This window comes from Pseudomonas sp. 06C 126 (assembly GCF_001855215.1).
Classification (GTDB): Bacteria; Pseudomonadota; Gammaproteobacteria; order Pseudomonadales; family Pseudomonadaceae; genus Aquipseudomonas; species Aquipseudomonas proteolytica.
The window spans coordinates 1-57,163 of sequence record NZ_MIFU01000034.1; the positions used below are offsets into that span (position 1 = coordinate 1).

At 59.5% G+C, this 57,163-nt stretch carries 52 protein-coding genes, 1 tRNA gene and 1 pseudogene (1 of these 54 cut by a window edge); 19 read left to right on the top strand and 35 right to left on the bottom strand.

The features are described 5' to 3' along the window. Positions 1-306 precede the first annotated feature (306 nt). Positions 307-1,815, top strand: coding sequence for a sigma-54-dependent transcriptional regulator (locus BHC62_RS05375; RefSeq protein ID WP_029300271.1), 1,509 nt, complete (start codon positions 307-309; stop codon positions 1,813-1,815). A 9-nt stretch (positions 1,816-1,824) separates the two neighbouring features. On the opposite strand, the gene BHC62_RS05380 is transcribed toward BHC62_RS05375, so the two are convergent. Next, a complete protein-coding gene (locus BHC62_RS05380; RefSeq protein ID WP_070994425.1) occupies positions 1,825-6,477 on the bottom strand; it encodes a hypothetical protein in 4,653 nt (1,550 codons plus the stop codon). Between the two features lie 356 nt (positions 6,478-6,833). On the opposite strand from BHC62_RS05380, the gene gcvH reads away from it, so the two are divergent. The 6 genes from gcvH to BHC62_RS05410 all read left to right on the top strand — a co-directional run bounded on the left by gcvH (position 6,834) and on the right by BHC62_RS05410 (position 13,975). Beyond that, positions 6,834-7,217, top strand: a complete 384-nt coding sequence (gene gcvH / locus BHC62_RS05385) for a glycine cleavage system protein GcvH (RefSeq protein ID WP_029300273.1) — start codon at positions 6,834-6,836, stop codon at positions 7,215-7,217. A 10-nt stretch (positions 7,218-7,227) separates the two neighbouring features. After that, on the top strand, positions 7,228-10,077 hold the full coding sequence (gene gcvP, locus BHC62_RS05390; protein WP_070994468.1) for an aminomethyl-transferring glycine dehydrogenase: 2,850 nt from the start codon (positions 7,228-7,230) through the stop codon (positions 10,075-10,077). A 167-nt stretch (positions 10,078-10,244) separates the two neighbouring features. Continuing rightward, entirely contained in the window at positions 10,245-11,621 is a 1,377-nt protein-coding gene (locus tag BHC62_RS05395; protein WP_070994426.1) for an L-serine ammonia-lyase, read from the top strand. 39 nt (positions 11,622-11,660) lie between these two features. Next, positions 11,661-12,785: a glycine cleavage system aminomethyltransferase GcvT gene (gene gcvT / locus BHC62_RS05400; protein WP_070994427.1), complete on the top strand. Its 1,125-nt coding sequence runs from the start codon at positions 11,661-11,663 to the stop codon at positions 12,783-12,785. A gap of 392 nt (positions 12,786-13,177) precedes the next feature. Further along, positions 13,178-13,390, top strand: a complete 213-nt coding sequence (locus BHC62_RS05405) for a cold-shock protein (protein WP_029300277.1) — start codon at positions 13,178-13,180, stop codon at positions 13,388-13,390. Positions 13,391-13,486: 96 nt separating this feature from the next. Beyond that, positions 13,487-13,975 (top strand): RDD family protein, encoded by a 489-nt coding sequence (locus BHC62_RS05410; RefSeq protein WP_029300279.1) that lies wholly within the window; start codon positions 13,487-13,489, stop codon positions 13,973-13,975. Positions 13,976-14,106: 131 nt separating this feature from the next. Here BHC62_RS05410 and nadA read toward each other — a convergent pair whose 3' ends face one another. Both nadA and BHC62_RS05420 read right to left on the bottom strand, forming a co-directional pair. Continuing rightward, positions 14,107-15,165 (bottom strand): quinolinate synthase NadA, encoded by a 1,059-nt coding sequence (gene nadA, locus BHC62_RS05415; RefSeq protein ID WP_029300280.1) that lies wholly within the window; start codon positions 15,163-15,165, stop codon positions 14,107-14,109. A 154-nt stretch (positions 15,166-15,319) separates the two neighbouring features. Further along, entirely contained in the window at positions 15,320-16,213 is an 894-nt protein-coding gene (locus tag BHC62_RS05420; protein WP_070994428.1) for a LysR family transcriptional regulator, read from the bottom strand. A gap of 108 nt (positions 16,214-16,321) precedes the next feature. On the opposite strand from BHC62_RS05420, the gene lldD reads away from it, so the two are divergent. After that, positions 16,322-17,464: an FMN-dependent L-lactate dehydrogenase LldD gene (gene lldD / locus BHC62_RS05425; protein ID WP_070994429.1), complete on the top strand. Its 1,143-nt coding sequence runs from the start codon at positions 16,322-16,324 to the stop codon at positions 17,462-17,464. A 10-nt stretch (positions 17,465-17,474) separates the two neighbouring features. Here lldD and BHC62_RS05430 read toward each other — a convergent pair whose 3' ends face one another. Next, a complete protein-coding gene (locus BHC62_RS05430; protein ID WP_070994430.1) occupies positions 17,475-18,167 on the bottom strand; it encodes an RES family NAD+ phosphorylase in 693 nt (230 codons plus the stop codon). After that, positions 18,161-18,565 (bottom strand): antitoxin Xre-like helix-turn-helix domain-containing protein, encoded by a 405-nt coding sequence (locus BHC62_RS05435; RefSeq protein ID WP_070994431.1) that lies wholly within the window; start codon positions 18,563-18,565, stop codon positions 18,161-18,163. Before BHC62_RS05435 ends, BHC62_RS05430 begins: the two co-directional genes overlap by 7 nt. Before the next feature lie 206 nt (positions 18,566-18,771). Between BHC62_RS05435 and BHC62_RS05440 the strand changes: the two genes are divergently transcribed. Continuing rightward, positions 18,772-19,569: a hypothetical protein gene (locus tag BHC62_RS05440; RefSeq protein WP_029300288.1), complete on the top strand. Its 798-nt coding sequence runs from the start codon at positions 18,772-18,774 to the stop codon at positions 19,567-19,569. 119 nt (positions 19,570-19,688) lie between these two features. Here the strand turns inward: BHC62_RS05440 and BHC62_RS05445 are convergent, their stop codons facing one another. Next, positions 19,689-20,297 carry a LysE family translocator gene (locus tag BHC62_RS05445; protein WP_070994469.1) on the bottom strand — a complete coding sequence of 203 codons (609 nt, stop codon included), beginning with the start codon at positions 20,295-20,297 and terminating at the stop codon, positions 19,689-19,691. A 112-nt stretch (positions 20,298-20,409) separates the two neighbouring features. Here BHC62_RS05445 and BHC62_RS05450 point away from each other — a divergent pair, with 112 nt between their 5' ends. After that, entirely contained in the window at positions 20,410-21,273 is an 864-nt protein-coding gene (locus tag BHC62_RS05450) for a LysR family transcriptional regulator (protein ID WP_070994432.1), read from the top strand. Between the two features lie 188 nt (positions 21,274-21,461). Here BHC62_RS05450 and BHC62_RS05455 read toward each other — a convergent pair. The 18 genes from BHC62_RS05455 to BHC62_RS05540 form a co-directional block, all read right to left on the bottom strand. After that, positions 21,462-21,537 (bottom strand) — tRNA-Lys (locus BHC62_RS05455). A gap of 63 nt (positions 21,538-21,600) precedes the next feature. After that, positions 21,601-22,290: a 7-cyano-7-deazaguanine synthase QueC gene (queC, locus tag BHC62_RS05460; RefSeq protein ID WP_029300294.1), complete on the bottom strand. Its 690-nt coding sequence runs from the start codon at positions 22,288-22,290 to the stop codon at positions 21,601-21,603. Position 22,291: 1 nt separating this feature from the next. Beyond that, entirely contained in the window at positions 22,292-22,939 is a 648-nt protein-coding gene (gene queE / locus BHC62_RS05465; protein WP_029300296.1) for a 7-carboxy-7-deazaguanine synthase QueE, read from the bottom strand. A gap of 165 nt (positions 22,940-23,104) precedes the next feature. Beyond that, entirely contained in the window at positions 23,105-23,929 is an 825-nt protein-coding gene (gene ybgF / locus BHC62_RS05470) for a tol-pal system protein YbgF (protein WP_070994433.1), read from the bottom strand. 6 nt (positions 23,930-23,935) lie between these two features. Further along, positions 23,936-24,436: a peptidoglycan-associated lipoprotein Pal gene (gene pal, locus BHC62_RS05475; protein ID WP_029300299.1), complete on the bottom strand. Its 501-nt coding sequence runs from the start codon at positions 24,434-24,436 to the stop codon at positions 23,936-23,938. Positions 24,437-24,491: 55 nt separating this feature from the next. Beyond that, positions 24,492-25,772: a Tol-Pal system beta propeller repeat protein TolB gene (tolB, locus tag BHC62_RS05480; protein ID WP_169851059.1), complete on the bottom strand. Its 1,281-nt coding sequence runs from the start codon at positions 25,770-25,772 to the stop codon at positions 24,492-24,494. Positions 25,773-25,789: 17 nt separating this feature from the next. Then, positions 25,790-26,863, bottom strand: coding sequence for a cell envelope integrity protein TolA (gene tolA / locus BHC62_RS05485; RefSeq protein WP_029300302.1), 1,074 nt, complete (start codon positions 26,861-26,863; stop codon positions 25,790-25,792). Continuing rightward, positions 26,863-27,315: a protein TolR gene (gene tolR, locus BHC62_RS05490; RefSeq protein WP_162473200.1), complete on the bottom strand. Its 453-nt coding sequence runs from the start codon at positions 27,313-27,315 to the stop codon at positions 26,863-26,865. Before tolR ends, tolA begins: the two co-directional genes overlap by 1 nt. Positions 27,316-27,338: 23 nt before the next feature. Next, positions 27,339-28,034 carry a protein TolQ gene (gene tolQ, locus BHC62_RS05495; protein ID WP_029300305.1) on the bottom strand — a complete coding sequence of 232 codons (696 nt, stop codon included), beginning with the start codon at positions 28,032-28,034 and terminating at the stop codon, positions 27,339-27,341. A gap of 1 nt (position 28,035) precedes the next feature. After that, positions 28,036-28,491, bottom strand: a complete 456-nt coding sequence (ybgC, locus tag BHC62_RS05500; RefSeq protein WP_029300306.1) for a tol-pal system-associated acyl-CoA thioesterase — start codon at positions 28,489-28,491, stop codon at positions 28,036-28,038. Between the two features lie 138 nt (positions 28,492-28,629). Continuing rightward, positions 28,630-29,688, bottom strand: coding sequence for a Holliday junction branch migration DNA helicase RuvB (ruvB, locus tag BHC62_RS05505; RefSeq protein WP_029300308.1), 1,059 nt, complete (start codon positions 29,686-29,688; stop codon positions 28,630-28,632). Then, positions 29,689-30,300, bottom strand: coding sequence for a Holliday junction branch migration protein RuvA (gene ruvA, locus BHC62_RS05510; RefSeq protein WP_029300310.1), 612 nt, complete (start codon positions 30,298-30,300; stop codon positions 29,689-29,691). 63 nt (positions 30,301-30,363) lie between these two features. After that, positions 30,364-30,888 (bottom strand): crossover junction endodeoxyribonuclease RuvC, encoded by a 525-nt coding sequence (gene ruvC, locus BHC62_RS05515; protein WP_005790910.1) that lies wholly within the window; start codon positions 30,886-30,888, stop codon positions 30,364-30,366. 140 nt (positions 30,889-31,028) lie between these two features. After that, positions 31,029-31,775, bottom strand: coding sequence for a YebC/PmpR family DNA-binding transcriptional regulator (locus tag BHC62_RS05520; RefSeq protein WP_070994434.1), 747 nt, complete (start codon positions 31,773-31,775; stop codon positions 31,029-31,031). Between the two features lie 135 nt (positions 31,776-31,910). After that, positions 31,911-33,686, bottom strand: coding sequence for an aspartate--tRNA ligase (aspS, locus tag BHC62_RS05525; protein ID WP_029300316.1), 1,776 nt, complete (start codon positions 33,684-33,686; stop codon positions 31,911-31,913). 110 nt (positions 33,687-33,796) lie between these two features. Continuing rightward, positions 33,797-34,018, bottom strand: a complete 222-nt coding sequence (locus BHC62_RS05530; RefSeq protein ID WP_029300317.1) for an FmdB family zinc ribbon protein — start codon at positions 34,016-34,018, stop codon at positions 33,797-33,799. Between the two features lie 163 nt (positions 34,019-34,181). Further along, a complete protein-coding gene (locus tag BHC62_RS05535; RefSeq protein WP_029300318.1) occupies positions 34,182-34,532 on the bottom strand; it encodes a ribbon-helix-helix domain-containing protein in 351 nt (116 codons plus the stop codon). A gap of 192 nt (positions 34,533-34,724) precedes the next feature. Beyond that, positions 34,725-35,198 carry a Dps family protein gene (locus tag BHC62_RS05540; protein WP_029300319.1) on the bottom strand — a complete coding sequence of 158 codons (474 nt, stop codon included), beginning with the start codon at positions 35,196-35,198 and terminating at the stop codon, positions 34,725-34,727. A gap of 405 nt (positions 35,199-35,603) precedes the next feature. On the opposite strand from BHC62_RS05540, the gene BHC62_RS29200 reads away from it, so the two are divergent. After that, positions 35,604-36,206, top strand: a complete 603-nt coding sequence (locus tag BHC62_RS29200; protein ID WP_029300321.1) for a cold-shock protein — start codon at positions 35,604-35,606, stop codon at positions 36,204-36,206. 81 nt (positions 36,207-36,287) lie between these two features. On the opposite strand, the gene BHC62_RS05550 is transcribed toward BHC62_RS29200, so the two are convergent. Both BHC62_RS05550 and BHC62_RS05555 read right to left on the bottom strand, forming a co-directional pair. Then, a complete protein-coding gene (locus tag BHC62_RS05550; RefSeq protein WP_029300323.1) occupies positions 36,288-36,494 on the bottom strand; it encodes a SlyX family protein in 207 nt (68 codons plus the stop codon). Between the two features lie 3 nt (positions 36,495-36,497). Next, complete coding sequence (locus BHC62_RS05555; RefSeq protein WP_029300324.1) at positions 36,498-36,923, bottom strand: HIT domain-containing protein; 426 nt, start codon at positions 36,921-36,923, stop codon at positions 36,498-36,500. Positions 36,924-37,651: 728 nt separating this feature from the next. Here BHC62_RS05555 and BHC62_RS05560 point away from each other — a divergent pair. Continuing rightward, positions 37,652-38,947 carry an OprD family porin gene (locus tag BHC62_RS05560; protein ID WP_029300325.1) on the top strand — a complete coding sequence of 432 codons (1,296 nt, stop codon included), beginning with the start codon at positions 37,652-37,654 and terminating at the stop codon, positions 38,945-38,947. A gap of 174 nt (positions 38,948-39,121) precedes the next feature. Here BHC62_RS05560 and BHC62_RS05565 read toward each other — a convergent pair whose 3' ends face one another. Together BHC62_RS05565 and BHC62_RS05570 are read right to left on the bottom strand one after the other, a co-directional pair. After that, the gene (locus tag BHC62_RS05565; RefSeq protein WP_029300326.1) at positions 39,122-39,964 is read right to left on the bottom strand and encodes a mechanosensitive ion channel family protein; all 843 of its coding nucleotides are present in this window, start codon (positions 39,962-39,964) and stop codon (positions 39,122-39,124) included. A gap of 127 nt (positions 39,965-40,091) precedes the next feature. Then, complete coding sequence (locus BHC62_RS05570; RefSeq protein WP_029300327.1) at positions 40,092-40,577, bottom strand: YajQ family cyclic di-GMP-binding protein; 486 nt, start codon at positions 40,575-40,577, stop codon at positions 40,092-40,094. Positions 40,578-40,714: 137 nt separating this feature from the next. Between BHC62_RS05570 and BHC62_RS05575 the strand changes: the two genes are divergently transcribed. Genes BHC62_RS05575 through BHC62_RS05585 form a run of 3 tightly spaced genes read left to right on the top strand, consistent with a single transcriptional unit; the run spans position 40,715 to position 44,296 of the window. Then, positions 40,715-41,632: a putative 2-dehydropantoate 2-reductase gene (locus tag BHC62_RS05575; protein ID WP_070994435.1), complete on the top strand. Its 918-nt coding sequence runs from the start codon at positions 40,715-40,717 to the stop codon at positions 41,630-41,632. A 46-nt stretch (positions 41,633-41,678) separates the two neighbouring features. After that, on the top strand, positions 41,679-43,715 hold the full coding sequence (locus BHC62_RS05580) for an ATP-binding protein (protein WP_070994436.1): 2,037 nt from the start codon (positions 41,679-41,681) through the stop codon (positions 43,713-43,715). A 2-nt stretch (positions 43,716-43,717) separates the two neighbouring features. Further along, entirely contained in the window at positions 43,718-44,296 is a 579-nt protein-coding gene (locus tag BHC62_RS05585) for a cob(I)yrinic acid a,c-diamide adenosyltransferase (protein ID WP_070994437.1), read from the top strand. Between the two features lie 115 nt (positions 44,297-44,411). On the opposite strand, the gene BHC62_RS05590 is transcribed toward BHC62_RS05585, so the two are convergent. The 3 genes from BHC62_RS05590 to secA form a co-directional block, all read right to left on the bottom strand. Beyond that, positions 44,412-45,356, bottom strand: coding sequence for a Nudix family hydrolase (locus BHC62_RS05590; protein WP_029295488.1), 945 nt, complete (start codon positions 45,354-45,356; stop codon positions 44,412-44,414). Positions 45,357-45,414: 58 nt separating this feature from the next. Continuing rightward, positions 45,415-46,632: a bifunctional glutamate N-acetyltransferase/amino-acid acetyltransferase ArgJ gene (gene argJ / locus BHC62_RS05595; RefSeq protein ID WP_070994438.1), complete on the bottom strand. Its 1,218-nt coding sequence runs from the start codon at positions 46,630-46,632 to the stop codon at positions 45,415-45,417. Between the two features lie 120 nt (positions 46,633-46,752). Next, complete coding sequence (gene secA, locus BHC62_RS05600; protein WP_029295483.1) at positions 46,753-49,488, bottom strand: preprotein translocase subunit SecA; 2,736 nt, start codon at positions 49,486-49,488, stop codon at positions 46,753-46,755. Positions 49,489-49,796: 308 nt separating this feature from the next. Between secA and BHC62_RS05605 the strand changes: the two genes are divergently transcribed. Beyond that, a complete protein-coding gene (locus BHC62_RS05605; RefSeq protein ID WP_029295480.1) occupies positions 49,797-50,252 on the top strand; it encodes a DUF721 domain-containing protein in 456 nt (151 codons plus the stop codon). A 67-nt stretch (positions 50,253-50,319) separates the two neighbouring features. On the opposite strand, the gene BHC62_RS05610 is transcribed toward BHC62_RS05605, so the two are convergent. Further along, the gene (locus tag BHC62_RS05610; protein ID WP_029295478.1) at positions 50,320-51,798 is read right to left on the bottom strand and encodes a helicase HerA-like domain-containing protein; all 1,479 of its coding nucleotides are present in this window, start codon (positions 51,796-51,798) and stop codon (positions 50,320-50,322) included. A 197-nt stretch (positions 51,799-51,995) separates the two neighbouring features. On the opposite strand from BHC62_RS05610, the pseudogene BHC62_RS29260 reads away from it, so the two are divergent. Together BHC62_RS29260 and BHC62_RS29265 are read left to right on the top strand one after the other, a co-directional pair. Continuing rightward, positions 51,996-53,027 (top strand): annotated as a pseudogene (locus BHC62_RS29260) (cache domain-containing protein); the annotation flags it as partial. Positions 53,028-53,120: 93 nt separating this feature from the next. Beyond that, entirely contained in the window at positions 53,121-53,885 is a 765-nt protein-coding gene (locus BHC62_RS29265) for a methyl-accepting chemotaxis protein (protein ID WP_371128905.1), read from the top strand. Positions 53,886-53,939: 54 nt separating this feature from the next. Here the strand turns inward: BHC62_RS29265 and BHC62_RS05620 are convergent, their stop codons facing one another. Further along, positions 53,940-54,137 carry a hypothetical protein gene (locus tag BHC62_RS05620; protein WP_029295474.1) on the bottom strand — a complete coding sequence of 66 codons (198 nt, stop codon included), beginning with the start codon at positions 54,135-54,137 and terminating at the stop codon, positions 53,940-53,942. Between the two features lie 86 nt (positions 54,138-54,223). After that, positions 54,224-55,072, bottom strand: coding sequence for a formyltetrahydrofolate deformylase (purU, locus tag BHC62_RS05625; RefSeq protein WP_029295472.1), 849 nt, complete (start codon positions 55,070-55,072; stop codon positions 54,224-54,226). Positions 55,073-55,421: 349 nt separating this feature from the next. Between purU and mvaT the strand changes: the two genes are divergently transcribed. Then, positions 55,422-55,796: a histone-like nucleoid-structuring protein MvaT gene (mvaT, locus tag BHC62_RS05630; RefSeq protein ID WP_029295469.1), complete on the top strand. Its 375-nt coding sequence runs from the start codon at positions 55,422-55,424 to the stop codon at positions 55,794-55,796. Positions 55,797-55,885: 89 nt separating this feature from the next. Here mvaT and sbcB read toward each other — a convergent pair whose 3' ends face one another. After that, positions 55,886-57,163, bottom strand: the 3' portion of a protein-coding gene (gene sbcB / locus BHC62_RS05635) for an exodeoxyribonuclease I (protein WP_029295468.1). Its footprint extends 150 nt past the window's final position; only the last 1,278 of its 1,428 coding nucleotides appear in the window; its start codon lies beyond the right edge, outside the window; it ends in the stop codon at positions 55,886-55,888.

Consider the following 57,163-nt stretch of genomic DNA (forward strand, 5'->3'; position numbering starts at 1 on the left):
GGGCATGCCGAGCCTAGGCGAGGCACCGAGTGGTGGGGCAAGAGCCCTTTGGTTACTTTGGGGCTCTTTTCCAAAGTGACCCGCCGTAAGGGCGGAACCAATAGCCGCCGTGACCGCAGCAACGGATATGTACACACACCAAGAAGATAGTTGTGTAGATACCTATGCTGCGATAGGGATCTATCAGTCACTCATGGGCTGACCAATCTACCGCTATCGCAGGCAAGCCAGCTCCCACATTTTTGATCTCCACCCCCGCTCAGGCATACTGGCCACCCTCCGCATTGCAGAATCAAAGTCCGCCCCATGCGTATCCACGTCAGCTTCATCGACCGCGTCGGCATCACCCAGGAAGTCCTGGCCCTGCTCGGTGGGCGCAATCTCAACCTGGATGCGGTGGAGATGATCCCACCCAACGTCTACATCGACGCGCCGACCCTGAGCGTGCAAGTGCTGGAAGAATTGCGCGACGCACTGTTCAGCGTCCACGGCGTACAAGCGGTGACGGTGGTGGATATCCTTCCCGGCCAGCGTCGCCACTTGCAACTTGACGCGCTGCTGGCGGCCATGACCGACCCGGTACTGGCCCTGGACAGTGCCGGCAAGGTGCTGCTGGCCAACCCGGCGCTGATTGCCCTGTATGGTCGCGAGCCGGCGGGCGAAAGCATCGCCGAGCTGTTTGACGATCCGGCACTGCTGGACACCTTGCTTGAACATGGCTTTCGCCTGCCCCTGCGCGAGATCAGCGTCAACGGCCAGACCTTGCTGCTGGACGCCACGCCGATTACCGATGCGGGCGCGCTGCTGACCTTGTACCCGCCCAACCGGATCGGTGAGCGGCTGTCAGCCCTGCACCATGACCATGCCGAAGGCTTTGATGCGCTGCTGGGCGAATCCGTGGCCATCCGTACCCTCAAGACCCGCGCGCAACGGGTCGCCGCCCTCGATGCCCCGCTGTTGATCCAGGGCGAAACCGGCACCGGCAAAGAACTGGTGGCCCGCGCTTGCCATGCCATCAGTGCGCGGCATAGTTCGCCGTTCCTGGCGCTCAACTGCGCAGCCCTGCCGGAGAACCTCGCCGAAAGCGAGCTGTTCGGCTACGCCCCCGGCGCCTTCACCGGTGCCCAGCGCGGCGGCAAGCCGGGGCTGATGGAGCTGGCCAACCAGGGCACGGTGTTTCTCGATGAGATTGGCGAGATGTCACCCTACCTGCAGGCCAAGCTCCTGCGTTTTCTCAATGACGGCAGCTTTCGCCGGGTCGGTGGCGACCGTGAGGTCAAGGTCAATGTGCGCATCCTCAGTGCCACCCACCGCGACCTGGAGAAAATGGTCACTGAAGGCACGTTCCGCGAAGACCTGTTCTACCGCCTCAATGTGCTGAATGTCGAAGTCCCGCCGCTGCGCGAGCGTGGCCAGGACATCCTGCTGCTGGCCCGTTACTTCATGCAGCAGGCCTGCGCGCAGATCCAGCGTCCGGTCTGCCGCCTGGCGCCGGGCACCTACCCGGCCCTGCTGGGTAACCGCTGGCCGGGTAACGTGCGCCAGTTGCAGAACGTGATCTTCCGCGCCGCCGCCATTTGCGAAAGCAACCTGGTGGACATTGGCGACCTGGACATCGCCGGCACCTCGGTCGCCCGCCAGAGCGACGGCGAGGTCGACAGCCTGGAGCAAGCGGTGGAGGACTTCGAACGCAGCCTGCTGGAAAAGCTCTACGTCAGCTATCCCTCGACACGCCAACTGGCCAACCGCCTGCAAACATCCCACACGGCGATCGCCCATCGGTTGCGCAAGTACGGTATCCCCGGCAAACCCTGAGCCAGGCACTCACCAGAAGATCCGCCGCCCGCGTTGCATGACCGCCCCCGTGGCGCTGAAAAACAGGCTTTGGGCCATGGCCGCGCTGATCCGCGAATAATAGATGGCGATGACATCGCTGTCGGTCTTGTCGGCCAGGCTGCGAAAGCTCATAAAGCGTTGTTCCGGCCGTTTCAAATGACCGGCGCTGTACTCGGCATTCGGGGTCGCGGGCGTGCGGTAATGAAAATGGGCGTAGGCCAAGACCTTGCCGTCCATGTCCTTGACCGTATATTCCTGTAAAAAATCATTCGCCCGCTTGAGCGCAATGCGCCCCTCTATCGGTACGATCTGCACCTGATTCTGGCTTTGCAGATACGCAATGCCCGCTTCGTCGGGTGGCAGGCGCTTGACCATTTCGATGCGAATCAGCCGGCCTTGCTCGCGCAGGTTGCGCGAGCCCTGGGCCAGCTCACCGAGCAACGGCTCTTGGGTGGCCTGGGAACTGTCCTGCCCCAGGGCTTTGCGGATTTTTTCGGCCACCACGTTCATCTTCTCGCTGTGGCGCGACAACCTGGCCTCGACGCTGGCGGGCAGGCTGGCCTGGAGCGCTTCGTTGCGCGCCTGGTCGAGAACGATCGCCTGGCGCTCCAGCAGTTTGCGCGCATCCCCCAGCAGCTTTTCCAGCGGACGCACGGCTCGCACGGGCGCTGTGCTGGTCTCGGTGAGCGTCTCAAAGGCTTCACTGCCCGGTGTCTGGCGAAAGCTCGCCACCAGGCTCTGATCGACTGGGTTGATGACATCGACAACACCCGTGTCCACCGCCGCAGCAGTACTACGGGCCTGCCCCACCAGGTAGCGGTTCTTGCGATCTCGGATCAAGCGTTTGCCAGCGCCCAGCGCGGGCCCCGGCTTGCGCCCGGGGGTGCGCTCGCGCTCGCGCAGCAGTGTGGCCATTGAGCCCCTGACTTCGTGTTCGAGGGCGTTGAGCAGACGGTTTACGTGCCCGATGCTGCCGTCGTACAGCAGGTCGGCCGCGGTGTCGTCGTACTCGCGCAGGCGCGCCTGGGTGTTGTCGTACTCAAGCAGCAGCGCGTCATACCCCTCGATACGCTGCTGCACACTCAGGGGGCCGGCTGCCTGCAAGGTTTTTTGTGACTGGACCGATTGAATCGCCTCATCGATCAACGACCTGATCTGCATGAAGTCGTCATATTCCTCCAGGAGCGGCGGCCTGCGCAGCAGCACGCCACTCAGGGCTTTCAGCTGGACAGACTTCCAGTCCAGCGGCGTCCCGAGCACCGAAGGCGGCACCGCGTCGGGACGTGCGTCGTAACCGGGCACTTGGGCCAGACGCGCATGGTTGTTACGCTCCAGGATGCTCAACTCGATCAGTTTGTCGTTGTAGCCGATGATCTTCTGCGTCGCCTGGAAAAACGTCTGGTGCGCGGCCTGGGCAACGGCGACGTCTTCATCTTCCAATTGCGCTTGCAACTGGCTGCGGCGCTCACCGGTGAACGCCTCGGACGCGCGGCTGGTTATCAGCACCGCCATTTGCATGCGCAGCGTTTCGACGAGGTCTTCGAGTTGCAGGATCTTTTCCTGCTCGAACCGCGCCACCGGTTTGTTGGCGTTACAGGCAATCAATGCATCCAGTTTGGCGAGTTGTGCCTGGGTTTGTTTTTCCAGTTGCACGATAAAACTGGCGCGGATGTCTTGCCGGTCTGCCTCAGTGAAACTTTCCGGTTGGCGCATATGGGCCTTCTGAAAGCGCTTTTGCACGGTAGCGACCGCCGTCTCCTGCGCCACCAGGCGCGTCGTCGCCTCCTGGTAAAGACGTTCCAGCATCTGGTTATGCCGCTGAATGCTCGCGCGACGGCTGGCGACCGAGGGTTTGGGCTGGCCGCCGAGCAACTGCAGGCCCACGTCCGGCTTCCATACCCCGCGCGCATTCTTGCGCAGCCAGGGCCCCTGACGCAGCGGTGCTCTGAGGTCGACGATTCGCCAGCGTCCTTCGGCCTGTTTGACCCCGTACACCTTGCTGTCGAGCAGCAGGTAATCGCCATGGCGGACGGTCCCCTGCGCGTCCCGGACCATGACCTGCCCGCGGACAGGCGTATCTGGCGAAGTGATGGTGGGAGGTCCCGGCCACCGCTCACCGCGCCCCGGCGACCAGTGGAAGGTCTCAAGCTGGGCCTGCTGCGTGGGGTCAAGCCGTAAGCGCGCATTGGCCCAGGAGAAATCCATCCCGGTGACATCCCCTAGCGAGCGCTGCCAGGCGAACGTCGCCGGCGTCTGCCGGGCATGCCTGACCGGCAGGCTGTCGAGCCGCGCAATCGAGCGCTGGGTGACGGGCCTGGTCTCGCTCAGGCGCAGGCGCTCATCGATTCCGACGATGGGGCTCAACAACAGGCCCGCCAGACTGCCCATCAACTCCACCAGCGTCGTGGCGCGGTCTTCTTCACTGGCCGTGGCCGGCAACGCGAGTACCGTGCGAAAGCTGCCCAATACCAGGGACAGCCACCCGGCCACCGCCACCGGCCCCCTGAGCATGGGCAAGAGCGCGTTGAACAACTGCCAGAGGTCATTTCTGAACAGCGTCCAGCGTAATGCTTCGGTAGAGATGGATTGTTTTTCAGCGGTCTGCCAGAGGCTCCTGGCGTTTTCATCAAAGACGCGCTCAAGAAACACCCCCGGCACCGCCTCGTCACTGAGCAAGGCCGGGCTGGACGCTGGCTGTGCGCTGTACTCGTCGCCCTGCAGAAAACGCTGGACATGGGGGTGCAGGAAACCGCCATTGGCAAACAGCGCCCGGCTGTTTTCGTCCAGGCGCTCCAGCACCACGGCCTGCAGGTCGCTGCCTGTGCTGGCGATCGCGTCGAGCAACGCCTGGCGGCTGGGGAACTGCTGGAGCGCAGCTTCGACCTGATCGGGCCGATACAGAATATGGGGCAGCTCACTGTTGTCCCGCGGGCCGATGACAAACAGGTTGCTGGCTTTATGGACGACGCCGCCGGCATGGGTCAGAAACGCCAGGGGCCGGCCAACGATAACGGGTTGGTCGGTACTGCTCTGCAGCAAGGCCTGCACCACCCGCACGCCTGCCGCGGTGAACCCATGGCGTTGACGCAAGCGATTTTCCAAGGCTCGCATCGGCAGTTGCAGCGCCATCTGCTCGACAAACAAACGCCGGCGGCGTGCCGACTCTAGCGGGTCTGACAGTAACGCGGCCTTGAGTCGCGCCGGATAGTGCCGGCCCACATCGACGGTTTCGATGAGTGTTTTCAGGTAGCCGGGCGTGACCCAGCCGCCATGCGCCCCTGGGCTGATCTGTACGCTGGCGTAGGGTGTGGCAAAGGGATTTTCCAGCGACCACAACGTCAGGCTCTTGGTGGTGCGCTCGGTCCAGCCCGCCGTTGCGCCTTGGGTGCGTTCAAACGTCAGTTGGCAATCATCCGGATTGACCGGCGTCTGGTGCGGGTAGTCCAGGCGCATCTGGCGTTGCAGCGCCTTGCGCGCATACACGTCGATCGGATCGAGCCCGTCCAGGAACGATGCGCCAGCGCTGCGTTTTTGCAGGTGCGCCAAGCGCTCAAGCCACTGGCCATAGGTGTATCGATCAGCACTGTCAGCGGTCTGCAACCAGAGGGGCAACTGCTCTTCGTGGGGCTGCTGGACATAATCGGCATCGAACCACACCTGGGGCGCGGTGAGCCGGCTGAACAGGCGCTTGTAGCTGTCGACACCGGGCAGCGCCTGCCAATTGACCTGTTGCAGGTTACGCAGTTGGCGCTCCAGCAAGGCCTGGGCCTGTGCATCGAACACATCACCCTGGGGCTCTTTGAGCACCCAGCTGACGAGCAGGCCGGGCCTGTAGTTGCTCATATAGCGCGGCAACAAGTGACCCAACTCGTCCTGCGTCGTGAGTTTGAGCACACTCATCACCGGCACATAGACCAGGGTCACCGGCTGCTGCGCCACCTGGCGCTGCAGGACCAACAGCGTCAGCCACTCCCCCGGCTGGCCTTCCTGGGCGGCATAGACTTGATAGATATGCAGCGCATCCGGCTGGCCCAGGGCCTGGCGGTCCGCCAGATAACCCCAAAGCTGCTGCGGGCCGTCGCCCACGCCCAACAACTGCCTGCCCTCCTGCGACGTCAGCGGCGGGTTTTGCCAGGCCGTGAGCAGGCACGCGCGCAGTTGCTTGCCCACCGCGCCCCAGCGACTGAGGCCAGGATCATCCGCCACCGGCGCATTCCAGAAGGCCACCAACCGCGCACTGAAGGCCTCGAACAACCCAGGGGCCAGGGTGTCGAGCATGCGTTCGATATCGTCGACCGAAACCCCGGCGGGGGCCGGTACCAGGTCTCGACTGATGGAGCTGACCAGTAACTGATAGCGACCTGCACTGTCACTCCCCTCCTGAGCCCCCATGCGACGCCGGATCAACGCATCTCCCAGGCAAGTGAGCTGCCCGTAAGTGCCCGGCGCCTGGGTTCGCACGCCGATCCAGGTAGCCGTGGCGCGCAGGCCGGCGCCAGCAAACCCTTCGTCGAGCCAGTCCTGGATCATCGACTCGGCCACCTGCATCAATGTCGGGCGCTGGGCAAACACACGCCCGAGGTAGTCGCGGGAGGCATATGCCTGTGAAGTGTCGTGAAGTGCCGCCGGTGAATGGCTCATGTCGCGCGTCCTGATGATTCGGAGCGGGGAAAATAGGTCGGCCATGGGCGTGCGGGGCACTACATAAATCAATGCACTGGCGCTTCATCGAGCGGGACGCGTGTATTGAAAACGCTACAGCGGAACGTTTTCAATACACCGCTGATCGTCCTTCGCTATGCAAGGCTTTGATCCGCATAGGCTTTTTTTCTGCCATCGAAGCGTAGCGATTTCGCTACAGCTGTTGGGAACTCACACGCGGCATTATTTTTTAACTTATTGATTTGTAACGACAAAAATATATTGGCCGCATTTTTGCTAAGGACTTACCCATTCCAATCCCGTCCACCAGACGATTCTGGCCCTGAGGAGTTTCCATGAGCGAATTGCGTTTTACTGAAGATCACGAATGGCTGCGTGCCGAAGCCGATGGCAGCGTCACCGTAGGTATTACTGCGTTCGCGCAAAACGCACTGGGTGATGTGGTTTTCGTACAACTGCCTGAGCTGCAGGCCTACGACCAGGGTGCAGAAGCTTCCACCGTAGAGTCGGTCAAGGCCGCCAGCGGTGTGTACATGCCCTTGACCGGCGAAGTGCTGGCAGTGAACGACAAGCTCAGCGACAGCCCGGAACTGGTCAACGAAGACCCGATGGGCGAAGGTTGGTTCTTCCGCTTTAAACCGGCCGATGCCGATGCGGTAGCTAAGCTGTTGGATCAGGATGCGTACGACCGCCTGATCAAAGCCAATGCGCAAGCTTGAGGAGCGTGCCATGACCGTTCAATTGACCACCGCCAACGAATTTATCGCCCGCCATATCGGCCCGCGCCAGGACGACGAGCAGCAGATGCTTGCGACCCTGGGCTTTGATTCCCTCGAAGCCCTGAGCGCCAGCGTGATCCCGGAAAGCATCAAGGGCACCGCCGTGCTGGGCCTGAGCGACGGCCTGAGCGAAGCCGATGCCCTGGCGTCGATCAAGGCCATCGCGGCCAAGAACCAACTGTTCAAGACTTACATCGGCCAGGGCTACTACAACTGCCACACGCCGTCGTCGATCCTGCGCAACCTGCTGGAAAACCCGGCCTGGTACACCGCCTACACGCCGTACCAGCCAGAGATTTCCCAGGGTCGCCTGGAGGCGCTGCTGAACTTCCAGACCCTGATCAGCGACCTCACCGGCCTGCCGATCGCCAACGCATCCTTGCTCGACGAAGCCACCGCCGCCGCCGAAGCCATGACCTTCTGCAAGCGCCTGAGCAAGAACAAAGGCAGCAACGCCTTCTTCGCCTCGGTGCACAGCCACCCGCAGACCCTCGACGTGCTGCGCACCCGTGCCGAGCCGCTGGGCATTGATGTGGTGGTGGGCGATGAGCGCGAGCTGACCGACGTCAGCCCGTTCTTCGGCGCCCTGCTGCAATACCCGGCCAGCAACGGTGACGTATTCGACTACCGCGAACTGACCGAACGCTTCCACGCCGCCAACGCCCTGGTGGCGGTGGCCGCCGACCTGCTGGCCCTGACCCTGCTGACCCCACCGGGCGAGTTCGGTGCCGACGTGGCCATCGGCAGTGCCCAACGCTTCGGCGTGCCGCTGGGCTTTGGTGGCCCGCACGCGGCGTACTTCTCCACCAAGGATGCGTTCAAGCGCGATATGCCGGGCCGTCTGGTCGGGGTGTCCGTGGACCGTTTCGGCAAGCCGGCCCTGCGCCTGGCCATGCAGACCCGCGAGCAACATATCCGCCGCGAGAAAGCCACCAGCAACATCTGCACCGCCCAAGTGCTGCTGGCCAACATCGCCAGCATGTACGCGGTGTACCACGGCCCCAAAGGCCTGGTGCAGATCGCCACGCGTATCCATCACCTGGCCGCGATCCTGGCCAATGGCTTGACCGCGCTGGGCCTCACGGTTGAACAAGAGACGTTCTTCGACACCCTGACCCTGGCCACCGGCGCCAACACTGCTGCCCTGCACGACAAGGCCCGCGCCCAGCGCATCAACCTGCGCGTAGTGGACGCGGCACGCCTGGGCCTGTCGGTGGACGAAACCACCACCCAAGCCGATATCGAAACCCTGTGGAGCGTGTTCGCAGGCGGTAAAGCCCTGCCAGACTTCGCCGCCCTGGCCGCCAGCGTCGACAGCACCCTGCCCGCCGCACTGCTGCGTCAGTCGCCGATCCTCAGCCACCCGGTGTTCAACCGTTATCACTCCGAAACCGAGTTGATGCGCTACCTGCGCAAGCTGGCTGACAAGGACCTGGCACTGGATCGCACCATGATCCCGCTGGGCTCGTGCACCATGAAGCTCAACGCTGCCAGTGAAATGATCCCGGTGACCTGGGCCGAGTTTGGCGCCCTGCACCCGTTCGCCCCGGCCGCACAAAGCGCCGGCTACCTGCAACTGACAAGCGAACTGGAAGCCATGCTCTGCGCGGCCACCGGTTACGACGCCATCTCCCTGCAACCGAACGCCGGTTCCCAGGGTGAGTACGCAGGCCTCTTGGCGATCCGCGCCTATCACCAGAGCCGTGGCGAAGAACGCCGCGATATCTGCCTGATCCCATCGTCGGCCCACGGCACCAACCCGGCCACCGCCAACATGGCCGGCATGCGCGTCGTCGTCACCGCGTGCGACGCCCGTGGCAACGTGGACATTGAAGACCTGCGCGCCAAGGCTATCGAGCATCGCGAACACCTCGCCGCGCTGATGATCACCTACCCATCGACCCACGGCGTGTTCGAGGAAGGCATCCGCGAAATCTGCGGGATCATCCACGACAACGGCGGCCAGGTGTATATCGACGGCGCCAACATGAACGCCATGGTCGGCCTGTGCGCCCCTGGCAAGTTCGGCGGCGACGTGTCCCACCTGAACCTGCACAAGACCTTCTGCATCCCCCACGGTGGTGGCGGCCCGGGCGTTGGCCCGATTGGCGTCAAGTCACACCTCACGCCGTTCCTGCCCGGCCACGCGGCCATGGAACGCAAGGAAGGCGCGGTGTGCGCGGCGCCATTCGGCAGCGCAAGCATTTTGCCGATCACCTGGATGTACATCAGCATGATGGGCGGCGCGGGCCTCAAGCGCGCTTCGCAGTTGGCGATCCTCAATGCCAACTACATTTCCCGTCGCCTGGAAGAGCACTACCCGGTGCTGTACACCGGCAGCAACGGTCTGGTGGCACACGAATGCATCCTCGACCTGCGCCCGCTCAAGGACAGCAGCGGTATCAGCGTCGATGACGTGGCCAAGCGCCTGATCGACTTTGGGTTCCATGCACCGACCATGTCGTTCCCGGTCGCCGGCACCTTGATGATCGAGCCGACCGAAAGTGAATCCAAGGAAGAACTGGACCGTTTCTGCGACGCCATGATCGCCATCCGCGAAGAAATCCGCGCAGTGGAAAACGGCACGTTGGACAAGGATGACAACCCACTGAAGAACGCACCGCACACCGCTGCCGAAATCGTCGGTGAATGGAGCCATCCGTACAGCCGCGAACAAGCGGTGTACCCGGTGGCGTCGTTGATCGAAGGCAAGTACTGGCCGCCGGTTGGCCGGGTCGATAACGTGTTTGGTGATCGCAACCTGGTGTGTGCGTGCCCGTCGATCGAGAGCTACGCATAACCTGACTGTAGAAACGCAGTCAGTGTGGGAGCTGGCTTGCCTGCGATGCAGACACCTCGGTCTATCAGTAGCTCCGAGGTGAGGCTATCGCAGGCAAGCCAGCTCCCACATTGATCGCATTCCACAGGGCAGCTTGCGTCCAACAATAAGAAACCGGAGAACCACTCATGTCTTTAAGCGTGTTCGACCTGTTCAAGATTGGCATCGGCCCCTCAAGCTCTCACACCGTTGGCCCGATGCGCGCCGCAGCCCGATTCGCCGAAGGCCTCAAGCGTGACGACCTGCTGCACGCCACCACCTGCGTCAAGGTGGAGCTCTATGGATCGCTGGGCGCCACCGGCAAAGGCCACGGCAGCGACAAGGCCGTGTTGCTGGGCCTGGAGGGCGAACACCCAGACACCGTGAACACTGAAACCGTGGCCGCGCGCCTGGCGCAGATGCGCAGCGACGCGCGCTTGAACCTGCTCGGTGAACACAGCATGGCGTTCAACGAGAAAGAACACCTGGCGATGATTCGCAAACCCCTCGCCTATCACCCCAACGGCATGATCTTCCGTGCGTTTGACGCTGCCGGCATCCAGATCCGCAGCCGCGAGTACTACTCGGTCGGCGGCGGTTTTGTGGTGGATGAAGACGCTGCCGGCGCCGACCGGATCGTCGAAGACGCCACGCCCCTGACCTTCCCGTTCAAACATGCCAAGGATTTGCTTGGCCATTGCACCACCTATGGGCTGTCCATCAGCCAGGTGATGCTGACCAATGAAAGCGCCTGGCGCCCGGAAGCCGAGACCCGCAGCGGCCTGCTGAAGATCTGGCAGGTGATGCAGGACTGCGTGGACGCAGGCTGTCGCAATGAAGGAATCCTGCCGGGAGGCTTGAAGGTCAAACGTCGCGCCGCCGCGCTGCATCGTCAGTTGTGCAAGAACCCCGAATCCGCCCTGCGCGACCCACTGTCGGTGCTGGACTGGGTCAACCTGTACGCCCTGGCGGTCAACGAAGAAAACGCCAACGGCGGGCGCGTGGTCACGGCGCCCACCAACGGCGCTGCGGGGATCGTGCCCGCCGTACTGCATTACTACATGCGCTTTATCCCCGGCGCGAACGAAGACGGCGTGGTGCGCTTCCTGCTCACCGCCGCTGCCATCGGCATTCTGTACAAGGAAAACGCCTCGATCTCCGGCGCCGAAGTCGGTTGCCAGGGTGAAGTTGGCGTGGCCTGTTCGATGGCGGCGGGCGCGCTGTGCGAAGTGTTGGGCGGCAGCGTCTCTCAAGTGGAGAACGCCGCCGAGATCGGCATGGAGCACAACCTCGGCCTGACCTGCGACCCGATTGGCGGCCTGGTGCAGGTGCCCTGCATCGAGCGCAATGCCATGGGTTCGGTGAAGGCGATCAATGCGGTGCGCATGGCCTTGCGCGGCGATGGGCAGCATTTTGTGTCCCTCGACAAGGTGATCCGCACCATGCGCCAGACCGGCGCCGATATGAAAAGCAAATACAAGGAAACCGCCCGTGGCGGTTTGGCCGTCAACATTATCGAGTGCTGATGCTTATAAACGCGCCAGCACGTTTTTCAGGAGCTGAATATGTCCACCGAAACCCTGTTGAAAACCCCACTGCACGCCCTGCATCTTGAACTGGGCGCACGCATGGTGCCGTTCGCCGGCTATGACATGCCGGTGCAATACCCACTGGGTGTGATGAAGGAGCACTTGCACACCCGTGAACAGGCCGGGTTGTTCGATGTGTCGCACATGGGCCAGATCCGCCTGACCGGGGCCACTGCCGCCAAGGCCCTGGAAACCCTGGTGCCCGTGGATATCATCGACCTGCCAGTGGGCATGCAGCGCTACGCCATGTTCACCAACGACCAGGGTGGCATCCTCGATGACCTGATGGTTGCCAACCTGGGTAACGATGAATTGTTCCTGGTGGTCAACGCCGCTTGCAAGGATCAAGACCTGGCCCACCTGCGCCAGCATATCGGCGAGCACTGCCAGATCGAGCCGCTGTTTGAAGAGCGCGCCCTGTTGGCCTTGCAAGGCCCGGCGGCGGTGAAGGTGCTGGCGCGCCTGGCCCCGGAAGTGACCAAGATGACCTTTATGCAGTTCGCACCCCTACGCCTGCTGGGGGTGGAGTGCTATGTCAGCCGTTCGGGTTATACCGGCGAAGACGGTTTTGAAATCTCCGTCCCCGCGGCCAACGCCGAGAGCCTGGCGCGCAGCCTGCTGGCCGAAACGGAAGTAGCTGCCATTGGCCTGGGCGCTCGAGACTCCCTGCGCCTGGAAGCCGGGCTGTGCCTCTATGGGCACGATATGAACAGCGAAACCACCCCGATTGAGGCCAGCCTGCTGTGGGCCATCTCCAAGGTCCGCCGTGCTGATGGTGCGCGTGCCGGAGGTTTCCCGGGCGCAGACCGGATCTTCACCCAGCAGCAGGCCGGTATCAGCCGCAAGCGCGTTGGCTTGTTGCCACAGGAGCGCACGCCGGTACGTGAAGGGGCAGAGATTGTCGACGACCACGGCACCGTGATTGGCACCGTGTGCAGCGGCGGCTTCGGCCCAAGCCTGGGCGGCCCGCTCGCCATGGGCTACCTCGACATGGCCTTCACCGCGTTGGATAGCGAAGTCTCTGCGTTGGTGCGTGGGAAAAAGGTGCCACTTCGTGTAAGTAAAATGCCATTCGTGCCACAGCGTTACTATCGTGGCTGATTGACTGTTCCTATAAGTAACGCGGTTGTGTTCACTTGCACTAATCTGTAACACAACCGCCATAAAACAGTGCGCCGACGATAGTCAATGTTATGTCGATCAACCTATAACAAGTGACTCAATCTATCGAATAACACCCCGCGGCAATATTGCCTTAAGTGCGAGCAGGGCTAGTAAATACGTGGCTTGCAGAGGGCTTGTTTTTCCTGTGTTAGTTGGCGTAGAGTTTGCCCACTGTGTTTGCATGGGTCGCTTGGAACCTGGACCTGGGCAGTAGCTGAAGTAGTTGTGCTACAACCCGTTCGACGTCTCTTACTTTCCTGCAACCCAGCCCAGTACTCTTTCATGTGAAAGGGGCTGTCATTAATTTTTAGCGTCAAGGAAATAAGAAAATGGCTGAACGTCAGAGCGGTACCGTCAAGTGGTTTAACGACGAGAAAGGTTTTGGTTTTATCACTCCAGAAAGCGGTCCGGATCTGTTCGTGCATTTCCGCGCTATCCAGGGCAACGGCTTCAAGAGCCTCAAAGAAGGCCAGAAAGTGACCTTCATCGCTGTGCAGGGCCAAAAAGGCATGCAAGCGGACGAAGTACAAGCAGAAGCCTGATCCTTACTGCGACAAAAAGCCTCTGATGGTGACATCAGAGGCTTTTTTATGTGCGTTTGTCCGTAAAATGGCTTTTTTCCTCCAGAGAGCCGAGCCATGTCGAAACACCTGCTAAGCCCCCAAGGCGAATTCCCCGCCGTTGGCCTGGGCCGTCGTCTGGCAGCGATGTTCTATGACTTCCTGTTGTGTACCGCCCTGCTGATCGTTACCGCCTTCCTCTACAAGCTGGTGTGGATCGCGTTTGTGGGCGAGGCAAAAATGCGCACGCTCTCGGAGTCCGGCGCTCTGGACGGTGATCCGCTGCTGTCGACGATTCTGTTTTTTGTACTGTTTGGCTTCTTTGCCAAGTTCTGGACCCATTCCGGGCAGACCCTGGGTATGCAAGTGTGGGGCGTGCGCGTGCAGAACGCGGACGGCTCGCGCATCAGCCTATGGCAGGCCCTCTTGCGGTTTGTGGTATCGATTGCGTCGTGGTTGTGCGCAGGGCTGGGGTTTATCTGGTCGCTGGTGGACAAGAAACAGCGGGCCTGGCATGACATTTATTCGGACACGCAGTTGGTGCGAATCCCAAAGAAAAAGAAATAAAGCAGGCAACACAACTCAAATGTAGGAGCTGGCTTGCCTGCGATAGCGGTTTATCAGTCACTGCAATATTGACTGTTATAACGCTATCGCAGGCAAGCCAGCGCCTACAGTTTGATTGTGGCAGCCTTGGATCAGGCGTTGCCGGCCAGCTTCAGGCGGGCCGCCTGGGTAAAGTCCAGCATGCGCTTGAGTGGGCGTACGGCATGGGGGATCAACGAGGGTTCGACGAAGATCTCGTTGCTGCCTTCACGCAGGCATTGCAACGTGCGCTCCAGGGTATTCATCGCCATCCACGGGCAATGCGCACAACTGCGGCATGCCGCGCCGTTACCGGCGGTGGGCGCCTCGACAAAGACCTTGTCCGGGCACAGCTGCTGCATCTTGTAGAAAATGCCACGGTCAGTGGCGACGATAAACGTCTTGTTCGGCAAACGCTGCGCCGCCGCAATCAACTGGCTGGTAGAACCCACGGCATCGGCCAACTCGATCACCGAGGTTGGTGATTCCGGGTGCACCAGGATCGCGGCATCCGGGTACAGCGCCTTCATGTCTTCCAACTGCTTGGACTTGAACTCTTCGTGGACGATGCACGCACCGTCCCACAGCAGCATGTCGGCACCGGTCTGACGCTGGATATAGGTACCCAGGTGCTTGTCCGGGCCCCAGATGATGGTTTCGCCGTTATCCATCAGGCTTTCGACGATTTCCAGGGCGCAACTGGAAGTCACCACCCAATCCGCACGGGCTTTGACTGCCGCCGAAGTGTTGGCGTAGACCACCACGGTACGCTCCGGATGCTGGTCGCAGAACGCCGAAAACTCTTCCACCGGGCAACCCAGGTCCAGGGAGCACGTGGCTTCCAGGGTCGGCATCAGGATCCGTTTTTCGGGGGTAAGGATTTTCGCCGTCTCGCCCATGAAGCGCACGCCAGCAACCAGTACGGTCTTGGCCGGGTGTGCGGCGCCGAAGCGGGCCATTTCCAGGGAGTCGGAAACACAGCCGCCGGTTTCTTCGGCCAGGGCCTGAATCACCGGGTCGCAGTAGAAATGCGCCACCAGCACCGCATCTTGAGCCTTGAGCTCGGCAGCGATAGCAGAACGTAAGCTTGCCTCTTGCTCGGCACTGAGCACCTTGGGTTGCTTGGCATCGAGGTGGGCTTGGACCAGAAGGCGTTCGGAAATTTGCGTCATGTTCGCAAGACCTACAGGCGCAGTTGCGCGAAAGTCGAGTGTACCACCGGCTCTGGAGCCCTTCGGGCGCCGCCGGACGAAGTGATTGTGTTCATCAAGCACGGGTTTAGGTGAAGCTGCGCAAGGCTACAGAATATCGATTGGATTCAAAAGCCTAATATGGCGCAGGGACATTACCCATTTCCCTGGCCAGATCCAACCAGGCTCGCGCAGCCGGCGGCAAGTGAGCATTCCGCCGCCAGGTCAGGGCGATATGCCAGTCCGTTTGGGGCTCATCCAGCGCAATCAACGCAATGCCGGCATGCAGGTGTTTATAGGCCAGCATGCGCGGCAGGAAGGCAACGCCCAGGCCCGCGCCGACCAGGTCGACGATAAAGTCGATCTGGGCGCTGCGCACAGAAACCTTCGGCGAGACACCCCGACGCTCGCAGGCGGAAAGAATGATGCGGTTCAGGGCAAATCCAGCCTCGAAGAGTATGAATGGGGAGTCGGACAAGTCGGAAAAATCCACACTTTTGCGCCCTGCCAATGGATGGCTGCTGGGCAGGACCACCATCAACGGCTCGACGCGCACGTCCTGATACTCGAACTCGCCCTCCACCGGCACCAGCAGGGCAGCCACATCCACCTCCCCCGCTTGCAAGCACTCGCCCAGCTTTTTGCTGCCATGCTCGATCAGTTCGATATCGATCTGTGGGTAACGCTGGCGATACACCGCAAACATCGCGGCAAATAACTCACCACTGCCCACCGGCGGCAAACCGATGCGCAATACACCGCGCTTGAGACCCAGCAGGTCATTGATCTCGGCCAGCAGGTCGCTGCGCTCGGCGAGCAGCACCAGGGCGCGGCGGTAGGCAATCTCGCCGGCGGCTGTCAGTTCACTCTTATGGCCAATACGGCTGAACAGCGGCGTGCCCAGCTCCTCTTCCAGGGTCTTGACCGCTTTGCTGACGCTCGATTGCGTGAGCGAAACCATCTCGGCCGCTTGTGAGAAACTGCCTTGGCGCACCACTTCGACAAAGGCTCGCAGCGTTCGCAGGTTCATGACTATTCCATTTGCGACTTGAATTAAGTTGTAAAAGTTGTTTTTACCATGAAAAGCCTTTGACTATCCTCCACCCACCGTTTTCCTTATTCCGGGGCCTCACTGTTCATGATCATTTCGTCTGCATCGGATTACCGCGAAGCCGCACGCCGCAAACTGCCGCGTTTCCTGTTCGACTACATTGACGGTGGCGCCTACGCCGAGCACACCCTCAAGGCCAACAGCTCGGACCTGGCAGACATCAGCCTGCGCCAGCGCGTCCTGCGCAACGTCGAGAGCCTGAGCCTGGAAACCACGCTGTTCGACCAACCGCTGGCGATGCCGGTGGTCATGAGCCCGGTGGGCCTGACCGGCATGTTTGCCCGGCGCGGGGAAGTCCAGGTGGCGAACGCGGCGGCCAATAAAGGCATCCCTTTTTGCCTGTCGACCGTTTCCGTGTGCCCGATCGAGGAAGTGGCGTCGCAGACCGCGCAATCGATCTGGTTTCAACTCTATGTGCTCAAAGACCGCGGCTTCATGAAGAACGCCCTGGAGCGCGCCCAGGCCGCCGGGGTAAAAACCCTGGTGTTCACCGTCGACATGCCAACCCCCGGTGCCCGCTACCGCGATGCTCACTCCGGGATGTCCGGCCCGTACGCCGCCCAGCGGCGCATGTTGCAGGCCGTGACCAAGCCAGCCTGGGCTTTTGACGTGGGACTTATGGGCCGCCCCCACGACCTGGGCAATATTTCCAAATACCTCGGCAAGCCAACCCACCTTGAAGACTACATCGGCTGGCTGGCCACCAACTTCGACCCGTCCATCAGCTGGAAAGACCTGGAATGGATCCGTGAGTTCTGGAAGGGCCCAATGATCATCAAGGGCATCCTCGACCCACAGGATGCCAAGGATGCGGTGAGCTTCGGGGCCGACGGCATCGTCGTGTCCAACCATGGCGGCCGCCAGCTCGATGGCGTGCTGTCTACCGCCAAGGCGTTGCCTGAGATTGCCCAGGCGGTTGGCAGCGACCTCACGGTGCTGGTGGACTCTGGGGTGCGCTCGGGGCTGGATGTGGTGCGCATGCTCGCCCTGGGCGCCCGGGGTGTGTTGCTGGGACGAGCGCCCGCCTACGCGTTGGCCGCTGATGGCCAGCGCGGCGTGGAGAATCTATTGGATATTTTTGCCAAGGAAATGCGCGTGGCCATGACCCTGACCGGGGTTACGTCGATTGCGCAGATCGATGAGTCAATCCTGGTGCGCGGGCAGATCTGACTCGCCAGGGTCAGGCTTCGCGGATCTGGCTGACACTGGTGATCTGGCCATTCCAGACCATCTCATAATGGGAGGCCTGGACAATCGACGACACCGGCCGGGGTGTCAGCAAGGCCCAGCAGTGATCGCCCTCTGAGCGCACCGACAGGTAACGAAGGCCGGGACAACCGGCCTTCTTCAACTCGCCACCCAAGCGCTGGGCGTGGCTGTAGTCGTCAGGGTCGTAGATCGGGTCGTTCATAGGCACCGACGTCGCATCCTTCATCGAGTCGCCGGCAAAACTGCACGCCAGTGCGCGAAACACAAAACGCTCATAATTAAGGCCACGGACCCCGGACCAATACTGGTTCTGGTGGTGACGCACCTCTGCCAGTGCCGTCTCGATAGTGGCCGCCAGGTACAGCACACCAAAATCACCCGCGCTGAAACGCGATCCTGCCGGGTTGACGTGGGTGAACGGCGCAATTGCGTAGGAACATCCCACAATCCCGAACGGGATTTCCCTCCGGGCTATAAGCTCGATCCGGCCGACCTCATTGCCCAGTCGCGGGTTGGTCAGGGCCTGGATCTGATAAAGCGCCTCAAACTCCTCGGCATCCGCCACATCATCAAATAAGGCAATCGGCGGGAATTTTGAATTGACCAGGCGATAGGCCTGCAACTGCCCCCCGGGCAGATCGCCCAACTGGCTGGCCCTCACCATTGCGCGCCACGCAGCACATCGATGCGCCGGAAGGTTTCGTACAGGGAAATCATATCGCCCTGGGCCATGATCTCCAGAGGCGAGCGGCCGTTGAAAAACAGGTTGTCGTTGGGCATTGCGGGGAAGCCGTACACGTTCTCGGGGTTATCGAACACCATGCGCAGCGTGGCGTGGATATTCAGCACGAAGCTGATGCGCTGCATCTGATCGGCATCCAGGCTCACGGACCAGGCAGCATCGCGCTGCCGGGCGCGGGTGTAGGTACTACGCGAGATGCGCAAGATGCGGCAAGCCTGGTCGCTGCTGGCCTGCCATTTCTCCAGGATGCTCACGGCCGCCCGTAGTCCGGCGACACATTGCTCGCGGGTAAAGGGCTGTGCTTGGAGGGCCAGGCTCATGGTGCCACCTCAAATTAATCTACAGACTCAAATATAGACGCCTGAGGTCTACAGATCAAACCACTACAACATCCCGTGTCAGCTTTTAAAACCAAAGGTCCTAGTGGCATGCTTTTCGTTATTTCGAATCGCACTTTAACGCCCGATGGGTGAGAATGGTTCCCGTCTACATTTTCTCCAATCCATTGTGTATGAGCCCCCAAGAAATGGAATTCAACGCGCCCTCTTCATCCCGCTGGCTACTGGCCTTGTTCGGTGCAAGCCTACTGTCACTGTCCGGCTGCCAGAGTCAAACGCCAGAGCAGCTAGCAGAACAGGCACAGGGACGACAGGAATACGCAAAGTTCGTCAACTCGTTCAAAACAATACTGCGCAGTTATGCCCTGGCCGCCAATGAGCAGGAGCTGACAGGTGTGATGAATATGGTCATGACCGTCGACACGCAGAACCATGTAGTGGACTGCTCAACCCAACGCGGAACCCTGTTGCCCAACGAGGGCCAGAACCAACTGCGTCAGGCCAAGCTGGCCAAACTGGTCACCGAGCTGTGCTGGACCACACTGTTTCCCGAGGTCTCACAAAAGGCCTTCGCTGATAACGAGGATTCCCAGGTGATTGTCGCCCCCATGGTGTTCACCCCTCTGATTGGGCTCTCGGAAGAACAGCAGCAACTGCAGAAAACCCGAATCGACCTCTATAGGCAGATCCGTTTCTTCCGCGAACAACTGTTTGCAGGGCATGACATCCAGAGCATTGGCGTCGCCAGCTTCCACTTCATTGCCGACGCACAGGGCAAAGTGAGTGAGTGCATGGTCAACCTGAATCAAAGCCCGTTCCGCTCACAGGGGTTCAAGGCAGATAGCGCGTTGCAGCAACGCCTCGCCACGCAGTGCAAACGGCTGGACCTGCGCCAGATGCCGGGATTTGCCAACCACCCTAAAGGCCTGCCCCTGGGTTATGTGCAGGTGGACTACAGCCCGTGGATGAATGGGCGCCGGGGCTGAAAGCCAAACAAGGCGGCCGGTTTACCAGCGCAAGTCGTGAGCGGCAATGCGCAACCTGAGCGCATCAGCTGTTACCACATTTGTGGTCAGAATCCCGTCTGATACGGGTAGCCGTGGCTTCAGGTATGGATGGGCAGGGCCAACCCGAAAAGTACAAAAAACCCACCACAGACTTTATTGAATCGGCGCCCGGTTCGGGCTAACCAAGGCCTGACCCGGTGCGCAGCGCTGGCCACTAGATACTCAACGGCGAACTCCACGACCGCGTAAGTCAGCGCGATAACGATCGTCTGCGCGATGATGCTTCTGTGGGGGTTCAGGAAAGGCGGGATAAACGCCATGAATAGCAGCAGTGCCTTAGGGTTTGAAATGGCTGATACCAGCCCTTGGCGGAACAGTGACCAACGTTGCAAGGTTGTTGTGCCGGTCGTATCAAGGCTGACCGGTGCAGCCCGCCACAGCCCGAAGCCCAACCAGATCAGATAGAGCCCGCCGACCACCTTCAAGGCTGTGAACCAGGTGGCCGACGCCTGGATCAGTGCACCCAATCCCAACGCGCAAAGCGAAAGCACCACGGCAAAGCCGAGCACGCCACCGGTGATAGTGAACAGCGTTTTGCGACTCCCGTGGATAGCTCCATGGGTTAGCACCAATAACGCATTGGGCCCTGGTACTACCGCTATGCCGCAGCAGGTAAACAGATAGAGCAACCAGGTCTCAAATGGCATGATCAGATCCAGTATGTGTTGGTTCAGGCCAGTATCTTGCGGGTGAGCAGCCATCATAAAAAGCGCATAATTCACGTCTTAGCCATTCGATTAACGAATAGAGGTAACAGCGATGCCTGCCAGTGATTTGCAGATCGATTGGCTCAAGTGCTTCGTGGCAGTGGTGGATGCAGGTTCGCTATCTGGCGCAGCCCACGAGGTAAACAGATCGCAGTCCGCCGTCAGCATGCAGATGAAGAAACTCGAGGCCGCGCTTGGACGGCGGTTGTTGAGTCGTGGCCCGAGGCACTTTCAACTGACCGCTGACGGCCAGACGCTGCTGAGCTACGCCCGTCGCATGCTCGCACTGCACGCCGAGACCCAAGCGGCTTTTCATGGTGAAGAGTTGACCGGACGAATCCGCCTTGGCGTCGCGGAGGACTACGCGGCCAAGTATCTCACTCCGGTGCTGAAGCGCTTTTCGCCGCGTTACGCAGGCGTGGAAATAGAACTGACCTGTGAACAATCGACCACGCTTATCCCGCGTGTGCGAAGCGGCGATCTTGATCTGGCGCTGGTGTCCAGGGACTCGCCTCAAAGCGGAACATTTCTCTTCAAAGAACCCATGGTTTGGGTGGGCTCACCCCAGTTCGAACTGTGGAGGCGAGACCCGGTGCCTATCGCAGTCTACGAAAGTGAAAGCCTGGCCCGGCGTTATGCAGTGAACTCACTGACCCAGCAGGGACGCGAATTCAAGGTGGTGTACAACAGCTCCAGCCTTGCTGGCCAGGTGGCCGCAGTCGAGGGTGGGCTCGCTATTGCCGCAATCACTCAGTGCAGCGTACAGGCCTCGCTTCACGTCTTAAGTAGCGAGCACGGCTTGGGAAACATTGAACCAATGGAAGTTTCGATTTTACGTAGCCGAGCCTCTCGCGGGTCTAAGGCGGTCAATAGCCTTCATGCTTTCATCATCAGCGCCCTAAGACTTCAGGCGTAGTCATATGGTTTGGGGCGGTAACAGGAAGGGGATGAGGTGGGGAGCCTGAAATTGTATTTGCTCAGGAGGCCCTGCAAGCAGTACGTCACGCTCCTCAGAGAGCCCTACGCCTGCCTTTGTACAAGGCAAAAAAAAACCCGGAAATCCTCACTTGCGTGGGCCTTCCGGATTTTCTAAACCGCCAAAAATGGTGGGTCGTGTGGGATTCGAACCTACGACCAATTGGTTAAAAGCCAACTGCTCTACCAACTGAGCTAACGACCCGCTGTGTGGTGGCGCGTATAATACTGATTTCTAAGGATTATTCAACACCTTATTTTAAATAAATCAGAAATAACGCGTTGGGTCAGTAATTCCGGCCGCTTGGAAGCCTTCTGCACGTAGTCGGCAGCTGTCACATTTCCTACATGCACGACCGTCATTGTCTGCCTGGTAGCAGGAAACAGTCAGCGAGTAGTCGACACCAAGCCTTACACCCGCCTTGACGATATCCGCCTTGCTCAGGTTTTGCAGTGGCGCCTGGATACGGAAGCCGTGCCCTTCTACGCCCGCCTTGGTCGCCAGGTTGGCCATGCGCTCGAACGACTCGACGAACTCTGGACGGCAGTCCGGGTAGCCGGAGTAGTCGACGGCGTTGACGCCGATAAAGATGTCGCGGGCATTGAGTACCTCTGCCCAGCCCAGGGCCAGCGACAGGAACACGGTGTTGCGTGCCGGCACATAGGTGACCGGGATGCCCTCAGTGGGCGCCTCAGGCACGTCGATGGTGCTGTCGGTCAAGGCCGAGCCGCCAATGCCGTTGAGGTTCAGGCCAATCACCTTGTGCTCCACCACGCCGAGGTCGCGGGCGACACGGGCGGCGGCGTGCAACTCGGCATGGGAGCGCTGGCCATAGTCGAAGCTCATGGTATAGCAGCTGTAACCCTCGGCACGTGCCATCGCCACCACGGTGGCGGAGTCGAGGCCGCCAGACAGCAGGATTACGGCACGTTTTTGCTCAGTGGTTTGTTCAGTCATTTCAGCGTCCTGGCTCGTCGTTCCAAAGATATTTATGCAGCTGCAATTGCAGGCGCACCGGCAGATTGTCCGCGACCACCCAGTCAGCCAGGTCGCGAGCGTTCAAGTCATGGTGGCTTGGAGAAAACAGCACCTCGCCGGCGCGTCGGTCCAAACCGTACTGGATCAGCTTGGAATTGGCCCAGTCATAGTCATCCCGCGAACAGATGACGAACTTCACTTGGTCGTTGGCAGTGAGCAACTCGATATTTTCATAGCGATTGCGATGCGCTTCCTTGGAGTCCGGCGTCTTCAGGTCAACCACTCGGCTGACGCGAGGATCGACTGCGGAAATATCCAGGGCACCGCTGGTTTCAAGGGACACCTCGTAACCGGCGTCACACAGCTGCTTGAGCAAAGGAATGGCATTGGGCTGGGCCAACGGCTCGCCGCCTGTAACACAGACGTAGCGCGGCTTGTAGCCTGCCACCTGCTCCAGGATATCGTCGAGGGTACGAATAGTGCCGCCGCTGAACGCGTAGGCACTGTCACAGTACTGGCAGCGCAACGGGCAACCGGTCAGGCGCACAAATACTGTGGGCAGGCCGGCAGTGCGCGTTTCACCCTGTAACGAGTAAAAAACTTCGGTGATGCGTAATGTGTCTTGCATAGTCGCCACGGGCGTAACAGCTAAACAGGCTGTCCGCCTCCGTCAGGCACTTCATGGGATCCCGGCAAAGCGTGAACCCCAAAAAGCGTATTTCATAAAAGGGCGTGGATTCTAACGAAAAAACCCGCGACAGGCGCGGGTTTCTTCCAAGCGGATCAGCAATGCTTACAAACGCTGCAAATCGCGCTGGGCCAACTGGGCGGCAGATGTGCCCGGGTATTGGGCCACTACTTGCTGCAGAATGCCTTTGACCTTGTCGGTATGACCCAGGCGGCGTTCTACATCAGCCAGTTTGTACAGCGAATCAGGCACCTTGGCGTGCTTGGGGTAAAGCTGGCTGACCTTGGCAAACGCCTGGCCTGCACCCTGCAAATCACCCTTGGCAAGGTTGACCTCACCCAACCAGTACTGGGCATTGCCCGCATACTGGCTGTTTGGATAACGACCCAGGAAAGCGGTGAACGCCTTGCTGGCCTTGTCGAAATCCTTGGCCTTGATCAGGTCGAAGGCTGCATCGTAATACAGCTTTTCCTTCGCCGGGTCAGCCGGTTCGCTGCTGGCGGCAGGGGCCTGTGTGGCGCCTGCGGCTACACCACCGGCGGCGCTTGCGGCGCCACCGGCAGAAGAATTATCAGGAGTAGCGGCTGGTGTAACGCCGGTTCCTATACGTCGGTCAAGATCCTGGTAACGCTCCAGGCCTTCTTGCTTGAGCTGACGCACCTCATTCTGCAGAACTTCAATGGTGCCTTGTTGCTGCGCCAATTGATCCTGCATGCGTTGCAGTTGGTTGAACAGTTCGCCCTGTGCCGAAGGAGCGGCCGTGGCCGCTCCCCCCGCATAGGCGCCGTTCGTGCCATAACCTGCAGGTGGATAGCTGCTCCCACTATTGTTATAGCCAGAGTTGCTATCTTCCACGGGAACCGCAGCCCACACCGCAAGCGGTGCGAGGCTGAGAGCCAATACGGTTACAACACGACGGCACGTTCGCATGACGAATTACTTACGCAGTTCGACGCGACGGTTTTGAGCCCAGGATTGCTCGTCGTTGCCGGTAGCAACTGGACGCTCTTCACCGTAGGAAACCAGTTCCAGCTGAGCTGGGGAAACGCCTTGCAGTACCAGGTAGCGCTGAACGGCTTTCGCACGACGCTCGCCCAGTGCCATGTTGTACTCACGAGTACCACGTTCGTCGGTGTTGCCTTCCAGTACAACGCGAGCGCCGTTACCTTTCAGGTCTTTCGCGTGAACGTCCAGAGCGCGCATGGCTTCTGGCTTCAGGTCCGAACTGTCGTATTCGAAGTAGAAAGTGGTGATCGCGCGCAGAGCAGCTTCTTCGCTCAGGGAGCCGTCAACTGCACCAGTGTTGGCGCCGTAACCAGCGTTTGGATCAACAGCTGCGCCTTCACCGGCATTGTCGCCGCCTTTAGACGAGCAACCAACGGCTACGGACAGAGCCAGAGCCAGAGCAGCAAACTTACCAAACTTCAGCATTTCCATCGTGAAACTCCTAATGAACCCCAGTGTGTTAAGTACTTCTTTTTGTAGCGCCGCGTCAGTTCAGGTAAGGGGACCAGGACGGTTCTCTGACTTCGCCTTGTGCGGTAGGAAGCGGGAGCCTTACGCGTCCATTAATGGACACGAGCATCAAGACTCCCCGGCCCTGCTGGCGGGTGGCGTAGATTACCATGGTGCCGTTGGGCGCAACAGTAGGCGACTCATCAAGAGTGCTATCTGTGAGGATTTTTACGCTTCCGCGCTGCAAATCCTGGGCCGCCACCTTGAAATTAGTGAAGCCATCCTGGCGATGGATCATTACCAGGGTCTTTTCATCGGCCGAAAGCTTCGGATTGGCGTTGTAGTTGCCGATAAAGGTCACACGTTCTGCACCACCACCGCCAACACTGCTCTTATAGATCTGCGGTTTGCCGCCACGGTCTGATGTGAAGTAGATGGTCGAACCATCCTTGCCCCAGAACGGTTCAGTGTTGATGCCAGGGCCGGAAGTGACACGGGTGATCTGGCGCGAACCGAGGTTCATCACGTAGATATCCGGGTTACCGTCCTTGGACAGTACGAATGCCAGGCGATTGCCATCCGGCGACCAGGCTGGTGCACCGTTCAAACCTTCGAAGTTGGTGATCTGCTCACGGCGGCCGGTGTCGATGTGCTGGACGAAGATGCGCGGACGCTTCTGTTCAAACGACACATAGGCGATACGCTTGCCATCCGGCGCAAAACGCGGCGACAGGATCGGCTCGCGCGATTGCAGCAGGGTCACTGCCCGGGCACCGTCGTAGTCCGAACGCTGCAGGGTGTAGCGCGTGTTGTTCACCGAGAAACGCTCAGCCGTCACGTACAACATGCGGGTAGAGAACGCACCTTTGATACCCACCAGTTTTTCGAACGACTGGTCGGCGATGTAGTGCGCCATGTCCCGCAGTTGGTCGACGCTGCCCGACACGCTACCGGTCAGCACTTGCTGCTCGGTGGCCACGTTGAACAGAGCGTATTGCACCTGCAGGCGACCGCCCGCTGGCACGATACTGCCTACCATAAGGTACTGGGCGCCCAGGGCTTTCCAGTCACGGTAGATCACTTCGCTGCCTTGGGTCGGCTGGCTGATCATGTTCTGCTTCGGAATAGGCGCGTAGTAACCCGAGTTGCGCAGGTCATTACCAATGATTTCCGCCATATCGTCCGGCAGTACGCTACCGCCCTGCCAACCAAACGGCACTACTGCAATCGGGGTCGCCCGATCGCTACCGCTGGTTACCAGGATGTTCTTTTCATCCGCCGCCGCTATCCCTGCCATACAGCAAATAACGACAAGCATTCCTCGAAGAAGGTTTCTCACAAGGCTAGATCCTCAGGTGTGAATGTCATCTTGAATGAACGATAGGGAGCGAAGTCGCTTGGTTTCATTCCCTGCATCTCGGTCAACCGGCCAATGTTCTTGACCGCTGCAACCGCTGAACTGTCGAACGAACCGTCGCCACTGGACTTGGCCACGCTGACCGAAGTCACCGTACCGTCCGGCAACATGCCGATCTGCAGCACCACTGTCATGCCTTTGCGTGCCGAAGGTGGACGTGTCCAGCCCTCTGCTGCCCGCGCCCGAATCAGGTCGTCGAAACTGCCCGCGACTTCATCACCACGTTCATCGGCCAAGGCTTGCTGACGTTGCGGCGTGTCGGAAAGCAAATCAGCCAAGGCCTGGGCCTTTTTATCTTCGGCGGATTTACGCGCTGCTTCCTGGGCCTTTTTCTTCGAGGCATCGGCGGCAGCTTTCTTCTTCGCGTCATCGGCGATTTTCTTCTTCGCCTCGTCTGCTTCAGCTTTTTTCTTGGCGTCTTCGGCGGCTTTCTTCTTCGCGTCTTCGACTATCTTCTTCTTGGCTTCTTCAGCGGCCTTTTTCTTGGCCTCTTCTTCAGCCGCTTTCTTGGCTTCTTCTTCAGATTTCTTCTTGGCTATATCAGCCAATTGTTTCTCTTCGGCTTTTTTAGCTTCGGCAGCTTTCTCGGCTTTCTTGGCTTCATCAGCCTTTTTCGCCTCGTCGGCCTTCTTGGCTTCGTCAGCCTTTTTCGATTCTTCGGCCTTTTGAGCCGCCTCGTCTTTCTTTTGTTCCGCAGCAGCCTTCACCGCTTCCTGCTCGACCTTCTTCTGTTCCATCTGTTCGACTTCAGTCTGGCGCGCAGCCGACTTCTGGGCCTCACCCGCAATCTTCTGATTGGTCTGGGTGGTGGCCTGACTCTTCGATTTCAGCTGATACAGGGTCGCCTGCACGATCGGCTTGGCTGGCGGCAGCTCCGGCGTCATGGCGAAGCTGACAAACAGCATGCCAAACACCAGAACGTGCAGGGCAATTGCCCAGACGCTAGGCCAGAAGAAGCTTTCCGAGGCGGACGGCTCTCGCTGTTGCTGCATCAGGGCGCCTCGGTAATCAAGCCAACATTACCGACCCCGGCCTTCTGCAGCCCGCCCATGGCGCCCATGACGGAGCCGTAGTCGACCGACTTGTCACCGCGGATGAACACCTGGGTGTGCTTGCCGCCTTCATTGCCGGCGCGGATGATCTTGGTCACCGCGTCGGTCATTTGCGGCAAGGTCATGGCCTTGTCCTGTTGCTTCTGGGTGTCGACTTCGCTGCCAAGGTTCCAGTAATAGGTCTTGTCAGCCTTGATCGAGATGGTCAGGACCTGGGTGTTGTTGTCCTGCGGCAAGGCTTCGCTGGAAACCTTGGGCAGATCAACCTTCACACCCTGATTGAGCATCGGCGCGGTCACCATGAAGATCACCAGCAGCACCAGCATCACGTCGATGTAAGGCACTACGTTCATCTCGGCGACCGGCTTGCGCTTTTTGCGAGCTCGAGCGATTAAAGCCATTGGGAATTACCTGCTTATTCTTCGCTGGTGTGCACTTTACGGTGCAGGATCGCCTGGAATTCATCGGCGAAGGTGTAGTAACGGCCAATCAGGGTTTCGCTGGTGGCGGCGAAACGGTTGTAGGCAATTACTGCGGGGATTGCAGCGAACAGGCCGATGGCAGTGGCGATCAGCGCTTCGGCGATACCCGGGGCCACGGTGGCCAGGGTCGCTTGCTGGGCCGTTGCCAGGCCACGGAAGGAGTTCATGATGCCCCATACGGTACCAAACAGGCCGATATACGGGCTGACCGACCCGACGGTAGCGAGGAACGGCAGGCTCTGTTCGAGCTTTTCTTCCTCACGGGAGATCGCGACGCGCATCGCACGGGCCACGCCTTCCATGACCGCTTCCGGGTCAACGCCGGACTGCTGACGCAGGCGGGAGAATTCCTTGAAACCGGCGCGGAAGATCTGTTCTACGCCCGAATCCGGGTCTGGGTTGCTGCCTGCCTGGCGATACAGCTTGGACAGGTCGATACCCGACCAGAAGCGCTCTTCGAAGCTCTCCAGGGCACGTCGACCGGCACGCAGCAGGTTGCTGCGCTGAAAAATCATGACCCATGAGGTAACCGATGCGGCTACCAGGGTCAGCATCACCAGTTGAACCACGACACTGGCATTGCTGACCAGGCTCCACATGGAGGAATGGTCGACGACGGTAGGTTCCACGCTAAATCTCCTGCTCTGATTGTTTACCGGCGCCGCTCACGCCGGCAAAGGCCGCACGTAAAGCTTCGGGAATGGCCCGGGGTTTCAAACTATTGGTGCGCACACACGCCACCAGGAACTGCCCCTCACAGAGCAGCGTTGCATCCGTTGCCCGCCTGACCTGCTGTTTAAAGCGCAGGCTGACACGGTTCAATTCGATTACTTCGGCGCTGACCAGCAACTCATCGTCCAGTCGCGCCGGCGCGTGGTAACGGGCCTCGCTGGAATGCACGACAAATAACAGGTCCTCCCCTGCAAGCTGGGATTGGGCAAAGCCCAGCTCCCGCAGCCGCTCGGTTCGAGCCCGTTCCATGAATTTCAGGTAGTTGACGTAATACACGATGCCGCCCGCATCGGTGTCCTCGTAATAAACGCGACAGCGATGTGCGAACGACTGATCCCCGTTTTGCGCGCGCATACTCTAGTGCTTACTCCTCAGGTTGCCAATCCGGCCAGGCAACTGTTTTTCATTCTCTGCAACATTTCTAACGAAAGAATGACGACGCCAGCCACTAGGACAGCACAAACGTCGAATAAATCGACTCGCCATGCCTTTTTAATCGTCCACTGCATCGAGGAATTCGTCTACCACAGGCATCTCCCCCAATCGTGACGGAATGTTTAGCCCGAAGTGCAAATACGCATGGCGCGTGACCACACGGCCCCTCGGTGTACGCATGATGTAACCCTGTTGAATCAAGTAAGGCTCCAAAACATCCTCGATGGTATGGCGCTCCTCACTGATGGCAGCGGCCAGGCTGTCCACGCCCACCGGCCCACCATCGAATTTTTCGATCATGGTCAACAGCAGGCGCCGGTCCTGATGATCGAAACCATGTTCATCGACGTCCAGCAGGTTCAGCGCTAGGTCGGCCACGGCCTTGGTGATATGCCCCTTGGCTCGCACTTCGGCAAAGTCCCGTACCCGACGCAGCAAACGGTTGGCGATCCGTGGCGTGCCACGGGCGCGCCGGGCAATCTCAAAGGCACCTTCCGGATCGAGCGGCAAGCCGAGAATCCCCGCCGAACGACTGACAATCGTCGCAAGGTCAGCAGTGCTATAGAACTCTAGACGTTGAACAATGCCGAAACGGTCTCGCAACGGGTTGGTCAGCATACCCGCACGGGTGGTGGCGCCAACCAGGGTGAACGGCGGCAGATCCAGCTTGATCGAGCGCGCAGCCGGCCCTTCGCCAATCATGATATCCAGCTGGAAGTCTTCCATAGCCGGGTACAGCACCTCTTCGACGATGGGCGATAACCGGTGGATTTCGTCGATGAACAGCACGTCATGGGGCTCAAGGTTGGTCAACAGCGCGGCCAGGTCGCCCGGGCGCTCCAACACCGGGCCGGAGGTGCTCTTGATCGACACCCCCATTTCCTGGGCGATGATATTGGCCAGGGTGGTCTTGCCCAACCCCGGCGGGCCGAAGATCAACGTGTGGTCCAGGGACTCGGCACGCCCGCGCGCCGCCTGGATGAACAACTCCATCTGCTCGCGCACGGTGGGTTGGCCGATGTAGTCGGCAAGGCTCAGGGGGCGAATGGCCCGATCCTGGACCTCTTCACGGTCGCGAGGGCCGGTGGCTGCAATCAGACGATCAGCTTCAATCACTTAAATCATTCCCTTCAGGGCTCGGCGGATCATGTCTTCGGCGCTCAGGTTCTTGTCCTTGATGGCTGACACTGCCTTGCTGGCTTCCTGGGGTTTGTAGCCCAGGGAAATCAGCGCATTGACGGCGTCGCTTTCGGCACTGGCAACCTGGGCAGCCGGCAGATCCGGCTGGTTGGGTACCAGGGCAAACATGCTTGGCACCACTTCCCAGGCCTTGAAGCGGTCCTTGAGCTCTACCAGCAGGCGTTCGGCGGTTTTCTTGCCGACCCCCGGCACCTTGGTCAGTGCCGAGGTGTCCTGGGCCGAAACGGCACGCACCAACTCGTCCACTTCCAGGCTCGACATCAATGCCAGGGCCAATTTCGGGCCGACACCATTGAGGCGGATCAGCTCGCGGAAGAAGTCCCGGTCGCGCTTGCCAATGAAACCATAGAGTAGTTGCGCGTCTTCGCGCACCACCAGATGGGTGTGCAAGGTTATCGGTTCACCGACCGACGGTAGGCGATACAGGGTGGTCATGGGCACTTCCAGCTCATACCCCAACCCGTTTACATCCAGAATCAGGTGCGGCGGCTGTTTCTCAGCCAGGGTGCCGCGCAAGCGTCCAATCACGGTTCAGATCCTTAAAGCTTGAGGTCAGATCGAGGCCCGACCATAACGATTGCGCTGATGCTATCAGAGACGCAGGCGCCCGCCACGACTGCGTGCCGTACCAAGGCCGTGGGGCAGCAGGCTGGAACGGGTGTGGGCATGGCAAATGGCGATGGCCAGCGCGTCAGAGGCATCGATCTGTGGTTTTGACGTGAGCTTGAGCATGTGCATGACCATCATCTGCACCTGCTCTTTATTGGCCGCACCGGTGCCGACCACGGCCTGCTTGACCTGGGTCGCGGTGTATTCGGCGATTTCCATACCCTCCTCCGCCCCGGCAACAATGGCTGCGCCACGGGCCTGGCCCAGCTTCAGGGCCGAGTCGGCGTTCTTGGCCATGAACACCTTTTCAATGCCCATGGTCACCGGCCCGTAGGTCTGGATCACTTCGCGCACGCCGCGATAGACAATCTGCAAGCGTTCGGCCAGCTCGCCAGCGCCGGTACGGATACACCCCGAGGCGACGTAGATGCAGCCACGCGGCGTCTGCTGCACCACGCCAAAGCCGGTGATGCGCGAACCGGGGTCGATACCTAGGATTAAAGTCATAACGCCTGCGGGTTTATGGGTACATAAGATCCAATGTGGGAGCGGGCTTGCCCGCGATAGCGGTGTTTCAGTCAGAAACTCTGTATCTGATAAACCGCTATCGCAGGCAAGCCAGCCCCCACATTAGATTTTCATCGCGCTTAAGTTAGCTGTTCGGCGACGGATTCCGGGATGTCGGCATTGGAATACACGTTCTGCACATCATCCAGGTCTTCAAGCATATCCAGCATCTTGAGCACCTTTTGCGCGCCATCCAGGTCCAGTTCGGCGCTGGTGGTCGGCAACATGACGATTTCCGCGTCGGTGCCCTTGAAGCCAGCAGCTTCCAAGGCGTTACGCACCGCGTAGAAGCCGGCAAACGAGGTAAACACGTCGATGGAGCCGTCTTCGTTGGTCACCACGTCGTCGGCATCCGCCTCCATCGCGGCTTCCATCAGCGCATCTTCATCCGTCCCCGGCGCGAAGCTAATCTGCCCCTTGCGCTCGAACAGATAGGCCACCGAACCATCCGTACCCAGGTTGCCGCCACACTTGCTGAACGCATGGCGTACGGCAGCTGCAGTGCGGTTGCGGTTGTCGGTCATGCACTCGACCATTACCGCGACACCGCCCGGGCCGTACCCTTCATAGGTCAGTTCGACCATATCGTCGGTATCCGCCGCACCCGCACCACGGGCCACGGCGCGGTCGATGATGTCGCGACTCATGTTGGCGCCCAGGGCCTTGTCCAACGCCAGGCGCAGGCGTGGGTTGGAGCCTGGGTCACCGCCGCCCTGGCGGGCTGCGACGGTCAGTTCGCGAATCCACTTGGTGAAGATCTTGCCTTTCTTGGCATCCTGACGCTCTTTGCGGTGCTTGATGTTCGCCCACTTGGAATGGCCAGCCATAACACAACTCCGAAATTCTCTAGAAACCTTTCAATCCCACCCCAGGCAGGATTTCCCTCTTTTAAACGCAAAGGCGCATCCGAAGATGCGCCTTTTTGACTGCGTACAACCTTATTGCGCTTTCACGCCGCAGCCTTACTCAGCCTTCGGCGCCTCGCGCAGACGGATGTGCAGCTCGCGCAGTGCCTTGGCATCCACCACACCTGGCGCCTGGGTCATGACGTCCGCAGCACTCTGGGTTTTCGGGAAGGCAATCACTTCACGGATCGACTGGGCACCGGTCATCAGCATCACCAGGCGGTCAAGGCCGAAGGCCAGGCCACCGTGGGGTGGAGCACCGTATTTCAGGGCGTCGAGCAGGAAGCCGAACTTCTCTTCCTGTTCCGCTTCGTTGATACCCAGCAGGCGGAAGACCGACTGTTGCATTTCTTTGCGGTGGATACGGATCGAACCGCCACCCAGCTCAGTGCCGTTGAGCACCATGTCGTAGGCACGGGACAGAGCGCCAGCCGGGTTGGCTTCCAGCTCTTGCGGCGTGCACTTGGGCGCGGTGAACGGGTGGTGCAGGGCGCTGAAGCTGCCGTCGTCGTTCTCTTCGAACATCGGGAAGTCGACGACCCACATCGGGGCCCACTTGCAGGTCAGCAGGTCGAGGTCGTGACCCAGCTTGATCCGCAGCGCGCCCAGGGCTTCGCTGACGATCTTGGCCTTGTCGGCGCCGAAGAACACGATATCGCCATCAACGGCACCGACGCGATCGAGGATCACATTGAGCTTGTCTTCCGGGATGTTCTTGACGATTGGCGACTGCAGGCCTTCAACACCCTTGGCACGCTCGTTGACCTTGATGTAAGCCAGGCCCTTGGCGCCGTAGATGCCGACGAACTTGGTGTAGTCGTCGATCTGCTTGCGCGGCATGCTCGCGCCGCCAGGCACACGCAGTGCGGCGATGCGGCATTTCGGGTCGTTGGCCGGACCGCTGAACACCTTGAAGTCGACTTCCTTGAGCTGATCGGCAACGTCGACCAGTTCCAGCGGGTTACGCAGGTCTGGCTTGTCGGAACCGTAGCGGCGCATGGCCTCTTCGAAGGTCATGTGCGGGAACTCGCCGAATTCCAGGTCCAGCACTTCCTTGAACAGGTTACGGATCATTTCTTCGGTCAGGCCCATGATCTCTTTTTCATCGAGGAAGCTGGTCTCGATGTCGATCTGGGTGAATTCAGGCTGGCGATCGGCGCGCAGGTCTTCGTCACGGAAGCACTTGGCGATCTGGTAGTAACGGTCGAAACCGGCAACCATCAGCAGTTGCTTGAACAGCTGCGGCGATTGCGGCAGGGCGAAGAAGCTACCGGCGTGGGTACGGCTCGGCACCAGGTAGTCACGTGCGCCTTCTGGCGTAGCGCGAGTCAGGATTGGCGTCTCGACGTCCAGGAAGCCATTCTCGTCGAGGAAGCGACGGATGCTGGTAGTCATGCGCGAACGCAGGCGCAGCTTCTCGGCCATTTCCGGGCGACGCAGGTCGAGGAAGCGATAACGCAGGCGGGTTTCTTCGCCAACGTCAGAGAACTCGTTGAGTGGGAACGGCGGGGTTTCCGACTCGTTCAGCACTTCCAGTTCGTAGCCCAGGACTTCGATCATGCCCGACGCCATGTTGGCGTTGGTGGCACCGGCCGGACGCAGGCGAACCTTGCCGGTGATTTTCACGACGTACTCGCTGCGCACGCGGTCGGCGGCGGCGAAGCTCTCGGCGCGATCCGGGTCGAATACCACCTGGGCCAGACCGTCACGATCACGGATATCGAGGAAAATCACCCCGCCATGGTCGCGGCGACGGTGAACCCATCCGCAAAGGGTGATTTCCTGACCTTCCAGGGTCTCGTTCAGTTGGCCGCAATAGTGGCTGCGCATCATGGTAGTGGTTTCACTTCTCGTAATTCGAAATTCGGTGGAGTTCCTGCTCGGGCACCGCACCTGTTGAGTCAGGCCACGGATAATGCAGGAGCTCGCGCGTAGAGTTCAACTCAGTCTGCTTTGTCGCCGCCCGCCAGATTCTTCTTGGCGCCGGTCTTGAAGTCGGTCTCGTACCAGCCGCTACCGCTCAAGCGAAAGCCCGGCATGGACAACATCTTTTTCAGCTCGGGCGCCCGGCAAGCGGGGCAATCGACCAACGGCGCGTCGCTGATCTTCTGAATGGCTTCCAATTGGTGACCACAGGAAGCGCATTGGTAATCGTACATGGGCATGGAGTATCTCGGCGATCACGTCACTGCTGCGCCACGCCCCGTACCAGCCGGGTGCGCAGCAAAGGGCGAGATTATATCCGTTAAATCGAGGCTGTGCAGCCGTAGCAACGTGCAGCGCACTATATAGAGAACCGCCCAGCCCCTGCACTACCGCGCAACCCGACTACATGAGGCCGGCCTGGCTTGTGGCCGATGCCTGCCCTTTGAGCGCATGAACCACACACACCACCCGGACCAGCCCGCTGAAATTCTTGACTCCGCCATAACGTAAATGCACTTCGCGATCCACGTACGACAGCAGCGCACTGATCGAGCAGGTATTGATCCTGGCAATCTCAGCAAGAATATTCCAATAGACTTCTTCAAGCCGCAGGCATGTCGAGAAACCATTTAATCGGACAGACCGCGACAATGGCCGCGCCAGCGCCATATCAAACCCTTTGACAAAGGGATCAATCTTGATCTTTTGAAAACCGGAAGTTTCCATCACACCATTACCCATACCACGCGACATACACTTGACACTCCCTTGCCAAACGGCTGTTGAATGAACTGCTCTTAGTTGCCGTTGAGCCTATAAAACATCAAGCAGCCACGAGCAGCCAGAAGACGGGGAGTCGGTGTGCGTAGGACAAGCCAACGTGAGTATCCGGAAGTGATCAGGCCAAGCCAGTGGCGCCTGCCAGGCACCACTGGCCCGTAGGGTTTATTTGCCTTCGAGCAGCGAGCGCAGCATCCAGGCGGTTTTCTCGTGGATCTGCATGCGCTGGGTCAGCAAGTCCGCGGTCGGCTCGTCGCTGACCTTATCAAGCAACGGGAAGATCCCGCGCGCCGTCCGGGTAACGGCTTCTTGCCCATCGACAAGTTGCTTGATCATGTTTTCAGCGCTGGGCACGCCTTCTTCTTCCTTGATCGAGGATAAACGGGCATAGATGGAATAAGCGCCCGGCGCAGGAAAGCCCAGGGCACGAATACGCTCGGCAATGGAGTCAACTGCCAGCGCCAGCTCGTTGTATTGCTCTTCAAACATCAAGTGCAATGTACGGAATTGCGGCCCCGTGACGTTCCAATGAAAGTTATGGGTTTTCAGATAAAGTACATAGGTATCTGAAAGCAGCCGTGAAAGTCCGTCAACAATGGATTTACGATCTTCTTCACTGATACCGATATCGATTGCCATGTCTATTCCCTTCAATTGATGAAAATTCATTGATCAGGTGCTTACCCACTCTAGCAAGAGTACCCGCCTTGCGCAGCCCTGACGCCGCAGCAGGCCTGCGGCAAATCGCCGTGTTACAGCGCGCGTAACCACGAGCGGCAGGGCGTGGCGTGGCAAAAAGCAGCCTGACCTGTCTAGGACAAGGGTTTGCCGCACAAATGCCATGATCTTCGCAACGCCTTGAAACGCTTGATTTGAGAAGGCACAGGCTTTGCTGTTAAATAGGCAGCGTGTCGCCACCGCTATTTCCTGCGGCAAGCGGCATAGGCTGATAACCGCGCACGTGCCCAACGCCTCCCATTGTTCAGAAGCGAACCGTGCCAGTCAGCTCTTCCTTGTGATCCGTCTTAACGTGAGTTAATCAAAATGTTGAAAATCGTCCACCTGCTAACGGGCGCTGCAGCTTTGCTGCTGTCCTTTATCCCGAGCCTGCAACCAGAAAGCCTGCCGTACCTGCAACAACACGACGCGCTGTACCTGGCTCTGTTCGGCCTTCTCAACCTGACGCTGGCGCCAGTGATTCCCTACTGGAACAAAGGCACACGCCATCAACTGCAAAACCTGGTCAGCGCATTGCTGGTACTGACTGTCGTCGTACAAACCCTCACCCTCCTGGCCCCCATGCCTGAAGTCGGCGGCCATCCAGCCATCCTGCTCAGCCTGGCCATCGCTGTGGTCGCTATCGTTCTTCACCTGGCCATCAGCTTCTACCGTTCGTCTGCTCCGGCCACTTCGCAAAACTACGACATGACCAACCGGGATACCGGGACCGTCAAGTGGTTCAACACCTCCAAAGGCTTCGGCTTTATTTCCCGGGACTCGGGCGACGATATCTTCGTCCACTTCCGGGCTATTCGCGGTGAAGGCCATCGCGTTCTGGTAGAAGGCCAGCGCGTGGAGTTTTCCGTCATGAACCGTGACAAAGGCCTGCAAGCTGAAGACGTGATCGCCGCCCTGCCCCGTCGCTGATTCAGACCAGGCCCGAAAAAAAACCGCGATGCAGTTGAAACTGCATCGCGGTTTTTTATGGCCGCAAGTTTTCCCCAGCCCTCAATAATGAGGCGGCGGCGCCTCCTCCTCGGAGGATTCGAACTGCCCGCCCATTTCTTCCTGACGCTTGAGCAAGGCAGCCATCTGCAATTGCAGGCGCTCTACCGCACGCTGCTGGGCAACCAGGATGTCATTCAATGTCTCGATGGTGTCGTCCTGGAAAGCCAGGCGGCTCTCAAGGTCCATCACGCGGTCTTGCAGGTCCATGGTTCAATCCTGGGCAAAAGTGAATTCGGGCGGCATCAACTCCCGCAGGCGGGCTCGAATCAGCGCTACCTGGTCGTCGGAATAAGGTACCGCCGGGTGCCTGCCCCAGACCGGTGCGGGCCAGGCCGCATCGTCGCGCTTGCGCACAATCACGTGCACATGCAGCTGGTTGACCACGTTACCGAGCGCACCGATGTTCATCTTATCGGCGCCGAATCCGTCATTGAGCAGTTGCGCCAACGTGGTGGTTTCGTGCCACAACCGGGACTGGTCGCCAGCATCGAGCTGGAACACTTCGCTGATACCGGCAATGCGCGGCACCAGGATAAGCCAGAGGTAGTTAGAGTCGTTGGACAGCAGCAGCCGGCACAGGGGGAATTCCCCGATGGGCAAGGTGTCGTTTTGCAGACGTGGATCCAAGGCGAACACCGCAGGCACTCCGTTCGGCTAGTCAGTTTCAGGCGCCCAGCATACCTGCGAATGACGGCTGCTTCACGGGGCAATCGCCCCACACCCCATGGGCAATCTGCCGACCGCAAGCCAACGCACCAAAATGAGTCTTTTATGCCCCGCATCGGGCAGGGCCTATCCGCCGATTACTCACTGCGCAGGGTGAACCGGTAACATTTCTGACGGAAACGTATTTTCACCCGTTCGAAATCCCGCACAACCAACGCCCCGAATTCCAAAAAAAACCACGCAAAAGCCCCGCATCCAGGCGGTTTTCACAGACTCACCACATTTTTCACGAAAAAATGACATCTGCCTGGCAGTTTGAGCACGCTTGTTGCATTCACTCCCATATCGTCGACAACGGCACCTGCCAGGAAGGCGGTGTTTCACGATAAAAAGAACAGTGAGTCAATACACAAACAGGAAGTTTTAAAACTTTGAACAGGGTACTTTGCACCTCTGTCCAGGGTATTAAAAACAGTATTGAAGTTGTCAGTCTGGCTACAAACAGACTGTAGATTTGCGACATGGATCTAGCAATTTACGACAGCCTCGTAAAGAAGCTGAAAGGACAGATGTGCAAGTATCGCCAATTATTGCCAGCGTGCTATAAGTTTGCGCTGTCACAAAAAAGAAAGAGCCGCCCAGACAAAAATACAGGTGGGACGGCAGTACTCTTCCTAAAACCAAAGGAGCAAATCACGATGCGCGTGATGAAGTGGAGCATGATCGCCCTCGCTGTTTCAGCAGGCACCTCACAGTTCGCAATGGCGTCCGCCCAAGATGATGCCAAGGGCTTTGTCGAAGACAGTACGTTCAGCATCAATACCCGCACCCTGTACTTCAGCCGAGATAACCGCAACAACAAGTCGGGTACGAGCTACACCCGGGAAACCGGCCTGGGCTTCAACGGTTTGTACCAGTCGGGTTTCACCCAGGGCACCATCGGTGTGGGTGTTGACGTTATCGGCCTGCTGGGCGTGAAACTGGACAGCGGCAGAGGCCGTAATGGCACCGGCCTGTTCCCGGAAGGTTCGGATGGCCGCTCAGAGGATGAATACTCCAAGGGCGGCGGCGCCATCAAGTTCCGCCTCTCCAATACCGTGCTGAAAGTCGGCGACCAGTACACCACCGCACCGGTATTCGCATCCGACGACAGTCGCTTGCTGCCAGAGCTGCCACAAGGTATCTCGATCGTCAGTAACGAGATCAAGGACCTCAAGCTGGAAGCCGGCCACTTCACTTCCAGCGTTGCCCAGGCGCAAACCTTCAAGGACAGTATCCTCGACTTCCCTGAAACCTCCCGAGGCATCAAGCAAGCCAATTTCGTGGGCGGCACCTACGGTTGGACGCCTGAGTTCACCACCAGCCTCTACTACTCGAAAGTCGAAGACTACTGGCGCAAATACTACGCCAACGTCAACTGGACCCACGCCCTTAGCGATGACCAGTCGGTGGCCGTAGACTTCAACATCTACGACACCAAGAGCGACGGAGCCGGCCTGCAACGCGCCTTCAAAGACGACGTTACCAAACTCGACAACCGCGCGTTCAGCTTGCAGGGTGCCTACACCATCGGTGCACACACCTTCACCCTGGCTGCACAGAAGGTTACCGGTGACGGCGATTACGGCTACGGCATCGATGGCGGCGGTACAGTGTTCCTGGCCAACTCCGTGGCCCGTTCCGACTTCAACGCCGAAGGCGAGAAATCCTTCAAGGCCCGTTATGACCTCGACATGGCCACCTTCGGCGTACCTGGCCTGAGCTTCCTGGCTGCGTACGTCACTGGTAGCGGCGCCAACACCGCCCTGACCTCGAACGGCAAAGAGTGGGAACGCGACCTCGAAGCCAAGTACGTGATCCAGAGCGGCCCGGCCAAAGACCTGAGCCTGCGTATTCGCCAAGCGACTTATCGTTCGTCTGACGGTGTTTACTACGGTTCTTCGTCCATCGACGAACTGCGTTTGATTGCGCAATACCCGCTGAACATCTTGTAATCAAAGATGCCCGAGGGCTTCGGCTCTTAATGAAAAAGCCGCTCACTTTTAACCAGTGAGCGGCTTTTTTATTACACTTTTATTTCTGCGACCTTGATAACTAGCAAGCTAACTATCAAGTTTATTGCCGAGACGAAACCTGACTCTTCAGCCAAGTTAAATCCCTGTACCCGTTTATTTGGCAGGCGCGTCTTGCATCACGCGAATAACACGCTGCGGGAATGGGATATCAATTCCAGCCGCTTTCAAACGGTCACGCGCCAGTTCATTGAACATGAACATCACATCCCAATAATCCGCCGTCTTGGTCCATACGCGCAGGGAAACAGTGATTGAACTGTCGCCCAGGGTCGAAACCACAGCGACCGGCTCTGGGTCCGCCAGAACCCGTGGGTCCTTGGCCAGTTCCAGCAGTACTGCGCGGGCTTTCTGCAGGTCGGCTTCGTAGTCGACACCCACATCAAACACCACCTTGCGGGTTGGCTGGCGGTTGGTGTTGGTGATGATGCCGTTGGACAAGATGCCGTTAGGCACGATGACCGTCTTGTTGTCGCCGGTACGGATCACCGTGTGGAAGATCTGGATGCTATCGACGGTACCCGCCGTGCCCTGGGCTTCGATCCAGTCACCGATACGGAACGGACGGAACAGCAGGATCAGCACGCCACCGGCAAAGTTGGCCAGGCTGCCTTGCAACGCCAGGCCAATGGCCAGGGTCGCGGCACCAATCGCGGCAACAAACGAAGTGGTTTCGACGCCAATCATTGAGGCCACGCTGACGATCAGCATCACCTTGAGCACGATGTTCGCAAGGCTGGTCACGAAGCCCTGCAACGCCAGGTCGGCATTGCGCAGGGCCAGCAGGCGCCCAACCTTGTGGGTCAGCTTGTTGATCAGCCACCAGCCAATGGCCAGGGTCAATACCGCCAGCAGCACCCGGCTGCCGTATTCCATGATCATAGGGACCCAGGCTTGGGAAGCCTTGATCAAATGATCCACTTCAGCATTCAAGTCCATCTAGATTCTCCTGTTTACCACTGCATATATAGGTCGCCACAGCAATTGAGCCCCGAAGGGCTCAATCGTTTCTGCAGGTGCTGGGGCGTGGGACGTCGAAAAGCCCCGCGGGTTCCCCAAAACCGGGTCAGTCGCGGAAGTTATTGAACTGCAGCGGCATATCGAAGGTCTTGGCGCGCAGGGCGGCAATCGCGTCCTGCAAGTCGTCGCGCTTCTTGCCGGTGATACGCACCTGCTCGCCCTGGATCGCGGCCTGGACCTTGAGTTTGGCATCCTTGACATGAGCGACGATTTTCTTCGCCAGCTCCTTGTCGATACCTTCCTTGAGCACCGCTTCCTGCTTCATCAACTTGCCCGACGCATAGGCCTCCTTGACTTCAAGGCACTGCACATCGATCTTGCGCTTGACCAGGGCCAGCTTGAGGATCTCGATCATCGCTTCCAGTTGGAAGTCCGCTTCAGCGGTCAGGTTGACCGTCAGTTCCTTTTCCTTGAACTCGAAGCTGCCTTTGCCTTTCAAGTCATAACGACGGTCCAGCTCCTTGACGGCGTTCTCGACGGCGTTGGTGACTTCGTGCTTGTCCAGTTCAGATACCACGTCGAACGACGGCATGTAGTTTCTCCAATAAAAAAGGGGCGCGGCTCAGTAGAGATGGAGCGCGCCTGGCTTGCGGGTAAAATGCCGGGGCATTATAACGATTCTTTACCCTGAGCTGCTTGGCTCACCCAAAGGCCGACGGAGCAAAATTGATGTCCACCACCTGGCATGTCCTCGGCGCCGGCAGTCTCGGTACGTTATGGGCCGCACGCCTGGCCCGCGCAGGCTTGCCTGTCACACTGATCCTGCGCGACCAGGCACGCTTGGCCCGCTATCGGACAACGCCCGGGCTGACGTTGATCGAGCAGGGGCATGCCCAGTCGTACCCGGTTAGTGCACAAACATCCGACAGCCCCGAGCCGATTGATCGCCTGCTGGTCGCGTGTAAAGCCTACGACGCACCTGGCGCCGTCGCACAGCTAGCCCGACGCCTGACACCCAATGCCGAGGTGATCCTGCTGCAGAATGGCCTGGGCAGCCAGGATGCGGTTGCTACGCAACTGCCCCAGGCCCGGTGTATCTTCGCCTCCAGCACCGAGGGTGCGTTTCGCCAGAGCGATGGCAGTGTGGTTTTCGCCGGCCATGGCTTTACCTGGCTCGGTGACACTACCCATCCCACGGCGCCGCTGTGGCTGGACGACTTGGAGGCCGCCGGCATTCCCCACCAGTGGAGCACCGATATCCTCACGCGCCTCTGGCGAAAACTGGCACTCAACTGTGCGATCAATCCACTGACCGTGCTCTATCAATGCCGCAATGGCGGGCTACAGCAGCACCAATGCGAAGTAGCGACCCTGTGTACCGAACTCGCCGAACTGCTGGAGTACTGCGGCCAGCCAGCGGCGGCGCAGGACCTGCAGACCGAAGTGGCGCGGGTGATCCAGGCGACGGCAGCGAATTTTTCGTCGATGTACCAGGATGTGGCTGGCGGCCGACGCACTGAAATCCGCTACCTGCTCGGCCATGCCTGCCAGGCGGCCTTGCGCCATCGCCTGAGCCTGCCGCACCTGCAACAACTGCATGTGCGCCTGGCCGGTTACCTGGACGCACGCGGATTGCCCAGCGACTGAAGCACGCGCTACCCTGCCCACTTGATCCTTGCCTGCGAACAACCTGATGCCACTGCGCCAGCGTCTCGAAAATCTCCCCGTTGGGCAGAAACTGCTGGCGGCCCTGCTGGTACTGCTGACCACCGTGCTGCTGGTGGCCAACCTGACCTTTATCAGCGCCGCCTACTGGATCTCCCAGGAAAGCATGGCCCCCCAGGCCCTGCAGGCAATTGGCCGACTGGTTTCCAATCCGGCCCTCGCCGCGCAAGCCCTGGACTCTCCCGCCAAGGCCGATGCCCTGCTCAACGAGCTGACCAGTTACTCGCCACTGCGCGCGGCGGCCCTCTACGACGGCGAAGGCAGCCGCCTGGCGCAGTTGCAACACGGTGACCGCCTGCAATTGCCGGCGCACTATCGTGACATCGAAGCCTGGCGGGTCACCGAGTTTCGCAGCAATCAAATCATCACCCTGCCCCGCCCCGGCCTGCCCTCGGGGCACCTGCTGCTGGTGGCCAGCAGCGAACTGCCGGTGGCCTTCTACACCGGCACCCTGACCGCCAGCCTCGGCATCCTGGTTTTCAGCATCCTGCTGTGGATGGTGATCGCCCGGCAGATCAAGCGCCTGATTACCCGGCCCATCCACGAGTTGGAAGAGTTGTCGCGCCAGGTCACCCGCGAGGAGAACTACGCGTTGCGGGCCGGTCGCGGCAACCATGACGAAATCGGCAGCCTGGCCGAAGCGTTCAATACCATGCTGTCACGCATCGAAGCCCGCGAGCAGCAACTCAAGCGCGCGCGGGACGACTCCCAGGCCGCCTATGACCAGGCCCAGGGCCTGGCCGAGGAAACGCGCCATACCAACCGCAAGCTGGAACTGGAAGTCCAGGTGCGCAGCAAAATCGAGAAAAAACTCACCGGGTTCCAGAATTATCTCAACAGCATCATCGACTCCATGCCCTCTGCCTTGATCGCCCTGGACGAGCAGCTTTACGTTACCCAATGGAACCAGGAAGCCAGCGCCCTTTCCGGCACACGCCTGGACCAAGCGCTGAACCAGCCAATCTTCCTCGCCTTCGAACCGCTCAAGCCCTACCTGCCCCAACTCAAGGCCACGGTGGAGCAACATACGGTGGAGCGCATCGAGCGCGTCACCTGGATCAAGGACGACGAGCCCAAGCACTACGCCCTGACCTTTTACCCGCTGATGGGCGGTGCCGGGCGCGGGGTGGTGATCCGCATCGATGACATCACCCAGCGCCTGTCCCTGGAAGAAATGATGGTGCAGTCAGAGAAGATGCTGTCCGTCGGCGGGCTGGCCGCCGGCATGGCCCACGAAATCAACAACCCCCTGGGGGCGATCCTGCACAACGTGCAGAACATCCGCCGACGCCTATCGACGGAGCTGCCGAAAAACCTGGAGCACGCCGAGCAGGTGGGCGTGGAACTGGAAACGGTGAACCGTTACCTGCAAAGCCGCGAGGTGCCGCAATTGCTCGACGGTATCCAGCAAGCCGGGGCCCGCGCGGCGAAAATCGTCACCCATATGCTCAGTTTCAGCCGCCGCAGCAACCGCCAGATGGCGCCTTGCGACCTGCCAGCCCTGATCGATCAGGCCGTGGAGATCGCCGGTAATGACTTCGACCTGGCGATCGGCTTCGACTTCAAGGGCCAGGCGATCATTCGCCAGTTCGACCCAGCGCTGGGCCCGGTGCCCGGCACCGCCAACGAGCTGGAGCAGGTACTGCTCAACCTGCTGAAAAACGCCGCCCAGGCCATCCACCTGCGCGAAGACGACAGCGAGCCAGGGCGCATCATCCTGCGCACCCGGCTCAACCCGCCCTGGGCCGAGATCCAGGTGGAAGACAATGGCATCGGCATGAGTGAGAGCGTACGTAAACGCACGTTCGAGCCGTTCTTCACCACCAAGGAAATCGGCCAGGGCACGGGGCTGGGCTTGTCGGTCTCGTACTTCATCATCACCAACAATCACAAGGGCCAGATGGAGGTTCACTCCACCCTGGGCCAGGGCACCTGCTTTACCTTGCGCCTGCCGTTGGCCGGCAGCCAGCTTGCCCCCCTCGAACTGACTCAACTGGAGCACTGACCATGGGCTTTCGCCTGTCGAAAATTTACACCCGTACCGGCGACAAAGGCGAAACCGGCCTGGGTGACGGTCGCCGCGTGCCCAAGGATCACCCCCGGGTGGAAGCCATCGGCGAAGTGGACAGCCTCAACAGCCAATTGGGCCTGCTGTTGGCCGGGCTCGAGGAGCAAAGCGGCCAGCATCCTGCGTTGAAGGATGTGGTCGAGGTCCTGACACCTTGCCAGCACCGACTGTTTGACCTGGGTGGCGAGTTGGCAATGCCGGTCTACAAGGCACTGAATGCAGGCGAAGTGGACCGCTTGGAAGCCGCGATCGATCGCTGGAATGAAGAGGTAGGGCCTTTGGAAAACTTCATCCTGCCCGGCGGTTCGGCACTGATCGCCCAGGCCCACGTATGCCGCAGCCTGGCCCGCAGCGCCGAGCGCCGCTGCCAGCAGTTGAATGCACTGGAGCCGTTGGAAGGCGTGGGATTGGCGTATATCAATCGGCTATCGGATTTACTGTTTGTCGCAGCGCGAGTAATTGCCAGGCGCCAGGGGGTTGCGGAGATTTTGTGGCAGGCGGCAGCTAAGCCGCACTGAGGTTTTGTAGAGCTTTATCGGGCCTCATCGCAGGCAAGCCAGCTCCCACACTTGAGCGGTGAATACATTCAAATGTGGGAGCTGGCTTGCCTGCGATGGGGCCATCACTGACGACTCAAACCTCAGGCCAGAACGCCCGAATCCCCGCCACACCCTGCGCTCCGTTCTGCCAGGCCTTCTCCCGCTCGTCAGGCCCAACCCCACCCAACAGAAACACAGGCTTGCTGAAGCCCTTGATCAACTGCGCGGCCTCTTCCCAACCCAATGGTTGAGCATCAGGATGAGTTTGGGTCGGCTGCACCGGCGACAAAGTGACAAAGTCCACGTCCATCAATTCGGCCAATGCCAGCTCCTCGGCATTGTGGCAAGACGCTGCCAACCAGCGATCCTTGGGCAATGGCCGGCCTTTGCTGGCGTATTTGCGCAGTTGCGCCGAAGTCATGTGCCAGCCCGCCGCCGGGAAATCACCGAGCCATTCAAACGGCCCCTTGAGCATCAACTGTGCCTTGCCGGCACACAACCCCACGGCATCCACCGCCAGGTCGCGGTACTTGGGGTCATAGCCATTGGGTGCGCGCAATTGGATCAGCTTGATGCCACCGGCAATGGCTTTCTGAATACCGCGCAACAACACTGGGGTTTCCAGTTCACCTGGGGTGATCAGGTAGTCAGCGGGCAAGCGCGCGGCAGCGACGATTGGCGCGTTGGCAGCTGGAAACTCGTAGTTCTGCAAGTCCCGTGGCGCCACCCATTCGAGGGGTTGCCCTTCTGCGCCATGGGGCTCGCCGGTAAACGCCGAGACCTCCCAGACATCCAGCAACACCTGCTTGTCCGGGTAATCATGCTGCACCTGGATCAACGGCCGCGCCGTGGTGACCTGGATACCCAGTTCCTCCTGCAGCTCTCGGCCCAGTGCGGTGAAAACCGATTCATCGGCCTCCACCTTGCCTCCGGGAAATTCCCAGAGGCCGCCCTGGTGCTGGGTATCTGCACGACGCGCCAGCAAAATCCGGCCATCGATACCGCGAATAACTGCGGCTGCTACATGAACTCGTTTCACGGTATTACGTCCTCTAAGCCGGCGTCTGCCGGGGCATTGCCAATGCCCCGGGCAGGTATCAAGTGCGGTATTCGGCGTTGATTTTCACGTATTCGTGGGACAGGTCGGTGGTCCAGATGGTTTCGCTGCACTCACCGCGTCCCAGTTCGATGCGGATGGTGATTTCTTCCTGCTGCATCACCGCCGAGCCCTGGGCTTCGGTGTAGGTTTCGGCACGGGCGCCACGGCTGGCGATGCACACATCACCGAGGAACACGTCGATCTTGCTCACGTCCAGGTTCGGCACGCCGGCACGACCCACCGCTGCGAGGATCCGGCCCCAGTTCGGGTCGGAGGCAAACAGCGCGGTCTTGATCAGCGGCGAGTGGGCCACGGTGTAGCCGACATCCAGGCACTCCTGGTGATTGCCGCCGCCATTGACTTCAACGGTGACGAACTTGGTCGCGCCTTCGCCATCACGCACGATGGCCTGGGCCACTTCCATGCACACTTCAAATACCGCCTGCTTCAACGCCGCGAACAGCGGGCCGTTGGAGGAGGTGATTTCCGGCAGGTTGGCTTTACCAGTGGCAATCAACATGCAGCAGTCGTTGGTCGAAGTGTCGCCGTCGATGGTGATGCGGTTGAACGACTTGTTGGCGCCATCGAGCATCAGGTTCTGCAGCACATCGCGGGAGACTTTGGCGTCAGTGGCGATGTAGCCGAGCATGGTCGCCATGTTCGGGCGGATCATGCCCGCACCTTTGCTGATGCCGGTCACGGTGACAGTCACGCCTTCATGCATGAACTGGCGGCTGGCGCCCTTGGGCAGAGTGTCGGTGGTCATGATCCCGGTGGCCGCGGCCGCCCAGTTATCCACCGACAGGTCGTCCAGCGCGGCCTGCAGGGCGCCTTCGATTTTTTCCACGGGCAACGGCTCGCCGATCACCCCGGTGGAGTACGGCAGCACCTGGCTGGCGTCCACCCCGGTCAACTCCGCCAGCTTGGCGCAAGTGCGCGCAGCCGCAGCCAGGCCAGGCTCGCCGGTACCGGCGTTGGCATTGCCGGTGTTGGTCAGCAAGTAGCGCACCGGGCCTTCGACACGTTGCTTGGCGAGGATCACGGGGGCTGCGCAAAACGCGTTCAGGGTGAACACGCCAGCGATGGTCGAGCCTTCGGCACAGCGCATCACTACCACGTCCTTGCGCCCGGGGCGCTTGATACCGGCCGAAGCGATACCGAGTTCAAAACCGGCAACCGGGTGCAACGTGGGCAAAGGACCAAGACCAACAGCCATGAATGCGCTCCTTAACGATGTGATGTCTGCACCGTCGTCGTCGACGGTGAATAAATGGCAAAACGCCGCGACGGCTGATGCCGGTCGCGGCGCGGGGTATTGCAGCGTCAGGCAAAAATCTTAGTTGATTTCGCCATGGCAGTGTTTGAACTTCTTGCCCGAACCGCACCAGCATGGCTCGTTGCGACCCAGCTTCTGCTCGTTGCGCACAGGAGCCTGGGCCAGGGCCACATCGACCTCTTCACCCAACACTTCCGGCGACTCAAGGCCCGGCGCTTCGTCATGCTGGAACTGCATGCGCGCGGCCAGGGCTTCGGCTTCCTGGCGCAGGCGGGCTTCTTCTTCGATCGGGTCTTCGCGACGCACCTGAACGTGGGACAGCACACGAATCGAATCGCGCTTGATCGAATCCAGCAACTCGGAGAACAGCGTGAACGACTCGCGCTTGTACTCCTGCTTCGGGTTCTTCTGGGCGTAGCCACGCAGGTGGATACCGTGGCGCAGGTGGTCCATGGTCGACAGGTGGTCTTTCCACAGGTCGTCCAGCACACGCAGAACGATTTGCTTCTCGAAGGTGCGCAGTGCTTCGGCACTGGCTTGCTCTTCTTTCTCGTTGTACGCGGCCAGCAGTTCGGCCATCAGTTTTTCGCGCAGGGTTTCTTCGTACAGGTGATCGTCTTCGTCAAGCCATTGCTGGACCGGCAGGTCGACACCGAAGTCGCTCTTCAACGCAGCTTCCAGGCCGGCAACATCCCACTGCTCAGGCAGCGACTGTGGCGGGATATGGGCACTGACGGTGGCGTTGAGCACGTCCTGGCGGAAGTCGGCAATGGTTTCGCCAATGTTGTCGGCGGCCAGCAACGTGTTACGCATGTGATAAATCACTTTACGCTGTTCGTTGTTGACGTCATCGAACTCCAGCAGTTGCTTACGAATATCGAAGTTGCGGCCTTCGACCTTGCGCTGGGCCTTTTCGATGGCGTTGGTCACCATGCGATGCTCGATCGCTTCGCCAGACTGCATGCCCAGGGCCTTCATGAAGTTCTTCACCCGGTCAGAGGCGAAGATGCGCATCAGGCTGTCTTCCAGGGACAGGTAGAAACGGCTGGAACCGGCGTCGCCCTGGCGACCGGCACGGCCACGCAGTTGGTTGTCGATACGGCGCGATTCGTGACGCTCGGACGCGATCACCTGCAAACCACCGGATTCCAGCACGGCCTGATGGCGCTTCTGCCAGTCGGCCTTGATCTGGGCGATCTGCTCAGGCGTCGGGTTGTCCAGGGATGCCACTTCCACTTCCCAGTTACCGCCCAACAGGATGTCGGTACCACGACCGGCCATGTTGGTAGCGATGGTCAGTGCGCCTGGGCGACCGGCCTGGGCAATGATCTCGGCTTCTTTTTCGTGGAACTTGGCGTTGAGGACCTTGTGCTCGATACCTTCCTTGTTGAGCAGGTTCGACATGTGCTCGGAGGTTTCGATGGTTGCAGTACCCACCAGGACCGGACGGCCTTGGGCCATGCATTCCTTGATGTCGGCAACGATTGCAGCGTATTTCTCGTCGGCGGTCAGGAACACCAGGTCGTTGTAGTCTTTACGCGCCAGCGGCTTGTTCGGCGGGATGACCATCACCGACAGACCGTAGATCTGGTGGAATTCGAACGCTTCGGTGTCAGCAGTACCGGTCATGCCGGACAGCTTGTTGTACAGGCGGAAGTAGTTCTGGAAGGTGGTCGAGGCCAGCGTCTGGCTCTCGGCCTGGATGTTGAGCACTTCCTTGGCTTCGATGGCCTGGTGCAGGCCTTCGGACAAACGACGACCGGGCATGGTACGGCCGGTGTGTTCGTCGACCAGCACGACCTGGCCGTCCTGGACAATGTATTCGACGTTGCGATGGAACAGCTTGTGGGCGCGCAGGCCGGCATACACGTGGGTCAACAGGCCCAGGTTGTGTGCCGAGTACAGGCTTTCGCCTTCAGCCAGCAGGCCGATCTGGGTCAGCATCTCTTCGACGAACTGGTGACCGGCTTCGTTAAGCTCGACCTGGCGGGTCTTCTCGTCGATGGAGTAATGACCTTCTTTGGTCACGACGCCTTCCACTTCCTCGATATGTTGCTCAAGGCGCGGGATCAGCTTGTTGATTTCGGTGTACAGGCGCGAGCTGTCCTCGGCCTGGCCGGAGATGATCAGCGGAGTACGGGCTTCGTCGATGAGAATGGAGTCGACTTCGTCGATCACGGCAAAGTTGAGTTCACGCTGGAATTTTTCTTCCATGCTGAACGCCATGTTGTCGCGCAGGTAGTCGAAACCGAATTCGTTGTTGGTGCCGTAGGTGATGTCGGCGGCGTAGGCGGCACGCTTCTCTTCCGGCGGCTGGAACGGCGTTACCACGCCGACGGTCAGGCCGAGGAATTCATACAGCGGGCGCATCCAGTTGGCGTCCCGGCGAGCCAGATAGTCGTTCACCGTCACAACGTGCACGCCCTTGCCGGACAGTGCGTTGAGGTAAACGCCCAGGGTTGCCACCAGGGTCTTGCCTTCACCGGTGCGCATTTCGGCAATCATGCCTTCATGCAAGGTCATGCCGCCGATCAACTGGACGTCGAAGTGGCGCATACCCATTACACGCTTACCGGCTTCGCGGGCGACCGCAAAGGCTTCGGGCAGCAGTTTGTCGAGGGTTTCACCTTTGGCTATGCGGGCCTTGAACTCTTCGGTCTTGGCGCGCAATTGCTCGTCCGACAAAGCAACCATCTGCTCTTCGAAGGCATTGACCAGCTGCACCGTCTTGAGCATGCGTTTGACTTCGCGCTCATTCTTGCTTCCAAAAAGTTTCTTTAACAAAGGCGCAAACATATCGGCAGGTTCTTCCACACATTAGGGATGAAGGGGCGCCCCGTAAGTCGCCCGAGCAGCCCTCACGGCCGCATGCGAACGAGCATTCTACCCGGAAACGAGGGTGAGGAAAGTGGCGTTGTTCCACGATGCAGGCACAGCGTTCCGGGAGGGCTTGTTTAAAATAAGGGCTTTTTGCTGACTTTCAACCCATTGGAGCGAGAAGTTACTTATTGATTTAATGGATAAACTGCTGACAAAGCAATGACCACAGTGCCGCACACGCTTTCTGCTACCATGGCGGCTCTGTTACCTAAGGTGTCTAGACCATGGCATTTCGCCCTCTTACGGCCCGAGCTCCCGCCGTGCTGCTGCGCGAAGCCAAGCCTTTAAAAGCCATCTTCGGCCATGCCCAGCGCCTTGGCCACCTGCAACGCCTGCTGGAAAGCCAACTGCAACCGGCGGCCCGCGAGCACTGCCATGTAGCATCGTGGCGTGACGGTACGCTGCTGCTGATTGTCACAGATGGGCATTGGGCCACCCGCCTGCGCTATCAGCAAAAACGCTTGCAGCGCCAGCTCCAGGCGTTTGAGGTCTTTGAGAGCCTGCTGCGCATCCAGTTCAAGGTCCAGCCTCCGACCGTGCAGCAAGGTGCGGTGGGGCATACCATGGATTTGTCGGTGAATGCCGCCGAAACCATCCAGGCGACAGCGGACGGCATTACCGATCCGAAGCTGCGCGCGGCGCTGGAGCGGTTGGCCGCTCATGCCAAGCCCAAAACCTGAGAGCGGCACAACCTAATGTAGGAGCGAGCTTGCCCGCTCCTACAGTTGATTCCATCTGCCGTAAGAACTACTTACGCTTGCTACCGCCCAGCAAAGAACCCAACAGCCCGCGCACCAATTGGCGGCCCATCTGATTGGCAGCCTGCTGCATCGCCGACTTCAACGCCTTGCCCGCTGTAGTTCCCAGGAACGCCCCGGCCTTGTCAGTAAAACTCGGCTCTTCTGCGGCAGGCGCAGCACCCGCCTCCGGCCCCAGTTCCTTGCGCGCCATCAGCACTTCATAGGCCGACTCACGATCGACCGGCTTGTCGTAGCGCCCCAAGAGCGACGAACTGCCGATCAAGGCCGTGCGCTCAGCGGCGGTCAATGGCCCGATCCGCGATTGCGGCGGCGCTACCAGCACCCGCTGGACCACCTCGGGCGTGCCTTTTTCCTGCAGCGTGCCCACCAGCGCCTCACCGGTGCCCAGCTCGGTCAACACCGCCAGTGCATCGAATGCCGGGTTCGGCCGAAAACCATCCGCCACCGCCCGCAGGGATTTCTGCTCCTTGGTGGTGAATGCCCGCAGGCCATGCTGGATACGCAAACCCAATTGGGCCAGCACGTTGTCCGGCAGATCGCCCGGCGACTGGGTGACAAAATACACACCCACCCCTTTCGAACGAATCAGCCGCACCACTTGCTCCAGACGGTCCTGCAAAGCCTTGGGCGTATCGGCAAACAGCAGATGCGCCTCGTCGAAAAACAGTGCCAGCAACGGCTTGTCGGCATCCCCGCGTTCCGGCAACTGCTCGAACAACTCCGCCAACAACCACAACAGGAACGTCGCATAGACCTTGGGCGACTCGTGCACCAGGCGGCTGGCGTCCAGCAGATGAATGCGCCCTCGCCCATCGCTGGCCGGTTGCAGAATATCTTCCAGCTGCAGCGCCGGCTCACCGAACAACGCTTCGGCGCCCTGCTGTTCGAGCACGGCCAAGCGCCGCAGCAAGGCCTGGCTGGAGCCGGTGGTCATCAGGGCGGCGTCATCGCCCAGCAGTTCGGGGTGGAACTTGAGGTGGTTGAGCAGAGCCTTGAGGTCCTTGAGGTCCAGCAGCAGCAAGCCTTCGCGATCCGCCACTTTAAAGGCTGCATACAACGTCGACTGCTGGCTGTCGGTCAGTTCCAATAGACTGCCCAGCAGCAATGGGCCCATTTCGCTCAAGGTTGTACGAAGCGGATGACCGGACTGACCATGGATATCCCACAGAGTTACCGGATAAGCCTTAGGCGCGTAATTCAGGAACGGCATACCGGCAATACGCTCGGCCACCTTGCCCTGGGGGTTGCCTGCGGCGCCGAGGCCACACAGGTCACCCTTGATATCGGCGGCGAACACTGCGACGCCAGCATCACTGAACGCCTCCGCCAGCCGCTGCAGCGTCACAGTCTTGCCCGTGCCGGTGGCACCAGCGATCAAGCCATGGCGATTAGCCAGGCGCATGGCCTGGGCGATGGGCTGACCTTCGAGATCTGCGCCAATAAGAAGTTGCGAGGAGTCAGACATTTTGTCACCCATGGTTAATCTTTAGCGCTGCACGGTCGATACAGACAAAGCGAGAGACCCAAAAAGTCTAAAAAAGTTAGACCGGATAATTCCTGCAGGAGCAGATGGAAATATCACACTTTATTTAATGCTGCCATTTGCGCGTCTGCATAAAAGACGCGCCTCGGACACTAAGACCTTAGCGGACACGACGAGCCATGAATAAAAATCTGCGCTTCAGCCACAAAATCCTGCTTGCAGCCGCCCTTATCGTCATTGCCGCATTTGCGTTGTTCACGTTGTACAACGACTACCTGCAACGAAACGCAATTCGCGACGACCTCGACAGCTACCTGCATGAAATGGGCAGCGTGACTGCCAGCAATACCCAGAGTTGGCTGGCCGGGCGCATCGTCCTGGTGGAAAACGCCGCCCAGAACATCGCCATCAACTCCGAGCCGGCCGTGGTTGCCAGCCTGCTGGAGCAGAAAGCCCTGACGTCATCGTTCATGGCCACCTACCTGGGCGACAGCAAAGGCGGCTTCACCATTCGCCCCGATGCGAAGATGCCCGACGGCTTCGATCCCCGCGTGCGCCCCTGGTACAAAGGTGCCCAGACCAGCAACGGCTCGACCCTGACCGAACCTTATATCGATGCGGCCACCGGCCAGTTGATCATTTCCATCGCCACCCCCAGCAGCAAGGCTGGGCAGAGTGTCGGTGTGGTCGGCGGCGACCTGAGCCTGCAAACCCTGGTGGACAACATCGGCGCGCTGAGCTTCGGCGGCATGGGCTACGCGTTCCTGGTCAGTGCCGACGGCAAGATCCTGGTACACCCGGATAAAAGCCTGGTGATGAAAACCCTGGGCGAGGCGTACCCGAAACAGGCCATCAAGATCAGTGCCGACTTCAGCGAAATCGAGGTTGATGGCAAAACCCGCATTGTCACCTTCGCCCCGATCAAGGGTTTGCCGTCGGTGAACTGGTATATCGGTCTGTCGGTAGATAAAGACAAATCCTTCGCCATGCTCAGCGAATTCCGCACCTCGGCCATCATTGCCACCGTGATAGCCGTAGCGATCATCATCGCGCTGCTAGGCATGCTGATCCGCGTGCTGATGCAGCCGCTGTACGTAATGACCCGCGCCATGGAAGACATCGCCGATGGCGAAGGCGACCTGACGCGCCGCCTGACTATCCAGAACCATGACGAATTCGGCATCCTCGGCAAAGCCTTCAACCGCTTTGTGGAGCGGATTCATACCTCGATTCGCGAAGTGTCTTCCGCCACCGGCCAGGTCAATGAAGTGGCACTGCGCGTGGTCAGCGCCTCCAACTCGTCGATGGTCAACTCCGACGAACAGGCCAACCGCACCAACAGCGTCGCGGCAGCAATCAACCAGTTGGGCGCCGCCGCCCAGGAAATCGCCCGTAACGCCGCCCAGGCCTCGCACCAGGCCAGCGATGCACGGCACCTGGCCGAAGATGGCCAGCAAGTGGTGGAGCGCAATATCAAGGCCATGACACAGCTGTCCGAAATGATCAGCGCCTCAAGCAGCAATATCGAGGCGCTCAACAGTAAGACGGTGAATATCGGGCAGATCCTCGAAGTGATCACCAGTATTTCCCAGCAAACCAACCTGCTGGCGCTCAACGCCGCCATTGAGGCTGCGCGCGCCGGGGAAGCCGGCCGTGGGTTTGCGGTGGTGGCAGACGAGGTGCGCAACCTGGCCCATCGCACGCAAGAATCGGCGCAACAGGTGCAAAAGATGATCGAGGAGCTGCAAGTCGGCGCTCGGGACTCGGTCAGCACCATGAGCGAAAGCCAACGCCATAGCCTCGACAGCGTAGAAATCGCCAACCTGGCAGGTGAACGCCTGAGCAGCGTGACCCAGCGTATCGGTGAAATCGACGGCATGAACCAATCGGTGGCTACCGCGACCGAGGAGCAGACCTCGGTGGTTGAATCGATCAATATCGATATCACCGAAATCAATACGCTCAACCAGGAAGGCGTGGAAAACCTGCAGTCCACCCTGCGCGCCTGCTCCGACCTTGAGCAGCAAGCGGCACGCCTGAAACACCTGGTGGGGAGTTTCCGTATCTAAACCGGAGTACAGCGCAAATCAACTGTAGGAACCGGGGCTAGACCTCTCCTACATTCAACCTGCGTTGTTTCTGTCAGGGCCGGGCTTGTCGTGCGGCTCTGACTCTTCCTGCAACTGCTCCCACAACCGGGCGGCGCCGGGAAAATCCGTGCCGTCCTCGGCATCCAAGTCATCCGGGTCATAGCGGCTCAAACACCCTTCGCCCAAGGTAGCGGGCGCCTTGGACGTGGCTTTATCCAGGGGATCACTCATCGTTGGATCCTCATCGCTGACACAAATAAAAAGGGCCTGGGTGATTTAACGCCCAGGCCCTTTTTGCTTCAACTAAAAACAGTCGGTCAGAACACCACGGTCTTGTTGCCGTGTACCAGCACGCGGTCTTCCAGGTGATAGCGCAGGCCGCGGGCCAGGACCATCTTCTCGACGTCGCGGCCGAAGCGCACCATGTCTTCAATACTGTCGCTGTGGCTGACGCGCACCACGTCCTGTTCGATGATAGGACCGGCGTCCAGCTCCTCGGTGACATAGTGGCACGTTGCGCCGATCAGCTTCACGCCGCGCAGGGAGGCTTGGTGATACGGCTTGGCGCCGACAAACGACGGCAGGAAGCTGTGATGAATGTTGATCACCTTGCCTGCATATTCGCGGCACAGTTCCGGCGGCAGGATCTGCATGTAGCGCGCCAGTACCACGACGTCCGCTTGATGCTGCTCGACCAGGCGCGAGACTTCGGTGAAGGCCGGCTGTTTGTTCTGCGAGTCGACCGGCACGTGGTAGTAAGGAATACCGTGCCACTCAACCATGCTGCGCAGGTCGTCGTGGTTGGAAATCACGCAGGCGATTTCACAGTCCAGCTCATCGCTGTGCCAGCGGTGCAGCAAGTCCGCCAGGCAATGGGACTCGCGGCTGGCCATCAGCACCACACGTTTTTTCTGCTCGGTGTCGGTAATGCGCCATGTCATCGAAAACTCTTCGGCGATGGGCGCAAACGCCTCGCGAAATGCCTCAAGACCAAAGGGCAGTGTGTCGGCACGAATTTCGTGGCGCATGAAAAACCAACCACTGAGATTGTCCGAGTGATGACTCGCTTCGGTGATCCAGCCGTTGTGGGAGGCCAGAAAGTTACTGACTTTAGCGACGATACCAACCCGATCCGGGCAGGCAATCACCAGACGAAAAGTGCGCATTAGGGGAAAACTCCAGAACTTCGCAAAGGCCGCCATTCTAGCGATACCGTAGAAAAACTGCAGTATTCCTCAACGCTTATTCGAGCGATTGCTGGCGGTATCCCTAAACAGCGTACGGTTTTTACCCCAGCACTATGTCAACACAAGCATCTGTTACCGCAATAAGCCAAGATCTAATGAGAATATCTTTAGCCGGTCGAGCGCACTAAATAATGCACTCAGCGTCTCTGACTACAAACGTTCAAAGTAAATTACATAAAACAGAGCTTAAATGTTTACTTGGGGAAACTGTCTGACTATTATTAGGCCACTATCCCTGTCCCTCAGCGCCCCGCATAAGGTAGTCCACATGTCCCTGATCAACGAATACCGTGCCACCGAAGAAGCTATCAAAGAGCTGCAAGCCCGTTTGAAGAATCTGTCCCAAGACGACAAACTGCAAACCGAGCTGGAATTCGAAGGCAAATTGCGCACCCTGATGGGTGAATACTCCAAATCCCTGCGTGACATCATCGCGCTGCTGGATCCGGAATCGAAAGTTAAAGCACCTCGCGGCGCAGTAAAAGTTACCGGCACCAAGCGCGCCCGTAAGGTCAAGCAATACAAAAACCCGCACAACGGTGAAGTGATTGAAACCAAAGGTGGCAATCACAAGACTCTGAAAGAGTGGAAAGCCAAGTGGGGCGGTGACGTGGTTGAAGGCTGGGCCACCCTGCTGGGCTAAGGCTCGCTGGGTCGTCACCTGATTCGCGACACAATAAAAAACGCCAGCTTGCTGGCGTTTTTTATTGCCCGCTGTTTATCAAGCGCTGATTACAGGCTCAGGCGCTGACGTAAAGCATCAGCATATTGCTGCCATTCATCCAGTACCTGACGCTGAAACGTTGTAGCACTAACGTCCAATTCAAGCCTGGCCTTATTAAAACTCTCCAGGGTATTGGGTGCACCGTAATCCGCGTCTGACAAGCGTTGCTGACAGAATAGTTTCCAGCGTTGTTGCTCTTCGTCATCCAAGGTGTACGCAAAGTTACGGGCACGATAGCGAAACAATAATTCCGGCAAACGATGATCATCAAAAGGCCACTGCTGGCGTGCTAGTTGCGCAGGTTCGGCAGCCCGGACTTGTTCGCATAAACGCCGATCACGATCGCCAATAAAACCATCGTAGAGCTGTTGTTCCGGATCGGCGGTTGCGGCGAAACCTTCTTCGGCATAAATCGCCGGCAATTTATCCCGCCAAAGTTCCTGTGCGTCAGTTAGCCGCAGCGCCCGGGCCTGATATTCACCCATGTCCAGATTCAAACGCTGCTGGTCTTGCGCCCGCAACACACTCAGCGGTGCGACCACCGGGCAGCGGTTGATGTGGACTAATTTGAGCGGCACCGGCAACTCGCCTTCAGCCAACTCATCGCGCCGGGTGTACAGACGCTGGCGCAGTGTTTCGGCATCCAGGTCCAGCAATCCCTGTGGGTCGAGCCCCAAGTCACAGACAATCAACGCGTTGCGATTGCGCGGATGCCACGCCAACGGCAGGACCACCCCCAGGTAATGGCGCTCGGCGGAAAAACGCCCGGAAATATGCACCATGGGCTGCAACAGGCGGATTTGATCCATGACCCGCTGCTTGCTGCGCAGTTGAAACAGCCAATCGTACAACTTCGGTTGTTTTTCCCGGACCAGGCGCGCCAATGCGATGGTGGCACGCACATCGGCCAATGCCTCGTGGGCCTGGCCATGGTCGATCCCATTGGCCGCCGTCAGGCGCTCCAGCTTGAGGGTCACGCGCCCGTCCTGCTCGGGCCAGACGATGCCATCGGGCCGCAGGGCATAGGCCGTGCGCAGCACGTCGATCAAATCCCAACGGCTGTTTCCGCCCTGCCATTCCCGCGCATAGGGGTCGAAAAAATTGCGATACAGACTGTAGCGGGTCATTTCATCGTCGAAGCGCAGGGTGTTATAGCCCGCGCCGCAGGTGCCGGGGGCCGCCAGCTCGGCATGTACCCGCGTCATGAAGTCGGCTTCGGCCAGGCCTTTTTCCGCCAGTTGGCCGGGGGTAATGCCCGTGATCATGCACGCCGCGGGGTGCGGCAG

Excerpts from the sequence above, each read along its gene's own strand:
- purU (WP_029295472.1), bottom strand. The coding sequence starts at position 55,072 with ATGCGCACTTTTCGTCTGGTGATTGCCTGCCCGGATCGGGTTGGTATC.
- BHC62_RS05450 (WP_070994432.1), top strand. The coding sequence starts at position 20,410 with ATGCCTGCCAGTGATTTGCAGATCGATTGGCTCAAGTGCTTCGTGGCA.
- BHC62_RS05580 (WP_070994436.1), top strand. The coding sequence starts at position 41,679 with ATGCCACTGCGCCAGCGTCTCGAAAATCTCCCCGTTGGGCAGAAACTG.
- BHC62_RS05560 (WP_029300325.1), top strand. The coding sequence starts at position 37,652 with ATGCGCGTGATGAAGTGGAGCATGATCGCCCTCGCTGTTTCAGCAGGC.
- BHC62_RS05535 (WP_029300318.1), bottom strand. The coding sequence starts at position 34,532 with ATGTCGCGTGGTATGGGTAATGGTGTGATGGAAACTTCCGGTTTTCAA.
- BHC62_RS05420 (WP_070994428.1), bottom strand. The coding sequence starts at position 16,213 with ATGAACCTGCGAACGCTGCGAGCCTTTGTCGAAGTGGTGCGCCAAGGC.
- queC (WP_029300294.1), bottom strand. The coding sequence starts at position 22,290 with ATGACTGAACAAACCACTGAGCAAAAACGTGCCGTAATCCTGCTGTCT.
- BHC62_RS05620 (WP_029295474.1), bottom strand. The coding sequence starts at position 54,137 with ATGAGTGATCCCCTGGATAAAGCCACGTCCAAGGCGCCCGCTACCTTG.
- BHC62_RS05395 (WP_070994426.1), top strand. The coding sequence starts at position 10,245 with ATGTCTTTAAGCGTGTTCGACCTGTTCAAGATTGGCATCGGCCCCTCA.
- gcvH (WP_029300273.1), top strand. The coding sequence starts at position 6,834 with ATGAGCGAATTGCGTTTTACTGAAGATCACGAATGGCTGCGTGCCGAA.
- BHC62_RS05570 (WP_029300327.1), bottom strand. The coding sequence starts at position 40,577 with ATGCCGTCGTTCGACGTGGTATCTGAACTGGACAAGCACGAAGTCACC.
- BHC62_RS05575 (WP_070994435.1), top strand. The coding sequence starts at position 40,715 with ATGTCCACCACCTGGCATGTCCTCGGCGCCGGCAGTCTCGGTACGTTA.
- BHC62_RS05565 (WP_029300326.1), bottom strand. The coding sequence starts at position 39,964 with ATGGACTTGAATGCTGAAGTGGATCATTTGATCAAGGCTTCCCAAGCC.
- nadA (WP_029300280.1), bottom strand. The coding sequence starts at position 15,165 with ATGACGCAAATTTCCGAACGCCTTCTGGTCCAAGCCCACCTCGATGCC.
- gcvT (WP_070994427.1), top strand. The coding sequence starts at position 11,661 with ATGTCCACCGAAACCCTGTTGAAAACCCCACTGCACGCCCTGCATCTT.
- BHC62_RS05550 (WP_029300323.1), bottom strand. The coding sequence starts at position 36,494 with ATGGACCTGCAAGACCGCGTGATGGACCTTGAGAGCCGCCTGGCTTTC.
- BHC62_RS05520 (WP_070994434.1), bottom strand. The coding sequence starts at position 31,775 with ATGGCTGGCCATTCCAAGTGGGCGAACATCAAGCACCGCAAAGAGCGT.
- BHC62_RS05540 (WP_029300319.1), bottom strand. The coding sequence starts at position 35,198 with ATGGCAATCGATATCGGTATCAGTGAAGAAGATCGTAAATCCATTGTT.
- BHC62_RS05530 (WP_029300317.1), bottom strand. The coding sequence starts at position 34,018 with ATGCCCATGTACGATTACCAATGCGCTTCCTGTGGTCACCAATTGGAA.
- ruvC (WP_005790910.1), bottom strand. The coding sequence starts at position 30,888 with ATGACTTTAATCCTAGGTATCGACCCCGGTTCGCGCATCACCGGCTTT.
- BHC62_RS05430 (WP_070994430.1), bottom strand. The coding sequence starts at position 18,167 with ATGGTGAGGGCCAGCCAGTTGGGCGATCTGCCCGGGGGGCAGTTGCAG.
- gcvP (WP_070994468.1), top strand. The coding sequence starts at position 7,228 with ATGACCGTTCAATTGACCACCGCCAACGAATTTATCGCCCGCCATATC.
- pal (WP_029300299.1), bottom strand. The coding sequence starts at position 24,436 with ATGGAAATGCTGAAGTTTGGTAAGTTTGCTGCTCTGGCTCTGGCTCTG.
- BHC62_RS05605 (WP_029295480.1), top strand. The coding sequence starts at position 49,797 with ATGGCATTTCGCCCTCTTACGGCCCGAGCTCCCGCCGTGCTGCTGCGC.
- aspS (WP_029300316.1), bottom strand. The coding sequence starts at position 33,686 with ATGATGCGCAGCCACTATTGCGGCCAACTGAACGAGACCCTGGAAGGT.
- tolB (WP_169851059.1), bottom strand. The coding sequence starts at position 25,772 with ATGCTTGTCGTTATTTGCTGTATGGCAGGGATAGCGGCGGCGGATGAA.
- mvaT (WP_029295469.1), top strand. The coding sequence starts at position 55,422 with ATGTCCCTGATCAACGAATACCGTGCCACCGAAGAAGCTATCAAAGAG.
- BHC62_RS05440 (WP_029300288.1), top strand. The coding sequence starts at position 18,772 with ATGGAATTCAACGCGCCCTCTTCATCCCGCTGGCTACTGGCCTTGTTC.
- queE (WP_029300296.1), bottom strand. The coding sequence starts at position 22,939 with ATGCAAGACACATTACGCATCACCGAAGTTTTTTACTCGTTACAGGGT.
- tolA (WP_029300302.1), bottom strand. The coding sequence starts at position 26,863 with ATGCAGCAACAGCGAGAGCCGTCCGCCTCGGAAAGCTTCTTCTGGCCT.
- BHC62_RS05435 (WP_070994431.1), bottom strand. The coding sequence starts at position 18,565 with ATGAGCCTGGCCCTCCAAGCACAGCCCTTTACCCGCGAGCAATGTGTC.
- ybgC (WP_029300306.1), bottom strand. The coding sequence starts at position 28,491 with ATGCGCGCGCAAAACGGGGATCAGTCGTTCGCACATCGCTGTCGCGTT.
- BHC62_RS05410 (WP_029300279.1), top strand. The coding sequence starts at position 13,487 with ATGTCGAAACACCTGCTAAGCCCCCAAGGCGAATTCCCCGCCGTTGGC.
- BHC62_RS05375 (WP_029300271.1), top strand. The coding sequence starts at position 307 with ATGCGTATCCACGTCAGCTTCATCGACCGCGTCGGCATCACCCAGGAA.
- lldD (WP_070994429.1), top strand. The coding sequence starts at position 16,322 with ATGATCATTTCGTCTGCATCGGATTACCGCGAAGCCGCACGCCGCAAA.
- secA (WP_029295483.1), bottom strand. The coding sequence starts at position 49,488 with ATGTTTGCGCCTTTGTTAAAGAAACTTTTTGGAAGCAAGAATGAGCGC.
- BHC62_RS29265 (WP_371128905.1), top strand. The coding sequence starts at position 53,121 with ATGGTCAACTCCGACGAACAGGCCAACCGCACCAACAGCGTCGCGGCA.
- BHC62_RS29200 (WP_029300321.1), top strand. The coding sequence starts at position 35,604 with ATGTTGAAAATCGTCCACCTGCTAACGGGCGCTGCAGCTTTGCTGCTG.
- BHC62_RS05405 (WP_029300277.1), top strand. The coding sequence starts at position 13,178 with ATGGCTGAACGTCAGAGCGGTACCGTCAAGTGGTTTAACGACGAGAAA.
- BHC62_RS05380 (WP_070994425.1), bottom strand. The coding sequence starts at position 6,477 with ATGAGCCATTCACCGGCGGCACTTCACGACACTTCACAGGCATATGCC.
- ybgF (WP_070994433.1), bottom strand. The coding sequence starts at position 23,929 with ATGCGAACGTGCCGTCGTGTTGTAACCGTATTGGCTCTCAGCCTCGCA.
- BHC62_RS05445 (WP_070994469.1), bottom strand. The coding sequence starts at position 20,297 with ATGCCATTTGAGACCTGGTTGCTCTATCTGTTTACCTGCTGCGGCATA.
- BHC62_RS05585 (WP_070994437.1), top strand. The coding sequence starts at position 43,718 with ATGGGCTTTCGCCTGTCGAAAATTTACACCCGTACCGGCGACAAAGGC.
- BHC62_RS05610 (WP_029295478.1), bottom strand. The coding sequence starts at position 51,798 with ATGTCTGACTCCTCGCAACTTCTTATTGGCGCAGATCTCGAAGGTCAG.
- argJ (WP_070994438.1), bottom strand. The coding sequence starts at position 46,632 with ATGGCTGTTGGTCTTGGTCCTTTGCCCACGTTGCACCCGGTTGCCGGT.